This window comes from Rhodovulum strictum (genome assembly GCF_009649175.1).
In the GTDB taxonomy this organism is placed as follows: Bacteria; Pseudomonadota; Alphaproteobacteria; order Rhodobacterales; family Rhodobacteraceae; genus Rhodovulum; species Rhodovulum strictum.
Map to the genome: position 1 here is coordinate 1 of NZ_WJPO01000029.1, position 52201 is coordinate 52201.

A 52201-nucleotide genomic window follows, 5' to 3' on the forward strand; every position below is an offset into this window, starting at 1 on the left:
TCCCTGCTTTTTACCGACAACCGAACCACCAAGCCCCGCCGCCGCCCCAGCCGCGCCTCAGCGCCGCCGGTGAAGGGCTATCTAGAGACGCCCACCCCGAGTCGCAAGAGCTTTTTTACGGAAAGTACAAAAAACGTCATGGGCGCCCCGGACGGGTCTGGCCAGCCCCGGACAGAGGCGTTTTTGCGCAAGAGATGGATCGCCAGCTTGCGGCCGACGCTTTCGATGCAAGGCTCGCCCGTCTCGACGAGACCGCGACGCTGATGGCCAGGACCTACACGTGTGATCCGGGGTCGAATGTTCCGGGCAACCCTCGGCGCGTTCTGTCCTATACTGGGGCCAAGGCACCTGTCGCAGGAGAGGGGCCGAGATGGCCAAAGGCTTCGAGATGCACCAAGCCAAAGCCCCGGCAGCCGGGATCTGCCGGGGCGGACGAGACGTGAAAGGGAGGAAAGGATGAATACCAACGGATGGAAACCGACCTTCGATGCCGTGCTTGACCGCGTGACGCAGGACGAGATGGCGGCGCGCGTGCCGGGTGTGGTGGCAATGGTCACCGACCGGCAGGGCAATGTCTACGAAGGCGCGCGCGGGCTGCGCGATCTGGGGACAGGGACGGCGATGACGGCCGACACTGTCTTTGCCATCTTCTCGACCACCAAGGCGATCGGCGGGACCGCGGTGCTGCAATGCGTCGAGGAAGGGCTGCTCGATCTCGACGCCCCGGCGAAGGAATATGCCCCCGGGCTGGGCGAGTTGCAGGTGCTCGAAGGCTTCGGCGCCGACGGCGCCCCGCGGCTGCGGCCGCCGAAATCCGACATCACCACGCGCCAGTTGCTGCTGCACACGGCGGGATTCGGCTATGACTTCTTCAATCGGGATTACCTGAAGATGGCCGCCGAACACGGCCAGCCCTCGGTCGTGACGGCCTGCCGCGAGGCGTTGATGACGCCGCTGCTGTTCGATCCCGGCGCGCGCTGGGAATATGGCAGCAATATCGACTGGGCAGGCCAGGTGGTCGAGGGCATCCGCGGCAAGCGGCTGTCCGCAGTGCTGGCCGAGCACGTCTTTGCCCCGCTCGGCATCACCGACATGGCCTTTACCCGCAGCCCCGACATGAAGGCGCGCACCGCAACCGTTCATGCCCGCGACGCCGACGGGGTGCTGACCCCGATGGAGTTCGCCCTGCCCGACAATCCCGAGATCGACATGGCAGGGCACGGGCTTTACGGCTCGGTCGGGGAGTACATGAAGTTCATCCGAATGTGGCTGAATGACGGGATGGGCCAGAACGGCCGCGTGCTGAAGCCCGAGACCGTCGCGATGGCAGTGCAGAACGGGCTTGAGCCGCATCAGAAGGTGGTGATGCTGCCCGGTGTGATCCCGTCCCTGTCGAACGACGCCGAGTTCTTCCCGGGGCTGAGCAAAAGCTGGGCGCTGACCTTCATGGTCAATGACGACGAGGCCCCCACCGGCCGCCCGGCAGGCGCCCTCGGCTGGGCGGGGCTGGCGAACCTGTTCTACTGGATCGACCGGCAGAACGGTTTCGGCGGGTTCTGGGCAACGCAGATCCTGCCCTTCGGCGATGCCGCCTCGTTCGGCGGCTATCTCGACTTCGAAACCGCGTTCTACCGCAACCTCCACCAATCGCGCGCCGCCTGACCCGATATCGTCCTCCGCCGGAGCCACCTGCGGCGGATGCCGGAAAACCCGCGCGGCGCCCCTGCAATGGCCGGATTCGAAACGCGGTTGCCCGAAGGTCTGGCCCGGGTGTCACCCGGGCCGCCCGCGGCCTTGTCAGCCGAGGTGATGCACCGTCTGGAGCCCGTAGACCGAGACCGGCAGTTCCTCCATCCGGGCCTTCAGTTGCAGCGCCAGGAACTGCGAGTAGTGCCGCGACTGGTGCAGGTTGCCGCCATGGAACCACAGCCCTTCCTGCTGGGTCGGTTTCCACATGTTGCGCTGCTCGCCTTCCCACGGGCCCGGATCCTTGGGCGTGTCGGACCCCAGACCCCAGCACTTGCCGACCTTGTCGGCGACGTCCTGCCCGATCAGATCCGCCGCCCAACCGTTCATCGAGCCATAGCCCGTGGCATAGACGATCAGATCGGCCTCGAGCTTGGTGCCATCCTCCAGGATCAGCCCGTCCTCGACCACCTCGCGCACCTGGCCATGGGCCAGCTTGATCTGCCCGTCGATGATCAGTTGGCTCGCGCCGATGTCGATGTAATAGCCCGAGCCGCGGCGCAGGTATTTCATGAACAGGCCCGAACCGTCGGCGCCCCAGTCAAGCCAGAATCCCGCGCGCTCCAGCCCGTCGTAGAACTCCTTGTCGCGCTCCTTCATCTGCTCGTAGAGCGGGATCTGGAACTCGTGCAGGATCGCATAGGGGATCGAGGCAAAGATCAGGTCAGCCTTTTCCGTGGTCATGCCGTTCTGCACGGCTTCTTCGGAATAAAGCCCGCCCAGCCCGATCTCCATCAGCGTGTCCGAGCGCACGATATGGGTCGAGGACCGCTGAACCATGGTCACGTCGGCATCATGTTCCCACAGCGCCGCGGCGATGTCATGGGCCGAGTTGTTGGACCCCACGATCACGCATTTCTTGCCCCTGTAGGCATCGGGGCCGGGGTGTTTGCTGGAATGGTGCTGGTCGCCCCGGAATGTCTCCATGCCGGGAAAATGGGGCATGTTCGGCTTGCCCGACATGCCGGTGGCCAGAACCAGTTGCTTCGGCTTCAGCGTGACTTCCTGCCCGTCGCGGTCCACCACGACGGTCCATTCCTTCGTGGCCTCGTCATAACTGGCCGATTTGCAGGTGGTGCGCGTCCAGTAGTTCAACTCCATCACCCTGGTATACATCTCCAGCCAGTCGCCGATCTTGTCCTTGGGGCTGAAGACGGGCCAGTTCTCGGGGAACTTGATATAGGGCAGGTGGTCGTACCAGACCGGATCGTGCAGGCAGAGCGACTTGTAGCGGTTGCGCCAGCTGTCGCCGGGGCGGTCGTTCTTCTCGACGATGATGGTGGGCACGCCCAGCTGGCGCAGCCGCGCGCCAAGCGCGATGCCGCCCTGCCCGCCGCCCACGATCAGCACATAGGGCTGTTTCGTGTAGCCAAGTTCCCGTTCCTCGGCCTCGCGCTCTTCCTTCCAGGTGGTGCGGTGCTTGCCCGCGCCATGCTTGGCCCCCAGCGGCCGGGCAAAGCCCCTGGGTTCCTCATGGCCCTTGAGTTCGACCATGGTGGTCAGCAGCGTCCAGATCCTGCCGTCCTTCAGCCGCATCAGGCCATAGCCGCGCGCCAGATCGGTCTCGAAGGTGATCCAGGCGGTGGTGATGCCGTCCGCTTCGGTCGGGATCTCGTGCTCGGCCAGATCCCAGCCGCGCGGCTTCGTCGTCGCAAGCTGGTGGCGCAGCATGTCGGCGACCTGTTCCTTGCCCTCTACGGTCTTGATGTTCCATGTGAATGTCACAAGGTCGCGCCAGTAGCAGTCATCGGCGAACATCCCCACCGCGCGGTCGATATCGCCCTGTTCCAGCGCCTCGCCAAAGGCCGACAGGACCGCGCGCGTGGAATCGGTCGTGGTTGAATCAAGCATGTGTTTCCTCCCGTTTCGTCGTTCTCCCGACCGGCAGGCTGCCGCAGGACGGGATGCGCTGACCAGAGAAATCGCGACAGTCTGACGCAGTTGAGCGCAGTCGGCGGCCGCGCCGTTGCGCACGCAACAGGGCGCAACGCTCGGCCCGGCAGCGCCAGCCCCAGCTTGCGGACCCGCCGCATCACGGTGGACCGGTTCACCCCCAGCCGCCGCGCCGCGCGCGCCATGTTCCAGTCGCTGGCGGCAAGGTCATCGCGGGGGCCGCTCGCCCATGCGAAACCGGAAAGATGTTCCTTATCGTCAAGCCGCGTCCTGCGCGACGAGGGCCGCGCCCGACCCTGGAACGCCAGTTCGGGGGCGCGACCGTCGCGTAACGGCACCGCCCCCGGGGGCGGTGCCGCAGCGTCTGGCGCGGGATCAGAAGAAGCCCAGCTTGTCCGGGTTGTAGCTGACCAGCATGTTCTTGGTCTGCTGGTAGTGATCCAGCATCATCTTGTGCGTCTCGCGCCCGATGCCGGATTGCTTGTAGCCGCCAAAGGCCGCGTGAGCGGGATAGGCGTGATAGTTGTTGACCCAGACCCGGCCCGCCTCGATCGCGCGGCCGAAGCGGTAGGCGCGGGTGCCGTCGCGGGTCCAGACGCCGGCGCCAAGGCCGTACATCGTGTCATTGGCGATGGCCAGCGCCTCGGCCTCGTCCCTGAAGGTGGTGACGGACACCACGGGGCCGAAGATCTCCTCCTGGAAGACGCGCATCCCGTTATGGCCCTTCAGGATCGTGGGCTGGATGTAGAACCCGCCCGCCAGGTCGCCGTCCATCCGCGCCGCATCGCCGCCGACCAGAACCTCGGCGCCCTCCTCGCGGCCGATGGTGAAGTAGGACATGATCTTGTCATGCTGCTGGCGGCTGGCCTGCGCGCCGACCATCGTCGCGGGGTCGCGCGGATCGCCCTGCCTGATCGCCTTCACGCGGGCGATGCAGCGGGCGATGAACTCTTCGTAGATGTCTTCCTGGATCAGCGCGCGCGAGGGGCAGGTACAGACCTCGCCCTGGTTGAAGGCAAACAGGACGAAGCCCTCCACCGCCTTGTCGAGAAACGCGTCATCCTGCGCCATAACGTCCGAGAAGAAGATGTTGGGCGACTTGCCGCCCAGTTCCAGCGTGACCGGGATCAGGTTGACGGTCGCGGCCTCCATGATCCTGCGGCCCGTCGCGGTCGATCCGGTAAAGGCGATCTTGGCGATCCGGTTCGAGCGCGCCAGCGCGTCGCCCGCCTCGGCACCGAGGCCGTTGACGATGTTCAGCACGCCCGCCGGCAGCAGATCGGCGATCAACTCGGCCAGCACCAGAATCGCCGCCGGGGTCTGTTCGGCGGGTTTCAGCACCACGCAATTGCCCGCTGCCAGCGCCGGGGCCAGCTTCCACGCCGCCATCAGGATCGAGAAGTTCCAAGGGATGATCTGGCCGACCACACCCAGCGGTTCGTGGAAGTGATAGGCCACGGTGTCATGGTCGATTTCCGACATCGTGCCTTCCTGCGCGCGCAGGACACCGGCGAAATAGCGGAAATGGTCGATCGACAGCGGGATGTCGGCCGCGGTCGTCTCGCGGATAGGCTTGCCGTTGTCCCAGGTCTCGGCCGCAGCCAGAAGGTCAAGGTTCTGCTCCATCCGGTCGGCGATCTGCAACAGGATGTTCGAGCGATGCCCGGCCGAGGTCTTGCCCCAAGCTTCGCGGGCGGCATGGGCGGCGTCCAGCGCCAGTTCGATATCGGCCCGGTCCGAGCGCGCCACCTCGCAGACCTTCGCGCCGGTGATCGGCGTGATGTTGTCCATGTAGCGGCCCGCAACCGGGGGCACGAAGGCGCCGCCGATGAAGTTGTCGTAACGGTTCCTGAAGGGCGAGACGTGATGTCCCGCGATCTGGGTCTGCTGGTTCATGATGTCCTCCTCGCGCCCGGTCCTCCACCGGGCAGTGACAGGACGGTGCCCGCGCCGTGCCGCGCTGTCAGCCCCGCCCCGGCACGGGACCGGGGCAATCTGTCTCATCCCCGAGACAGGTTCGCCCCGCTTTCCCCGATTCCCAGCCGCTTCATGCGCCGATACAGCGTCGCCCGCCCCACACCGAGGTTCCGCGCCGCCTGCGAGACATTCCCGCCCGCCCGCGTCAGGGCACAAATCACCGCCGCCCGCTCCGCCTTTTCAAAGCCGCGCAGCCCGTCTTCGCGCCCGAAGATGTCCGATGCCGGAACCGGCGCGATCGGCCCCGTCGCCGCCATCCCGAACGCCTTGCGCGCGCCCCGCGTCGCCCCGACCACGATATCGTCGTGATCCACCGCCAGCAGCGTTGCGGCGTCGGTATCGTCGGCATCGGCATGCACGATCCGCATCCCCGGATAGGCCGCGCAGAAGCTGTCGGTCTCGATCTGGCGCGCGGTCTGGCCGACCATGGCCGCGATGAGCCGGTTGAACGCCTCGGTCTGGTCCGCCCGCGCCGACGAGACATCCAGCGCCCCGACGATCCGCGCATCCGGACCATAGATCGGCGCGTCGATGCAACTCATGCCGATATTGCGGGCCAGGAAGTGATCGTCGCGGTGGATGATGAGGCTGCGGCTTTCGGCAAGGCATGTGCCGATTCCATTGGTGCCTTCGGCGGATTCGGACCAGTCCATCCCCTCGAACAGCCCCCAGCGCCGGAACACCTCGCGATCGGCCTCGCTGCACCGCCGGTCCAGCACCACGCCCTCGGGATCGCACAGCAGCACCGCGCAGCCCGATTGCCCGACCAGCGCAAAAAGCTGGTCAAGCTTCGGCGCGGCGATCTGAAGGAACTGCTCCTGCGCCTCGCGCCGCTGCGACAGGGCGGCATCGTCGATCCGGTCCCGGGTGGCCTCTGCGGCCGGGTCCAGCCCGTGCAGCGTCATCGACCGCCGCCACGAGGCGACAACCTGCGACCGCGCCGGGGCCGAGCCCGATTGCGACGCGGAAATCACCCTGTTCACATGGTCATTGATCGGCTTCATCGCCGCCCTCCCCCCCGTCCCGTACACACCGCCCGCCCCATTGGCCGCCGTTTGGCGGGGCAGGCCGCCGCATGATTCCCTTGCGTCAGGATGTAGCAGAAAACCGATCCCCCCGGGCCGCGGAAATCCCGGGCAGCTTTCCCGGCGCCGCACCGGCGTACCCGTCACGGATCCGTCACATTTCCACGCCAGCGCGCTCCCCGGGGCGCGCGAGATTTCACAGGAACGTCACACACGCTTGGCCGGGCTGTCACGAACGCCTGCGAAACGGGCGCTGCGAATGGGGGGATGGCAGATGCTCGACGTTCAGAACGTGACCCGGGTCTTCGGAGACAAGCGCGCTGTCGACCGGGTCAGCTTTACCCTGCATCAGCCCGGATTCATCGGCATCATCGGCAGCTCCGGCGCGGGCAAGTCCACCTTCCTGCGGATGATGAACCGGCTGACCGACGCCACCGAGGGCCGCATCCTCTACGAGGGGCAGGACATCCTGCCCCTGCGCGGGGCGGCAGCGCGCAATTGGCAAAGCCGTTGCGCGATGATCTTCCAGCAGTTCAACCTGGTGCCGCGGCTGGACGTGGTGGCCAATGTCCTGCACGGCAAGCTGAACCGGCAGTCCACGCTGGCCACGATGTTCAACCTGTGGTCCCGCGCCGATATTCTGCGCGCCATCGACATCCTGGACCGGCTGGGCATCGCCGAACAGGCCACCAAGCGCGCCGAGGCGCTGTCGGGCGGCCAGCAGCAGCGCGTCGCCATCGCGCGCGCGCTGATGCAGGATCCGGCGATCATCCTGGCCGACGAACCGATCGCCAGCCTCGACCCGATGAACGCGCAGATCGTGATGGACACGCTCAAGCGCATCAATGTCGAGGACGGGCGGATGGTCATTGCCAACCTGCACACGCTGGATACCGCGCGGCGCTATTGCGACCGGGTGATCGGCATGCGCGACGGTCGCATCGTCTTCGACGGCACGCCCGAGCAACTGACCACCGGTGTCGCGCGCGACATCTACGGCGCCGACGAAACCTTCAACGAACACGCCACCTCGACCGCCATCCGGCCGGAGCGGGCCGTCCCGGCCGCGCGCGTCGCGGTCCACTGAATCCCGAATGCCCTGCGCCCGCAGGGTCTTTCATCGCAACGGAGAGAGAGCGAATGAAGAAGCTTGCTGCCACCCTTCTGCTGTCCACCGCGCTGGCCGCCCCGATCGCGGCCGAGGGCATCACCCAGTTCAATATCGGCCTTCTGGGCGGCGAGAACGCCCAGGACCGCCTCGCCTCGAACGAGTGCTTCCGCGCCTATGCCGAAGAGGCGCTGGGCGTGCCGGTGCGGCTGTTCACCCCGGCCGACTACAATGGCGTCATCCAGGGCCTGATCGGCGGATCGCTGGACATGGCCTGGCTCGGCGCCTCGGCCTATGCCGCGGTCTGGCTGAACGATCCCGAGGCGGTGCGGCCGGTGCTGGTCAAGACCAATCTCGATGGCAGCTACATGTACTACTCCATCGCGATCGCGCGCACCGACAGCGGCATCACCTCGCTCGACGACATGAAGGGCAAGAGCTTTGCCTTTGCCGACCCGAACTCGACCTCGGGCTATCTGGTGCCGCTGATCGAGATCCCCGAGGCGGGCTACTCGATGACCGAAGGCGAGTATTTCAGCCGCGTCGGCTTTTCCGGCGGGCATGAACAGACCGTCATCGCGGTGGTCAACGGCGATTACGACGCCGGTGTGGTCTGGGCCGATGGCCAGGGCGAGTGGGAAGACGGCTACAACTCGGGTGCGCTGCGCAAGGCGGCCGATTCGGGTCTTGTCGACATGAACGACATTGTCGAGATCTGGCGCTCCAAGCCCATCCCCGAAGGCCCCATCGTGCTGCGCAGCGCGCTGCCGCAGGATGTGCAGGACAAGATCTACGACCTCGTGGCCAACCTGCACGAGACAGACCCGGACTGCGCCTATGGCGTCGCCGCGGGCGAGACGGCAGGCTTTACCCCGATCGGGCATGACGCCTACGAGACGATCATCGCGGTGCGCCGCTCGCAGATGAACTGACCGCACCCGCAAGGGTTCCGGCCGGATGCCGCGTCCGCGCGGTGTCCGGTCCTTTTTTGATGGATCGTCCATGCCCACCGTCCTGCCCGCCTCGGCCCGAACGGTCGACATCCGCGAGGAATACTTGTCGCTGTCCCGCCGCAAGCGGATGTATGGCGGCATTCTTCTGGTCGTCTTTCTGGCGATGTTCGTCTCGGGCTTCCGCATTGCCGAGTTCCGCAATGCCGCCAGCCTGTCCGAGGGCTTCTCGCGCATCCTCGATTTCCCGCGCGACCTGATCACCGAGGCATGGGAGAAATCCGCCAACCTGCCCGCCCATGCCGCCCGCGCCTTTCCCGCGCTGGTCGAGACGGTGAACATCGCGCTGGTTTCGACCATCCTGGGCTGCATCCTGGGCACGCTCCTGGCGCTGGCCGGAACGCGGGGGCTGGCGCGCTGGCCGCGGCTGATCCCGCTGGCGCGGCGCAGCGCGGATGTGTGCCGCGCGGTGCCCGAGATCGTGATCGCGCTGGTGCTGATCTTCATCCTGGGCGGCGGCCCGGTTCCAGCGATGATCGCCATCGCCATCCATACCGCCGGGGCGCAGGGCAAGCTGTTCTCCGAGGTCAACGAGAACGTGGACCTCAAGCCGCTGGAGGGGCTGGCCTCGGTCGGCGCGAACTGGTGGCAGCGGACATGGCTGGGGGTCTTTCCGCAGGTCATGCCCAATTACCTGAGCTATTCGCTGCTACGGCTCGAAATCAACATCCGCGCCTCGGCGATCCTGGGGTTCGTCGGCGCGGGCGGCATCGGCTATGAATTGCGCAATGCCATGACCTTCGGCCAGGGCAAGTTCGATCAGGCGGCCGCGATCTTCCTGCTTCTGTTCGCCACCATCGTTCTGGTCGATCAGGTGTCCAGCTGGATGCGCAACAGCCTGACCCGGGGGAGGGGCGCGCAATGACTGCCATCGCCGACGATCCGCGCCAGCAGGCGCTGAGCGCGATGCGCCGCAAGCGCGCCCTTGCGCTGGCCGCGCCGATGCTGGTGCTGGCCTATCTGGCCTATGTCTTTGTCGCCTTCGACGTGGCGGGGCTGATGCAGCGCGCCAAGATGGACAATGCCGTGATCCTCTTGTCGGACGCGGTCAGCTACAAGGTCCATGTCACCCGCGACAACCGCAGCGACGCGCTGGCGGTCTCGGTCGAGGGCAGCCGCCGCGCCACCTATCCCGAGGACCGCATCCCCGACTGGATCCGGCAGGACGGGGACCGGACCCTGATCGAGCTTGCCGGCGGGCACAGCGTCACCTATGACGGCCCGCTTGTCAGCTATGACCACCCGGATTTCGGCCCGATCCGCATCACCATCGCCGATCCGATCCTGCTGGAGCTGCCCCAACCCGGCCCGGTGCCGGACTTCATCAACGCCTCGGACGCGCGCGTGGTGGTCACCACCGCCGCCGGGCGGCTGACCGTCACCCGCACGCGCGCCGACACCTTCCGCTATTTCTGGGGGTGGGAGCTGTTCTTCTTCGACCTGCAAAGCCGGTTTCACGGCATGTCCGCGGGCGCGCTGGCCTCGGCCGTGGCCGGGGGCGAGCGTCTCTATGCCGAGATGCCGAACTGGCAGGCGGTGGTCCGCGATTTTTGGACCAATTCGATCTGGCGCCATGGCGATGTCTTCTTCGCAATCGGCGAGACGGCGCTGATGGCGTTTCTGGGCACCTTTGGCGCGGCGGCCATCGCGCTGCCGCTGGCCTTCCTCGCCGCGCAGAACTTCACGCCCTCGCGCTGGCTGCGCTTCGTTGTGCGCCGGGTTTTCGACTTCGTGCGCGGGGTGGACGCGCTGATCTTCACCATCATCCTCAGCCGCGCCTTCGGCCCCGGGCCGATGACCGGGGCGCTGGCAATCCTGATCACCGACTCAGGCAGCTTCGGCAAGCTGTTCTCCGAGGCGCTGGAAAACACCGACCAGAAGCAGATCGAGGGCGTTCAATCGACCGGCGCCAATGCGGTGCAGCGCTACCGCTTCGGGGTGATCCCGCAGGTGATGCCGGTGCTGCTGAGCCAACTGCTCTATTTCCTCGAATCCAACACCCGTTCGGCCACGATCATCGGCGCCATTGTCGGCGGCGGCATCGGGCTGATGCTGACCCAGGCGATCCAGACCACCGCCGACTGGGAAAAGGTCACCTATTACATGGTCCTGATCGTGCTTCTGGTGATCGCGATGGACGCGCTGTCGAGCTGGCTGCGGCGCAGGCTGATCAAGGGCGAGTAGACCGTCAGATGCCACGCCTTTCCCCCAATACACCCCTGATCCACCCCGATTGCGAGATCGCGGACAGCCGCTTTGGCGCCTATTGCGAGATCGGGCGGGGCAGCCGTGTGCTGAACTCGGATTTCGGCGATTACGCCTATTGCGACCGCTATGCCGACATCGCCAATTGCAGCGTCGGCAAGTTCGCCAATATCGCCGCCTTCACCCGCATCGGGCCGACCGACCACCCCTTTCGCAATGCCGCGCAGCATCATTTCCATTATCGCTCGGCCAGCTACTGGGACGACGCGGCGGACGATGCCGACTTCTTCGCCCATCGCGCCAGCCGCCGCTGCACGCTGGGGCATGATTGCTGGATCGGCCATGGCGCCATCATCCGGCCCGAGGTGACGGTGGGCATCGGCGCCATCGTCGCGGCCGGGGCGGTCGTGACCGCCGATGTGCCGCCCTTCCTGATCGTCGCGGGTGTGCCCGCCCGCCCCCTGCGCGCGCGCTTTCCCGACGCGGTAGCCGAACGGCTGCTGGCGCTGGCCTGGTGGGACTGGCCGCATGAGCGGCTGCGCGCCGCGCTTGACGATTTCCGCCGCCTGCCCGCCGAGGCGTTTCTGGACCGTCACGGCGGCTAGTCGGGCGCCACGCTCAGGGTGACGCGGGCGCCCGCGAAATGGGTGATGCCGTATTCCAGCGGCTGGCCGCGCGGATCGTGGTTCAGCGCCACCGCCCGCATCACCGGCTCGCCCCGGCGCAATTGCAGATGCCCCGCCAGCAGCGGATCGGCGGGCACTGCCGTAAGCCGGGTCCAGGCGCGGGTGTAATCGGGAATGCCACAGGCCGCCAGCGCGCGTGTCACCCCCTCGCCCCGCGCCAGTTCCGCAGCCAGCCCCGGCAGCACCGGAAAGACCGAGCGGAAATGCCCGATCACCACCCCGTCACTCAGCGACAGCCCTTCGGCCCGGACCAGCGGCGTGCCCTCGGGGACGGCCAGCATCGCGCAATCCTCCGCCAGCCCCGGCTGCGTCTCGACGCTGAGAACCCGCCGCCCCGGCACCCGGCCCGTGGCCTCCAGCGCGGCGTGGAACCGGGTGCGGCGGCCGATCGGGTAATCGGTGGGCGGCGCGGTGACCTGCACCCCCGCGCCCCTCCGGGCATGGACCAGCCCCGCCTCTGCCAGCGCCGCCAGCGCCCGGCGGACGGTGTGGCGGTTCACGCCGAAGCGCGCGGCCAGACGCGCCTCGCTGGGCAGCCGGTCGCCGGGGCGGGCAGCGGCCAGTTCGGCGGTCAGCGTCTCGGCGATCTGGCGCCAGAGGGGGGGATCGGCTGTCATGGAAATTTCATTCGTAACGGCCCAAGGGTCATGCTAAAACTTGTCTAGTTGTATAGGATTTGAGCCGGATCGACAAGATGCCTGCCACCCCCCACACCCGCGCCGAGGCCATGGGCCTTCTGGCCCGCGCCCGGCCCGAAAGGCTGGCCGAACTGGCCCCGGACCTGCCCGGCCATGCAATGCTGCGCGCGCCCGAGACGGGGGCGGTGATGGTGCAGGGCCGGCAGGGCGGGACCGGCGCGCCCTTCAATCTGGGCGAGATGACGGTCACCCGCTGCGCCGTCCGGCTGGACTGCGGCGCCATTGGCCATGCCTGGGTGCAGGGGCGCGACAAGGGCCATGCCCGCCGCGCCGCGGTGCTGGATGCGCTGTTGCAGACCGACCGCGCGGCCGAGCTTGCCGCGACCATCCTGGCCCCGCTTGCCGCTGACGAAACCGCACGGCACGCGTCACAGGCGGCCCGGGCCGGGGCAACGCGGGTCGAGTTCTTCACCATGGTCCGCGGAGAGGATGAATGACGCCCCACGCCCTGACCGGCGGCTTTGCCGACACGCCCCTTCAGGCCGCGCACGGATTTCGTGCCATCCTGACCGCGCTGTCGCGCCCCGGCACCATCGTTGCGCTGACCGGCGCCACCCCGCCCGCGCCGCTGTCGCCCGCCGCCGGGCTGGCCGCGCTGGTGCTGCTGGATGCGACGACCCCGCTGCATCTGGCAGGCGCGCATGACTGCCCTGCCCTGCGCGACTGGATCGCCTTTCACACCGGCGCGCCGCTGGTGGGCGCCGAAGCGGCGATGTTTGCCATCGGCACATGGGATGCGCTGCACCCGCTGGACCGCTTTGCCATCGGCACGCCCGACTATCCCGACCGCGCCGCCACCCTGATCGTCGAGACCGACCGGCTGACGCCATCCGGCGCCCGGCTGACCGGCCCCGGCATCAAGGAGGCCACGCATCTGTCGCTGCCCGAACTGGCGCCGTTCCAGGCCAACCATGCCCGCTTTCCGCTGGGCTTCGACACGTTTCTGACCTGTGGCGACCGGCTGGCCGGGCTGCCGCGCAGCACCTGTGTGGAGGCCGCCTGATGTATGTCGCGGTCAAGGGCGGCGAACAGGCCATCGACAACGCCCATGCGTGGCTCGCCGAATCGCGGCGCGGCGATGTCGCAATCCCCGAACTGTCGGTGGCCCAGATCCGCGAGCAGATGGCGCTGGCGGTCGGAAGGGTGATGGCCGAAGGCTCTCTTTACGATGCGGATCTTGCGGCGCTGGCGATCAAGCAGGCGCGCGGCGACCTGATCGAGGCGATCTTCCTGATCCGCGCCTATCGCACCACCCTGCCCCGCTTTGGCGCCTCGCGGCCGGTCGATACCGGGGCGATGGCGGCGATTCGCCGGATCTCGGCCACCTACAAGGATCTGCCGGGCGGGCAGGTTCTGGGCCCGACCTTCGACTATACCCACCGGCTGCTGGATTTCGCACTGGCCGCCGAGGGCGAGGCCCCCGTTGCGCCACAGGCCGCGCCGGTCGGCCCGGTGCCCCGCGTCACCGGCTTTCTGGACCGCGAAGGGCTGATCGAGCCCGAACCCGCCTGTGACGACCCGCCCCCCGACCTGACCCGCGAACCGCTGGACCTGCCCGCCGGTCGCGCCTTGCGGCTGCAATCGCTGGCGCGCGGCGACGAGGGGTTCCTGCTGGGGCTGGCCTATTCCAGCCAGCGCGGTTTCGGGCGGACGCATCCATTTGTCGGCGAACTCAGGATCGGCGAGGTGATGGTCGAGGTCGAGATCCCCGAACTGGGCCTGTGCGTTGCCATCGGCGCGATCACGCTGACCGAATGCGAAACGGTGAACCAGTTCACCGGCTCGAAGACGCAGCCCGCGCAATTCACCCGCGGCTATGGCCTGGTCATGGGCCAGTCCGAGCGCAAGGCCATCGCCATGAGCCTGGTGGACCGGGCGCTGCGCTGGCAGGAACTGGGCGAGGAAGACAGCGGTGCCCCGGTTCAGGATCAGGAATTCGTCCTGATGCATGCCGACAACATCCAGGCAACCGGGTTTCTGGAACATATCAAGCTGCCCCATTACGTCGATTTCCAGTCCGAACTGGAACTGGTGCGGCGACTGCGCGCCAGCGCGGCGCAGGAGGCGGCGGAATGAGTGCGGGCGTCAAGGCCATCGTCTTCGATATCGGCAATGTGCTGGTGCGCTGGGATCCGCGTCTGGCCTTTTGCCCGCCGCTGACACCGGACGCGGCCGAGGCGTTCCTGTCGCGCACCGATTTCATGGCCCGCAACCTGCGCGCCGATGCCGGTGCGCGCTTTGCCGATCTGGCCGCCGAGATCGCCGATCCGCAGGACCGCGACCTGTTCACGGGCTATGTTGCGCGCTACGCGCTGACCGTGCCCGCCGCGATCGAGGGCACATGGCAGGTGCTGGACCGGCTGCGCGCCCGCGGTCTGGAAATCCACGCCATCACCAACTGGTCGGCCGAGACATGGCCCACCGGCGTCGCGGCGCATCCGCGGCTGGGCGCGGCCTTTGGCGTCACCGTGGTTTCGGGACAGGAGGGCGTGGTCAAGCCCGATCCGCGCATCTTCGCGCTGCTTTGCGACCGGGCGGGGCTGACGCCCGGGGAGTGCCTGTTCATCGACGACAGCCCCGCGAATGTCGCCGGGGCCAGGGCATTCGGCCTTGCGGCGGAACATTTCACCACGCCCGAGGCATTGGAAACGGCACTGAGCGCACGGGGGCTTTTGTGAGCGACTACAATTTCGCCTATCTCGACGAGGCCACCAAGCGCATGATCCGCCGCGCGATCCTCAAGGCGGTTGCGGTGCCGGGCTATCAGGTGCCCTTTGCCAGCCGTGAGATGCCCATGCCCTATGGTTGGGGCACCGGCGGGGTGCAGTTGACGGCGGCCTGCCTGACGCCCGAGGACCGGCTGAAGGTGATCGACCAGGGCGCCGACGACACCACCAACGCCGTCAGCATCCGCAAGTTCTTTCAGCGCACCGCGGGCGTTGCCGTGACCGAACGCACCCGGGAGGCCACGATCATCCAGACCCGCCACCGCATCCCCGAAGCGCCGCTGACCGAGGGGCAGATCCTTGTCTATCAGGTGCCGATCCCCGAACCCCTGCGCTTTCTCGAACCGCGCGAGACCGAGACGCGGCGGATGCACGCGCTGGCCGAATACGGGCTGATGCATGTCAAGCTTTACGAGGACATCGCCCGGAACGGCGAGATCGCGACCGCCTATGCCTATCCGGTCAAGGTGCAGGGGCGCTATGTGATGGACCCCTCGCCGATCCCGAAATTCGACAACCCGAAGCTTTCGGATTGCGCCGCGCTGCAACTGTTCGGCGCCGGGCGCGAACAGCGGATCTATGCGCTGCCGCCCCATACGCAGGTGGTCAGCCTCGATTTCGACGATCACCCCTTCGTCGCCGCCAAGGCGCCCCATGCCTGCGATCTGTGCGGGGACGCGGCCAGCTATCTGGACGAGGTCATCACCGACGATGCGGGCGGGCGGATGTTCGTCTGTTCCGACACCGACCATTGCGCAACCCACCGCGCCACCGGTCATGCCGGGCGGCTGGGCGGCACCGAAGGGGCGGCAGCATGACCGGCGCGCATCCGCTTCTGTCGGTTCGCGACCTGACCAAGAGCTATGGCACGCGGCGCGGCTGCGCCGATGTCGCCTTTGACCTCTGGCCGGGCGAGGTGATGGGCATCGTGGGCGAGTCCGGCTCGGGCAAATCCACGCTTCTGGGCTGTCTTGCCGGGCATATCCCGCCCGATACCGGCCGCGTCGTCTTTGACACCCGCGCCGAGGGGCCGCGCGACGTGCTGGCCATGGCCGAGCCCGAACGGCGGATGCTGGCCCGGACCGACTGGGCCTTTGTCCACCAGAACCCGCGCGACGGGCTCCGGATGGGGGTCAGCGCCGGGGGCAATGTCGGCGAGCGGCTGATGGCGGTCGGCGCGCGCCATTACGGCCAGATCCGGGCGCAGGCGGTGGACTGGCTCGGCCGGGTCGAGATCGCCGCCGACCGCATCGACGACAAGCCGCGGCAGTTCTCGGGCGGCATGCAGCAGCGCTTGCAGATCGCGCGCAATCTGGTGACCGGCCCGCGGCTGGTCTTCATGGACGAGCCGACCGGCGGGCTTGATGTCAGCGTGCAGGCCCGGCTGCTGGACCTGTTGCGCGGGCTGGTCCGGCAGATGGGGTTGAGCGCGGTGATCGTGACCCATGATCTGGCCGTGGTCCGGCTGCTGGCCGACCGGCTGATGGTGATGAAGGACGGGCTGGTGGTCGAACAGGGGCTGACCGATCAGGTTCTGGACGACCCGCAGCATCCCTATACCCAGCTGCTGGTCAGCTCGGTGCTTCAGGCATGACGGGGGCGGCGATGATCGTGGTTCGGGACGTGGCCAAGCGTTTCACCCTGCACAATCAGGGTGGCGCGGTGCTTGAGGTGATGGCGGCCGCGTCGCTGCGGGTGGGTCCGGGCGAATGTGTCGGGCTGGTCGGCGCCTCGGGCGCGGGCAAGTCGACGCTGATGCGGATGATCTGGGGCAATTACCGGATCGACGCGGGCTCGATCCGCGTGGCGGGGGTGGAACTGGCGGGGGCAGAGCCGCGTCAGGTGATCGCGCTGCGCCGGGCGACGCTGGGCCATGTCAGCCAGTTCCTGCGCGTGGTGCCCCGGGTTCCGGCGCTGGATGTGGTGGCCGAGCCGCTTCTGTCCCTTGGCATGGATCAGGACAGGGCGCGCGCGCAGGCCGCGGCGCTGCTGGCGCGGCTGAACATCCCCGAACGGCTCTGGCCGCTGTCGCCCACGACCTTTTCCGGGGGCGAACAGCAGCGCGTCAACATCGCGCGCGGCTTCGTCCATCCCTGGCCGGTTCTGCTGCTGGACGAGCCGACCGCGAGCCTAGACGCCGCCAATCGCGAGGTGGTGCTTTCCCTGATCGAGGAGGCGCGCACCCGCGGCGCGGCGATCCTGGGCATCTTCCATGACGAGGCGGCGCGGGCGCGCGTCTGCACAAGGCTGGTCGATGTCAGCGGCTTCGCGGTGGCGGCATGAAGGGCCGGGTCTTTGCCATTGTCGGCCCCTCGGGCGCGGGCAAGGATACGCTTCTGGGCGGGCTTGCCGCCGCCGGTCTGGCGCATCGGGTGCGCCGCGTCATCACCCGCCCCCCGCGCCACGGCGACGAGCCGTTCGACGGCGTCAGCGAGGGCGAATTCGCCCGCCATCTGGCTGCGGGCGCGTTCGTGCTGCACTGGCGCGCGCATGGGCTGGCCTATGGGCTGCCGCGCGCGGGGTTCCAGCCGGCGGGGCGCGGGCGCGATGTGGTCTTCAACGGCTCGCGCGCCGTGCTGGCCGAGGCCGCGCGGGTCTTTGCCGATCTGCGCGTGATCCTGGTCGAGGCCCCGCCCGAGCTGCGCGCCGCCCGCATCGCCACCCGCGGCCGCGAGGCGGGGGGCGATATCGCCGCCCGGCTGGCGCGCGAGACGGGCGACCTGCCCCCGGGTCTGCCGGTGATCCGCGTGCTGAATGACGGCACGCCCGAACAAGGCATCGCGCGGCTGATCGCGGCGCTTTGCCCCGGCGACAGGCGGGCGGGCCCATGACAGCCCCCGCCCGAACGCCCCCTGTCACCGGCCCGTCACGATCCGGCGGCACAGGAACGAAACCCTGCAAGACGATGGAATGCACAAGATGACCGAAACGGTTCTGGCCAATGCCCGACTGGTGCTGCCCGACGGGCTGCATCATGGCGCGCTGGTGATGCGGGACGGACGGATCGCCCGGATCGACAGCGGCACGGCCGTTCCCGCCGGGGCGACCGATTGCGAGGGCGATCTGGTGATGCCCGGCCTGATCGAGCTGCATACCGACAATCTGGAACGCCATATCCAGCCCCGCCCCGGCGTGGACTGGCCGCATGGCGATGCGATCCTGGCGCATGACGCCGAACTGGCCGCGCTTGGCATCACCACGGTCTTCGATGCGCTGCGGGTCGGCTCGCTGGTCTCCACCGGCAGGGGGTATGGCGAATATGCCCGCGGGCTGGCCGACGAGATCATGGCCGCCCGCGCCGCCGGGCTGTTGCGGATCAGCCATTACCTGCATCTGCGCGCCGAGGTCTGTTCCGAAACCCTGATCGCGGAACTGGCGAAATTCGGCCCCGGCGACCGGGTCGGCATCGTCAGCCTGATGGATCACACCCCCGGCCAGCGGCAATTCGCCAATCTCGACAGCCTGCGCGCCTATACCCGCGGCAAATACGGGATGACCGAGGACGAGTTCCAGGCCCATGTCGAGGCCCAGACCGCCATGGGCGAGCGCGTGCGCGCCGTGCACGAGGCCGCGACGGTGGCCGCCGCCCGGGCAATGGGCGCGGTGCTGGCCAGCCATGACGACACGACATCGGCCCATGTCGCCGCGTCGGCCGGGCATGGCGCGGGACTGGCCGAGTTTCCCACCACTTCCGCGGCCGCCCGGGCCTGCCATGCCCATGGCATCGCGGTGATGATGGGGGCGCCGAACCTGATCCGGGGCGGGTCGCATTCGGGCAATGTCGCGGCACGCGATCTGGCCGAGGCCGGGCTTCTGGACATCCTGTCCTCGGATTACGTCCCCGCCTCGCTGCTGAGTGGCGCGCTGATGCTGGGCGATCTGTGGGGCGACACCGCGCGCGGCATCGCCACCGTCACCGCCGCCCCGGCCCGCGCGGCGGGACTGGCCGACCGCGGATCGCTGGCCGAAGGGCTGCGCGCCGATGTGATCCGCGTGCGCCGCGCGGGCAACATGGCGGCGGTGCGCGGTTCATGGTCGGCGGGGCGCCGCGTGGCCTGAGCCGGCGCCCGCGCGCCTTCAGCCCAGGTTCATCGGCGCCACGTCGCCGAGAATGACCAGCGCCGCGGCGGTCGCAGCGCAGATCTGCTCGACGCTGACACCGGGCGCATGTTCGCGCAGCACAAGCCCCGCCTCGGTGGGCTCGATCACCGCCATTTCGGTCACGATCAGGCTGACCCGGCGCGCGGCGGTCAGCGGTAGGGTACATTCGGGCACGATCTTGGGCACCCCCCTGGCAGTGTGCAGCATCGCCACGACCACCCGCCTGGCCCCGGCGACAAGGTCCATCGCGCCCCCCATGCCCGGCACCATCTGCCCCGGCACCATCCAGTTCGCCAGATAGCCCCGTTCATCCACCTGCAACCCGCCCAGAACGGTCATGTCCAGATGCCCGCCGCGGATCAACCCGAAGCTCATCGCGCTGTCGATGGATGCAGCCCCCGGCACCGCAGTCACGAAACCGCCGCCCGCATCGGTCAGGTCGCGCTCTTCCATCCCCTCGGGCGGGCGGGCGCCTAGCCCGATCACCCCGTTCTCGGCCTGAAAGAAGACATGGCGATCCGCGGGAACGTAACCCGCCACCAGCGAGGGCAGCCCGATCCCCAGATTGACCAGCATCCCGTCCCGGACCTCCTGGGCCACGCGGCGCGCGATGATCTCCCTGTCATCCATCAATGCGCCCTTTCAAGGATGTAATCCACCAGAACGCCCGGCGTCTTGACCGCATCGGGCGGGATCACCCCCACCGGCATGATGTGATGCGGCTCGGCGATCACCGTATCGGCGGCCAGCGCCATGACCGGATTGAAGTTATGCGCCGTCAGGCTGTATTCCAGATTGCCGACATAATCCGACTGGCGCGCATCGAGCAGGGCGAAATCTCCCCGGATCGGCCGTTCCAGCAGGAACCGGCGCCCGTCGATGTCCAGCACCTGCTTGCCCTCCTCGACCAGCGTGCCCACGCCGGTCGGGGTCAGCACCCCGCCAAGACCCACGCCGCCTGCGCGGATACGCTCGACCAGCGTGCCCTGCGGCACCAGCTCGACCGCCATTTCGCCCGCAAGCATCTTTTTCTGCGCCACCGGGTTCAGCCCGATATGGCTGACGACGGCCCGCGCCACCAGCCCGGCATCGACCAGCTTGCCCACCCCCTGGCCCGGACGGCAGGTGTCGTTGCACACGATGGTCAGACCGCCCACCCCGCGCGCCACGATGGCGTCGATCATCCGGTGCGGCGAACCCACCCCCATGAAGCCCCCGATCAGCAGCACCGCCCCTTCGGGGATCATCTCGGCTGCCTCCTCGGGCTTGATCGCCCGCTTCATCCGCCCGCCCCCCGGCCGGTCATTCGGCAGCCGTTTCGGCCGACAGCGCCGCAGCCTCTTTCAGCGGGTCGTCCAGAACGTTTTCGGTGATCGGGCCCAGATCCAGCACCGCGCGGAAACGGTTCAGCATTTCAAGCGTATGGGGGTCCATCTCGTCGATCGGGCCGGGGACATATTGCACGACGCGGGCGGCAAGCTGCCGCTGCGCCATTTCCGGCAGCAGCCGGGGCAGCGCGGCAATCGCGGCCTCGGGCTCGAAGGTGGCGATCAGGGTCTGTTCGTGGATGATGCGGGCGCGCTGTTCCATCGGCAGGTCGCGGAACGGCGCATCCTGGTTCAGCACCCGGGCCGAGCGTTCCAGCCGGTCGCGCCGCACCGCGCCGCGGCTTTCGGCCAGCAGCACCAGCATCCGGATCACCGCCTCGACAAAGCCGCCCTGCTCCACATGCGCCAGCGCGGTCTGGACGATGGGCAGCGCGCGCAGTTCCCCGGCGCTCTTGCGGGTACGACGCAGCGCCAGCGGCTGGCCGAAGGCGCGCGCCCAGGGATTGTTCCAGAGCGCGTGAAAGCCCAGCTCATAGGCCGCGTCGCGCATGTCGCGCGACAGGTCGATCCATTGCTCGGTCAGATCGACCGCCAGCCGCTCGATCCGCAGGAACGGGTTGGCGGGATCGGCCGGCGCGCGGTTGTCGCGGATCCGGCTGGCGGCCGAGGCGACCGGCGCCAGCGCGGGGTTGAGCGAGGACAGCGCCAGCCGCTGGGCGCGCAGCGGATGCAGCCCGCGCGCTGCCCGCGCCGCCCCCGGGCTGACCGTCGCGCGCACGAACGGGCGCAGCAGCGTGTCATAGGCATCCGCCTGCATCTGGCTGGCGCGCGCCACCGCGGCAAAGGCGGCTTCTTCGTCGCGCGTGCCGCCCAGGGCCTCAAGCTCGGCAAAGCTGCGCTCGGCAAAGCTGACAAGGAATGTCCGCTCGGCGCCGCTGCCCTTTACCTTGTCGATCTTCATCTCGTAAAGGCCCGGCGCCAGCGCCTCGATGGTCTTCAGCGTCGAGGAAACCTCGGCATGTTCCTTCCTGGCGATCCGCGACGACACGAAGATGCCCAGATGCCCGACCTCGTCATGCACCATGTAGACGATGCGCTGGCCACGGATGCGGATCTCGTCCACCCCGGCATAGGCATCGAGGATCCAGTTCAGCGCCTGTTGCGGCGGCGTGATGTTGTCGCCATGGCTGGCAAAGACGATGATCGGCGCGCGGATCTGCTTGATGTCGATCAGCCGTCCGGGTTCCAGCATCGCGGTGTTCCCGGTCAGCCGGTTGCCGACGAAAAGCTGTTCGACGATCCAGCGGATCTCGGCCTCGTTCAGCATGAAGAAGCCGCCCCACCAGCGTTCGAATTCCAGAAAGCGCGCCTGCGCCTCGGGGTCGTCGATCTCGGCCATCAGGTCGGCATATTTGCGAAACCAGGTGCGTCCCGGATTCAGCATCTCGAAATTCATCACCAGATTCGCGCCGTCGAACACGCCGCCGCCCAGATCGGCCCACAGCATAGGCTGCCATGTGCCGCCCAGAAGACCCGCATTGTAGCGCATCGGGTGGCGGCCGACCTCGCCCGACCAGGTGGCGACCGGCGCGCCGTTCAGCACGATGGGGCCGGTCAGGTCGGGATTGGTCGCCGCCAGCAGCAGCGTCGCCCAACCGCCCTGGCAATTGCCGGTGATGACTGGCTTGGCGGCGTCAGGGTGGCGGCGGGTCACCTCGTGCACGAATTCGGCCTCGGCACGGGTGACATCGGCCAGCGTCTGGCCCGGCACCGGATCGCGTCCGAAGGCGACGAAATAGACCGGATGCCCGTCGCGCAGCGCCACGCCCACCTGGCTGTCCGGCTTGAACCCGCCGATGCCGCCGCCATGGCCCGCGCGCGGGTCGATGATGATGTAGGGCCGCTTGAAATCATGCACCACCACGCCCTCGGGCGGGACGATGCGCAACAGCTGGTAATTGCAGGGATGGTCCAGATCGGCGCCGTCCAGGATCACCTCGTAATCATAGGCCAGCACCGGCGGGCAGCCCGCGGCCTCGTGCGCGCGAAAGATGTCGCCGCGCTGGCGCAGCACGTCCAGCGTCAGCACCCAGCGTTCGGTCGCATCGCGCAGCCAGGCGGTCCAGGCCGCGGCGGGGTTCGCGCGGGCCAGCGTCAGTTCCGCCAGCGCCTCGGTCAGCGCCTGAAGCGCCAGATGCGCGCGCTCGGTATGCCCGTCGAGGATGGCGTTGCCGTGGCGGCTGGCGACAGCGCCCATCAGGTGCACGCCATCCAGCGCCTCGTTCGCCTGCGCGGACAGCGCCGCCAGCCGGTCCCGGGGCATCTGGCCAAGCCCGCCCAGCGTGGCGGCGATCATGTCGGCCGCGTCAAGGGTCGAGGGCCGCGGGGTCGCTGTCTGCATGGTCTCGCTCCGTCAGCCGAGGATGGAATAGCCGCCGTCGATGGGATGCACCCCACCGGTGACATTCGCCGCCTCGCGGCTGGCCAGAAAGGCGCAATAGGCGCCCACCTCGTCGATACTGGTCAGATGATGGGTGGGCGCGCGGCGTGCGGCGGCGTCCAGAAATTCGTCGAATTCCGCGATCCCCGAGGCCGCCCGCGTGGCCAGCGGCCCCGGCGACAGCGCATGCACCGAGATGCCCTTGGGCCCCAGTTCCGCCGCGGCATAGCGCACCGCCGATTCCAGCGCCGCCTTGACCGGACCCATGATGTTGTAATGCTCGACCACCCGGCTTGCCCCCTGGAACGACACCGTGATGCAGGTGCCGCCATCGGGCATCAGCGGCTCGGCACGACGGATCATCCGCAGGAAGGAATGGACCGAGATATCCATCGCCAGCGCGAAACCCTCGGCCGAACAATCGATCACGCGGCCATGCAGATCGTCGCGCGGGCAGAACGCGATCGAATGCAGGACCGTATCCAGCCTGCCCCAGCGCGCGGCGATCTCGGCGAACAGCGCGTCCATCTGCGCCGCCTCGCGCACATCGAGCGGGGCCATGATCTCGGCGCCCAGCTCCTCGGCCAGCGGGCGGACATGCGGCTCCGCCCGATCGTTGAGCCAGGTCATCGCCAGCCGCGCGCCTTGCGCGCGCAGCGCCCGGGCACAGCCCCAGGCGATGGAATTCTCGTTCGCCACGCCGACGACCAGCGCGGTCTGACCTTCCAGTGAAAACATGCTGCCCCCGCTTGTTTCGCACCCGCAGCATAGGAACCGCATATGTCAGGCATGTTACAGCGCGCGCGGCGCGGCGGCGGGGGCAGGAAAGCAGGATTTCATGCCCGGCGGTTTCGATGCGCAAGGCGGAGAACCTGGGTATCGGCCGGGCGGGCATGACGGAATTGCTGGGCGCCCCGATGGCCGAAGCCGGCTACTCGCCTATTTCGTTGAAAAACGCGCGCTTGATCGAGGGGCGGTGCGCTGATTGAATTCTGCCAATGGGTGGAAGGAACGGTGGTGACCGACGTTGTTGCAGAACTCTCGCCTTGAAGGATTCACATCGCGAATCCATGCAGTTAGGCAGGTGGCATGAGCAAGCCCAAGGCCGCCGTTACCGCATGACGAACTGGTCCGCCTACAACGCTGCGCTCTGCAAGCGCGGGTCGTTGCTGATCTGGCTGGACAAGGAGATGGCCGGCACGCGCCACATGAAGGCCGGTCTGGACGCCCGCCGGTGTTCTCGAATGCGGCAATCCGGTTTGCCTGTCGATCAAGGTGCTGTTCAGGCTGCCGTTGCGGCAGACAGCCGGGATGGTCGCCAGTCTGCTGCGGCTCGCTGGGCTGGACTGGCCCGTTCCGGACTACTCGACCCTTTGCCGCAGGCAGAAGACCCTGAAGGTGCAGATCCCCTATCGCCGTGCTGGCGGGCCGCTGAACCTGCTGGTGGACAGCACAGGGATCAAGTTCCTCGGCGATGGCGAATGGCAGGCCCGTAAGCATGGCGTTCAGGAGCGACGCCAATGGCGCAAGGTCCGTCTGGCCATGGACACCGTCACCTCAGACATCCGCGCGGTGGAGTTCACCCCCAGCCGGGAAGGCGACAGCCCCGTCCTGCCAGACCTGCTGGACCAGTTCCAGGACGACGAGGACATCGGCGCCGTGACCGCGGACGGCGCCTGCGACACCCGCCGCCACGGCGCCATCATCGCACGCGGCGGCACGGCGTTCGGGCATCTGATCTCTCTTTCGGGTAGCCCGACGGGACTGCGGGACCGGACCGCATGACCGGGCGCGTATGGATCGAGTTCATCCGCATCATCAGCTGCGGCAGCGACCCGAAGGTTACGCCCGCGCGGATGCGTGCGCTGCGCGAGGCGCTCGACGTGGGACGGGGCGACGGCTGAGGCGCGCTCGGAGGGCGGGTCAGTCTTTTCCAAGGGGCGGGGGCAGACGAAGCAGGATCGCGCGGGTGGTCCTGCCTCGCCCCTGTAAGCCGCACCAGAGCCCTTGATATACCGAGCAACGGGCTGGAGCGCAGGACGGTAGGCGGTGGCGGGCTGGTGCGCTTCGGTCGGTTACCGTGCGCGCAGCCGTGGCACGAGCCGTCAGCTATCCGAATCGAACAGCTCGACTGGATGCCGGTCGGGCTTGACCCTCGTCATGCCCTGTCGTCGAACTCTCGGAGGTCAGGATTTCTGATCCGGACAACTGTGCCGGAGCCGCCTCAAGCGGATTTCCAAGCTGTCGATTTCAATGATTTTCTTGATCTGGTCGGAGTGAGAGGATTCGAACCTCCGGCCCCTGCCTCCCGAAGACAGTGCTCTACCAGGCTGAGCTACACTCCGACCGTGGGACGCCGATTACCGTGCGGCGGGGGGTTTGGCAAGGGTCAATCCGGGCGCTGTGGCGTGGAATGCGCGGCGTGCTCGGGGGCGAGGCCGGGGCGGTCGGCGGAATGGAGCGCGGGCCGCAGTGTCGAGACCCGGCCGCGCCCCTCACGCAGGAAGACGAAGAGCCCGCTGGCCACGATCACCGCCGAGCCCAGCATCGTCGCCGCGTCGGGCGTCTCGTCGAACAGCAGCATGCCCAGACCCAGCGCCCAGAGCATCTGCGAATACTGCATCGGCGCGACCGCCCCGGCCTCGCCCGCGCGATAGGCCGAGATCATCAACAGCATCCCCCCCAGCGCGCCCAGCGCGACAAGCCCCATCCCGCCCAGATGCGCGATCGGCATCGGCTGGTAGACGAAGGGCAGCAGGCAGCCCATCACCGCGGCATTGGCCAGCATCGGATAAAGCAGCAGCACCGCGCTACGCTCCTCGTTGCCGATCTTGCGCATGATGACTGCGACCAGCGCGGCCAGATGGCCCGGCCCCAGCCCCGCATCCGCCCCGGGCCGCAGCACGATCAGCACGCCGATCAGCCCCAGCACCACCGCCGCCCAGCGCCGCGGCCCGACCCGTTCGCCCAGGATGGGCACCGACAGCGCGGTGACGATCAGGGGCGTGGCGAAGATGATCGCATAGGCCTGCGCAAAGGGAATCGTCGAAAAGGCGTAAAAGGCACCCAGCATGGTCGCCATGACGGCCACGGTTCGCAGCGCGGTCCAGAACGGGCGCCGCGGGCGCAGGCTGCCGTCACGCTGGCGGATCAGCAGCAGCAGCACCAGCGGAAAGCCGATCAGCACGCTGAAGAACACGATCTGGATCGCGTGGTAATGGACGCCCAGCGCCTTGACCACCGCATCATGCAGCGAGAAGACGGCAAAACCGGCAAGGGCAAGGCCCGCGCCGCGGATATTGGCAGGGATCATCGAAGCGACTCGCGGTCAGGCACCTGTCGAGCCTTCCCCGATCGCGGCGCGCTGGCAAGCCCCGGCGCGCCGCGGAAATGCCTAGAGGCTTGCGTCAAGCGCGGCGAGGATCGCGTCGCCCATGCCACGGGTGCTGACCGGGGTGGCGCCCTCGGCCTGCATCAGGTCGGCGGTGCGCACACCGTCTGCCAGCACCTTCTCGACCGCCTGTTCCAGCCGGGTCGCCTCGTCGCCCTGATCGAAGGAGTAGCGCAGCGCCATGGCGAAGCTGAGGATGCAGGCGCAGGGGTTGGCCTTGCCCTGCCCCGCGATGTCGGGCGCGCTGCCATGCACCGGCTCGTAAAGCGCCTTAGGACGTCCATTCGCCCTCGGCGCGCCCAGACTGGCCGAGGGCAGCATCCCCAGCGAGCCGGTCAGCATCGCCGCCACGTCGGACAGCAGGTCGCCGAACAGGTTGTCGGTCACGATCACGTCGAATTGCTTGGGCCAGCGGCAAAGCTGCATGCCGCCCGCGTCGGCATACATGTGCGACAGTTCCACATCGGGGTAATCGGCATCATGCACCGCCTGCACGACCTCGCGCCACAGGATGCCCGATTCCATGACATTGGCCTTCTCCATCGAGCAGACCTTGTTGCCCCGCTTGCGCGCCAGTTCAAAGGCCGCGCGCGCCACCCGGTCGATTTCCGACTCGGTGTAGCGTTGGGTGTTGATACCCACCCGCTGGCCGTTTTCCTCGAAGATGCCGCGCGGCTCGCCGAAATAGACGCCCGAGGTCAGCTCGCGCACGATCATGATGTCGAGGCCCGAGACCACATCGCGTTTCAGCGACGAGAAATCCGCCAGCGCGTCAAAGCATTGCGCGGGGCGCAGGTTGGCGAACAGGTCCATCTCCTTGCGCAGGCGCAACAGGCCCCGTTCGGGTTTCACGCTGAAATCGAGGCTGTCATATTTCGGCCCGCCCACGGCCCCCAGCAGCACCGCATCGACCTGTTGCGCCCTGGCCATCGTGGCATCCGCCAGCGGTACGCCATGCACGTCATAGGCCGCGCCGCCCACCAGATCCTCGGAAACGCCGAATTTCAGCCCGCGCCGCGCGCCGAACCAGTCGATGATGCGCGTGACCTCGGCCATCACCTCGGGGCCGATGCCGTCGCCGGGCAGGATCAGAAGGGTGTTCGTCATGTGGGCCTGTCCTTGTCCTGAAGGGTCGGGATGCGGCGTAGCCGCTGGCCCTTGCCGGGTCAAGGCAGCCGGAGGTCGACCCAGACCAGCCGGTGACGCGAGGCTGCCGCGACGGTGTCTGCCATCGGCCCTTCGGCGGGCCAGAAAACCCCGGCCCCGGTCACGGTCAGATCGGCCGAGGGCAGCACATAATCCACCCGCAGATTGCCGGGGCCATCGGGCGGGGTATCATCCCAATCGGCGGTATCCAGCGCGGGATCGCCCCGATGGGTCGCGTTGACGCCGCCCTGAACCGCCGCGGCAAGGGCGCTGCCCTCGGACCGGGGCATCGGATCGGTCAGTCGCGGATCGGCAAGGAACGCGCGCATCGCCTCGGACCGGCCATCGCCGTCATGGGGGTCGAGATTGGCATCGCCCAGCACGACGAAGGCCGCATCGGGCGGCGGGGCGCCCGGCAGCGCGCCGTCAAGGTACAGCGTCCACAGCCGCAACTCGTCGCGATTGCGCAGCCCGTTGCGATCCTCGGGGCCGTCAAAGACCGTCGGCGTGGCGTGAAAGGCGAACAGATGCAGCACCGTCCCGCCGACCCGCACCGGCACATCCCAATGGCCAGTGGTCGAAAGCCGCTGCACCGCCTGCGCCTCGGCCGAGGGGAAGGGCTGGCCATCGACCACGGGCAGCGTCGCGCCGGGCAGGTCGCGCCACAACAGGTCCGAGAAATCGCGCACGCGCCCGGTCTCGACCGGATGGCGCGAGAACAGCGCCATGCCGCCCTGGCCGGGGAAATAGCCGAACCCCTGCGCATCGCGCGGCCCGCCCCGCCGCCCGTCGCCATCCAGATCAAGCCCGCTGCGCAGCCCGGTATTGGGCTTCAGCGCGAACAGATGCGGGTAATCGAGATCGCGGGCGCGCAGACGGTCGGCCAGCGCCCGCATCGCCAGAAGGTCCATGTCATAGTCGAAATCGAGCAGAAGCAGGATATCGGGGCGCGTGGCGGCGATCACCTCGACCACCGCGGCAACCTGCGGATCCTTGTCGCCCGCGATATCGGCCAGCAACAGCCCCGGCCCCTTGCGCGCAAGCCCGGCATGATAGGCCGCAACCCGCAGTTCGGCCACCGCCGCGACCCCGGAAGCGAGCCACAGCGCCACGGCCAGCCCGGCCGCCACCCGAAACAGGGCGGCCGGAGCCATGTTCAGATCCAGGGCCGTTCCTGCGCCATCCGCGCCTCGAACCCGGCGATGGCGGGGGCCTTTTCCAGCGTCAGGCCGATATCGTCCAGCCCTTCAAGCAGGCAATGCTTGCGGAACGGATCAACCTCGAACCCGATCTCGACCCCGTCCGACGTGGTGATCGTCTGGTTTTCCAGATCAACCGTCATCCGCGCATTCGCCCCCTTCTCGGCATCCTTCATCAGGATATCGACCTGCTCTTGCGGCAGCACGATCGGCAGGATGCCGTTCTTGAAGCAGTTGTTGAAGAAGATGTCGGCGAAACCGGGCGCCACGATGCAGCGGATGCCGAAATCCCTGATCGCCCAGGGCGCATGTTCGCGCGACGAACCGCAGCCGAAATTGTCGCCCGCAATCAGGATTTCCGCAGTCCGGTAGGCGGGCTGGTTCAACACGAAATCCGCGATCTCGTTGCCCTGTTCGTCATAGCGCATCTCGTCGAAAAGGTTCACGCCGAGGCCGGTGCGCTTGATCGTCTTGAGGAACTGCTTGGGAATGATCATGTCGGTATCGACATTGACCAGCGGCAATGGCGCCGCGACGCCCGTGATGGTCGAGAATTTTTCCATGAGAAACCCCAGGTTCGGCAGGTTCGGATCGGCCCCTTACTGGCCCATCTGCATGGAAAACACCAGAGCGGAACGCAAGGGGGCGGCCCCGAAGGGCCGCCCCGCGCCTGGAACCGTGGATCAGGTCGCCTTGCGGCGGCGCCCCACGGCGGCAAGCCCGCCGATACCGGCCAGCAGCAACCAGCCGGCCGCCGGCAGCGGGATGGGAGCAAGGTTCTTGGTCGAAGTCCATCGCGCCTGCAGCTGCGCACTGTTCGTCTTGTTCTCGGCCGTCCAGAACTCGGAGAGCAGATCATCCCCGACCTTGAAGCCCAGCACGTCGAAGACGAAATCCTCGTCACCGATGGTAAATGCCATGCTGCTTGCGGGGTTTGTCGTGGCCTTCACCTGGTCTGCACAACCATTGATGTTCACGCCGACATTATTCGGCCCGCCATCGGCGCAGGGATTTTCGTTGTTCGTCGTCTCCCAGTGCAGGAAGTCGAAATCCGAGGTGATGTTGGTGAAGGTCGCAATCACGTTGTTCGACTCATCGAGCACATCGAAATCGAAACTCACCCGAAGCGTGGCGCTCTCGAGCGAGGGCGCGAAGACCGGAAAGTTGAAATGCGTGAAGGTGCCGAGCGTGAATGCCGTGTCCTTCGCTGCCGCAAAAGGCACGCCCTGGGCCGCGAACTTGTAGCCGCTTTGCTGGGTGTTGGGCGGAGCCGGGTCGCCCCATTTGATCTCGTCGGTGCCTTGCCCGGTCACGGCGGGAGCGCCGGGATCGGTGACAATCCAGGACCCCGAGATGCCGGTGATGCTGATGGTGGATGCGCTTGCGTCCTGTGCTGCGAAAGCGGCAACGCCTATAACCGCAGCAGCGGCTGCTGCCTTGAATGAATAGCTCATGGTCTCTCCCCCTACACACGCGAGGCCGCCTCTCCAATGACGCGACCCTCGGGCGAGAGGGTAGCAGATTTTCGCCGGTTCCGAACCATTATCGGAAGATCCTGCGCGCAAAGCGCCAAGTCAGGTGAAGCGGCGCAACCCAAGGTTTACGCACCATCGGAGCCAACAATACCGGGATGTAGTCTCGGGGCCGTCAGAACCGCTCATGATGCCGTCCGGTGTCGAATCAGCGCCTGAGCCGCGATCAGCCGAAACGCTATCTGCGCGCTGTCTCAGTGGCCCCTTCGTGGCGCGCGAGGTGCAGACAGACAAGGTCGGGAGGCGACAGGACGCGGGTCTTGACGCGGCGGCATGCGCTGGGGACAGCACGACAGGCGGCACGCCCTGCGCCCGGACAGCCGACCTCCGCCTGGCAACGTCCCGTTCTCGAAGGCCCGAAGATCGAAGCAGACGGCTTCGCGACCGATCGGGAAGATGCCGCTGATGCTCCGGGTCGTCCGGAAGATCACCTGATCGGCGCAGCCACTCCCCTCACCCCAGGACGTCCTGCCCCGCCATCGGCCCGGTTCCCCATCTGGCTCGGAGAGCCCACTTGATCGAAATGGAGACCCGACAGGAGGTTGCGAGGGACGATCAGCGAAGAACGGGCAGCAATCTGCCGACGATCCGCACCGCGAACCTGCCAACCAAACCGGCAGACAGCGGCAGGAACGGTTTTTCGCATGCGCAAAGGCGCCCAGCGTGAAGGCCTGATGCCGCCCGCGTTTGCCCGGCGGCGCTTTGCCCTCGATGCTGTCGCCGCACTGCTCCCCGACCTTGCGGATGGCCCTGCCCCAATGGATCGCGTCGGTATCGAACGCGAAGCCGCGAACGGCCCTGGATCGTATCGACCCAAGGCCCCCGACCTTCTTGGAAGCAGGCACCGTTGCCCGGACGCTCAGGCCTGGGCCATTTCGCACATCAATTCGCGCACATCCGTCAGATGGCCGGTCACCGCCGCCGCAGCGGCCATGACGGGGCTCATCAGGTGGGTGCGGCCGCCGCGGCCCATGCGGCCCTCGAAATTGCGGTTCGAGGTGGCGGCGCAGCGTTCGCCGGGGGCAAGCTGGTCGGGGTTCATGCCCAGGCACATCGAACAGCCCGCAAGCCGCCATTCGAAGCCCGCAGCCTTGAACACCTCGTCCAGCCCTTCTTCCTCGGCCTGCGCACGCACCAGACCCGAACCCGGCACCACCATCCCGCGCACGCCCGGCGCAAGCGTCTTGCCGCGCAGGATGTCGGCCGCGGCGCGCAGATCCTCGATCCGGCCATTGGTGCAGGAGCCGATGAAGACCGCATCCACCTTGATATCGGTCAGCTTCATCCCCGGCGTCAGGCCCATGTAGTCAAGCGACCGGCGCGCGGCCTCGATCTTGCCGCCCTGGAACTCCGAGGGGTCCGGCACCTGGCCGGTGATCGGCAGCACGTCCTCGGGCGAGGTGCCCCAGGTCACGACTGGAGCGATATCCTCGGCGCGGATCGTCACCACCTTGTCCCAATGCGCGTCATCGTCGGAGTAAAGCGTCTTCCACCACGACAGCGCCGCTTCCCATTGCGCGCCCTTGGGCGCATGCGGGCGGCCCATCACATAGGCAAAGGTCTTTTCGTCGGGCGCGATCAGCCCCGCCCGCGCGCCGCCCTCGATCGCCATGTTGCAGACCGTCATCCGGCCTTCCATCGACAGATCGCGGATCGCCTGCCCGCAATACTCGATCACATAGCCCGTGCCGCCCGCCGTGCCGGTCAGGCCGATCACCGCCAGCGTGATGTCCTTGGCCGTGACGCCCGGCAGCAATTTCCCGGTGATCTCGACCTTCATGTTCTTCGATTTCTTCTGGATCAGCGTCTGGGTGGCCAGCACATGCTCGACCTCGCTGGTCCCGATGCCATGCGCCAGCGCGCCAAAGGCGCCATGGGTGGCGGTGTGGCTGTCGCCACAGACCACGGTCATGCCCGGCAGCGTCCAGCCCTGTTCCGGGCCGACGATATGGACGATGCCCTGCCGGATGTCGGTCACGGGGTAGTAGTGGATGCCGAACTCGCGCGCGTTGCGGTCCAGCGCCTCGACCTGGATGCGGCTTTCCTCGGTCATGTTGGCGGTGTTCTCGCGGCCCTCGGTGGTGGGCACGTTATGGTCGGGCACCGCGATGGTCTTGTCGGGCGCATGCACCTTGCGGCCGGTCATGCGCAGCCCCTCGAAGGCCTGCGGGCTGGTCACCTCATGCACGAGATGGCGGTCGATATACAGAAGGCAGGTGCCGTCCTCGGCCTGATCGACCAGGTGGGCATCCCAGATCTTGTCGTAAAGCGTCTTGCCGGTCATGGAACTCTCCGCGGCTATACGTTCGGAATTTGGCGAAACGGAAGATCGGCCCGGCTCAGGGGCGGGCAAGCACCGAATGGGCCGCACCAAAGAACCGCCAGGGCAGGCGCGCGCGGTCGTCCATGTCGAAGATGGGTGTCATGCCCGATCAGATACGCCGATCCGCGCAGCCGATCAAGGCCATGCCCGCCTTGCGCGCGCGTCCCGGCCCGCCCATCTTGACCGAAACCGACGGAGCCCCGCCGATGCGCGCCCTTCTTCTTGCCCTTGCCCTTGCCGCCGCCCCGGCCGCGGCGCTTGCCGATACCTGGCGCGGCTATGCCGAGGTGCCCCACAGCGTCGAGCACCGCGCCGGCGCGGTCGAGATTCGCAGCTACCCGCCCCGCATCGTCGCCGAGGTGACGCTTCGGGGCGAGCGCGATACCGCCGCGCGGCGCGGCTTTGTCGCGCTGTTCGACTACATCACCGGCAGGAACGCCGAAAAGGGCAAGATCGCCATGACCGTTCCCGTCGACCAGAGCCAGACGGACCGCGGCTGGACGCTGCGCTTCTTCATGCCCGAAGGCGCCCCCCTCGACAGCCTGCCCGCCCCCGAAAATACCCATGTGGCGCTGCGCCGCCTGCCCGCCGAACGCATGCTGGTCGGCCGATTCTCCGGCCGCCCCACGCCCGCCCGTCTGGCCGAGGCCGAGGCGGCACTGCGGGCCTATGCGGCGGCGCATGATCTGCCCCTCGCAGGGGCGCCGCGGCTGATGTTCTATGACGGCCCGTTCACGCTGCCCGGCAACCGGCGCAACGAGATCGGCTTCGTGCTGGCCCGCTAGGGGCTGCGACGCGGCGCAATCATTGAGATTCGTCCCGGCCGATGCTACATTCGGCTTCACACCCAGCGCCGGGGCCATGACGGCGCGCAACGCAGGAGGACGATGACCTGTCCCACCATATCGAGGCGGCCCGCGAGGCGGCCGCACCCAGTCCAGCCATGACCGGCCGGATTGCAGATGTGTCCAGCGAAGAACTGCTGGACCATATCCTAGCCTCCGTTTCCGACGACAAGGCCGAAGACGTGATCACCATCGACCTGCGCGGCAAGTCGAGCATCGCCGATTACATGGTGATCTGCTCGGGCCGTTCCACCCGCCAGGTCGCCGCGATCTCGGAAAAGCTCAAGGACCGGCTGAAGCAGGAGCTGGGCCGCGGCGCCAAGGTCGAGGGCAAGGACCAGGGCGACTGGGTTCTGATCGACACCGGCGACGTGATCGTTCATGTCTTCCGCCCCGAAGTGCGCGAGTTCTACCAGCTCGAAAAGATGTGGCTGCCCGCCGGCACACCCGCCACACGGGCCTGAATGCGCATCCATCTCTGCGCGGTGGGTCGGCTGCGCTCCGGCCCCGAACGTATGCTGGTCGATGATTACGCGGCGCGGTTCGACCGGACCGGCCGCGCGCTGGGCCTCGGCCCGCTGAGCATCACCGAAATCGAGGATCGCAAGGGCGGCGGCCCCGCCGCCGAGGCGGCGCTGCTGGCGCGCGCGCTGCCCGAGGGCGCGGCACTCTGCGCGCTCGACGAACGCGGCCAGTTGCTGTCCTCCCCCGACCTTGCCGCGCTGCTGGCGCGCTGGCGCGATGCGGGCCGCCCGGCCGCCGCCTTCGTGATCGGCGGTGCCGACGGGCTCGACCCCGCCCTGCGCGCCCGGGCCGACACCACGCTGTCCTTCGGGCCGATGGTCTGGCCACACATGCTGGCCCGCGCGATGCTGACCGAACAGCTTTACCGCGCCGCCCAGATCCTGGCCGGCACCCCCTATCACCGCGTCTGAGCTTCTTCTGGCCACAAATATCCCCCGCGGAGCGGCGCCCGGCACGGGCGCTCCCGAAGGGACATGCCCGGCTGCGGTTGTCCTTGCCGTTCGCCGCGCCTAGAAGGGGCGCGAACCGTGAAAGGCCCCTGTCCATGACCGTGCCGAAACCCGTGATCCTGTGCATCCTCGATGGCTGGGGCATCGGCCCCACCCCTCGGGACAACGCCCCCGAACTGGCCGCCACGCCCGCCTTCGACCGGCTGATGGCGACCTGCCCGCATGCCCGGCTGACCACGCATGGCCCCGATGCCGGGCTGCCCTCGGGGCAGATGGGCAATTCCGAGGTGGGGCACACCAATATCGGCGCAGGGCGCGTGGTGGCGATGGATCTGGGCCAGATCGACCTTGCCATCGAGGATGGTAGCTTCTTCCGGAACCCCGCGCTGCGCGACTTCATCGACCGTGTCGGCGCGGCGGGCGGCACCGCGCATCTGGTGGGGCTGGTGTCCGATGGCGGCGTGCATGGCCATATCCGCCACATCCTTGCCGCCGCCCAAGCGATCACCGCGGCGGGCGTGCCGGTTGCGATCCATGCGCTGACCGACGGGCGCGACGTCGCCCCGAAATCCGCCGACCGCTTCATCGCCGAACTGGTCGCGGGCCTGCCCGAGGGCGCCCGGGTCGCCAGCGTGATCGGGCGCTACTACGCGATGGACCGCGACAATCGCTGGGAACGGGTGCAACTTGCCTATAATGCCATGGTCAACGGGGTGGGCGAGGCTGCGGACACCCCCGAGGCCGCGGTGGCCGCCGCCTATCAGCGCGGCGAGACCGACGAGTTCATCGAGCCCACGGTGATCGGCGATCCGCCGCAGATGAAGGATGGCGACGGGCTTTTCTGCCTGAATTTCCGCGCCGACCGCGCCCGCGAGATCCTGCGCGCCTTCGCCGATCCGGGCTTTGACGCCTTCGAGACCGGACGCCGCCCGCAGTTTTCAGCGATCCTCGGGATGGTCGAATATTCCGACGCGCATAACGCCTGGATGAGCACGGTCTTCCCCGCCCGTGAAATCGTCAACACGCTGGGCGCCTGGGTCGCGCGGCACGGTCTGCGCCAGTTCCGGCTGGCCGAGACCGAGAAATACCCCCATGTCACCTTCTTCCTGAATGGCGGCAAGGAAGAGCCCGAGCCCGGCGAGGATCGCGTCATGCCGCCCTCGCCCAAGGTCGCCACCTATGACCTGGCCCCCGAGATGAGCGCCGAGGCCGTCACCGATGCGCTGGTCGCGGCAATCGGCAAGGGCTACGATCTGATCGTGGTGAACTACGCGAATCCCGACATGGTGGGCCATACCGGCATTCTCGACGCTGCGATCCGGGCCTGCGAGGCGGTCGACCGCGGCCTTGGCCGGGCGATCGAGGCGCTGGACCGGGCAGGCGGGGCGATGATCGTGACCGCCGATCACGGCAATTGCGAGATGATGCGCGATCCCGAAACCGGCGGGCCGCATACCGCGCATACGCTGAACCCGGTGCCGGTGATCCTTGTGGGCGGGCCTGCGGGCGCGCGGCTGCGCGACGGGCGGCTGGCCGATCTGGCGCCCACGGTGCTGGACCTGATGGGCCTGCCCAAACCGCCCGAGATGACCGGCTCCAGCCTGATCGAGACGTGAGACGCGCGCGCCCCCTTCTTCTGATCCTTGCGCTGGCGGGCGCCGCGCCTGCCGCCGCCCAGAGCGACCCCGCCGAAACCGCGCGCGCCGCCGCCGAGGCGCTGCGCGCGGCCGGCCGGTCGCTTCAGGAGGCCGAGGGTGCGCGCGACCGGGTGGCGGCGCTCAGCGAGACGATCCGCGCCTATGAGGACGGGCTGGCCGCGCTGCGCGAGGGGATGCGCCGCGCGGCGATCCGTGAACAGGCGATCGCGCTGGTGCTCGATGCCCGCCGGGCCGAGATCGCGCAGCTTCTGGGCACGCTCTCGGCGATGCCGCACAGCCCCGAGACGCTCTTGCTGCATCCTGCCGGGCCGCTTGGCACCGCGCGCGCAGGCATGATGCTGGGCGAGGTGACGCCGGTGCTGAAGGCCGAGGCGGACGCCCTGCGCACGAGGCTTGAGGAAATCGCGCTGATGCGCGCGCTACAGGAAGGGGCCGCGCAATCGCTGGCCGAGGGTCTGGCCGGAGCGCAGCGGGCGCGCACGGAACTCAGCCAGGCGATGTCCGAACGCCGCGACCTGCCGCGCCGCTTCGCCGCCGATCCCGACCGGCTGCGCGATCTGGTCGAGGCCAGCGACACGCTGGACGGCTTTGCCGCGGGGCTGGCCGAGGCGGAAGGACCGACCGCACCCCAACCCCAAGACAGCCTGCCCGAGGATTTCGCGGCCCTGCGCGGGCGGCTGGCGCTGCCGGTCGAGGCGACGATCCTGCGCCGCTTCGACGAGGCCGACGCGGCCGGCGTCTCGCGTCCCGGCCTTGTGCTGGCGACCCGCCCGCTCGCCCTTGTCACCACGCCGGTTCCGGCCACGATCCGCTATCGCGGCCCTCTGCTCGACTACGGAAACGTGATCGTGCTGGAACCCGCCGAGGGCTATCTGATGGTTCTGGCGGGGCTGGCCGAGATCTACGGGGCCGAGGGCGAGGTGCTGCCTGCGGGCCGCCCGGTGGGGTTGATGGGCGGCGCCGACCCGCGGGTGGCGGCGTTTCTGGATGGCGCCTCAAATCGTGATGGCGATTTGCGCACGGAAACGCTTTATATGGAAGTCAGACAGGGCGGTCGCCCGGTGGACCCGGAACCGTGGTTCACGCAGGACAAGGATTGAGGACGTCATGAAGAAATTCGCCTTGGCCGCGCTGGGCGGCACCATCGCCGGTGCGGTTCTGGCTACCCAGGTGGCCGGTCCGCTGCTTGCGCAGGAGGCCGCGCGCAAGACCTCGGTCTACGAACAGCTCGACCTGTTCGGCGATGTGTTCGAGCGTATCCGCGCGCAATATGTCGAGCAGGTGGACGAGCGCAAGCTGATCGAGGCCGCGATCAACGGCATGCTGACCTCGCTCGACCCGCATTCGGGCTACCTGCCGCCCAAGGATTTCGACGACATGCAGGTGCAGACCCGGGGCGAGTTCGGGGGGCTGGGCATCGAGGTCACGCAGGAGGACGGTTTCGTCAAGGTCGTCTCGCCGATCGACGGCACGCCCGCCGACGAGGCCGGGATCGAGGCGGGCGATTTCATCACCCATGTCAACAACGAAAGCGTGCTGGGCCTGACGCTGGATCAGGCGGTCGAGATGATGCGCGGCCCCGTCGGCAGCGAGATCGTCATCACCGTTGTCCGCCCGGGAAGCGAGCCCTTCGACGTCACCATCATCCGCGACACGATCAAGCTGACGGCCGTGCGCTCGCGCATCCAGGGCGATACGGTGGTGCTGCGCGTGACCACCTTCAACGACCAGACCTATACCAATCTCGAAGCCGAGTGGAAGAAATCGGTCGAGGAGTTGGGCGGCATCGAGAATGTCAACGGCGTCGTGCTGGACCTTCGCAACAATCCCGGCGGGCTGCTGCCGCAGGCGATCATGGTCTCGGACGCCTTCCTCGACGCGGGCGAGATCGTCTCGACCCGTGGCCGCAACCCGCAGGACAGCGACCGGTTCAACGCCACCAAGGGCGACATCACCGACGGCAAGCCGATCGTGGTGCTGATCAATGGCGGCTCGGCCTCGGCCTCGGAAATCGTGGCGGGCGCGCTCAAGGACCATCGCCGCGCCATCGTTGTCGGCACCAAGAGCTTCGGCAAGGGGTCTGTCCAGACGGTGATGCCGCTCAAGGGCAACGGCGCGATGCGGCTGACGACATCGCGTTACTACACACCTTCGGGCCGGTCGATCCAGACGCTCGGCGTGGCGCCCGACATCGTCGTGGCCCAACCCCCGCGCCGCCCCGCCGCCACCGAGGAGGAGCAATCGGCCGCGGCCCGCAGCCGGTCCGAGGCCGATCTGCGCGGGGCACTCGGCAATGACAGCATGACCGAGGACGAGCGCCGCCAGGCCGACGAGGAACTGAAAAAGGCCGAGGAAGCCGCCAAGCTGCGCGAGGAGGATTACCAGCTCGCCTACGCGATCGACATCCTCAAGGGCCTTTCGGCGCTGGGCCCGAACGACTAGCCCCCAACGATCAGGACGGACCGGGTCGGCCATCGCGCCGGCCCTTTCAACAACAAGAGACCGCCCATGCTGAGCCCCGAACAGATCGAGAGCCTGCCCTATCGCCCCTGCGTCGGCGTCATGCTGGTGAATTCCGAGGGCCGCGTCTTTGTCGGCCAGCGCAAGGACTGGCCCGAACCCGCATGGCAGATGCCCCAGGGCGGCATCGACGCGGGCGAGGATCCGCAGGCGGCCGCGCTGCGCGAATTGTTCGAGGAAACCGGCGTGACCCCCGATCTGGTCGAGGTGATCGGCCACACCGCCGACTGGGTGCAGTACGACCTGCCGCCCGAGTTGATGGGCAGGATCTGGAAGGGGCGCTATCGCGGCCAGACGCAGTTGTGGTTCCTGATGCGCTTTCTCGGCACGGATGACCAGATCGACATCGCGACCGAGCACCCCGAGTTCTCGGAATGGGCCTGGCTCGACCCCGCCCAACTGGCGGCCAGCATCGTACCCTTCAAGCGCGCGGTCTACGAACGCGTCGTGACCGAACTGGCCGCCCGGATCGCCTGAACCCGGGGCTTGTCCCATCGGCCGAGATCGCGCAACGATCAGGTGGGGGAGGAACCATGGCCGACAAGATCGACACCCGCGCGGTCGGGCTTGACGTGGGCGTGGCCTTCATCCGCTGGCTGACCGGGGCCGAGAACCTGCATTACGGGCTCTGGACCGGGCTTGACGTAACGGCGGCCAATCTGGGCCAGGCGCAGGCGGCCTATACCGAGCGGCTGTTCGCGCATCTGCCCGCGGGGCGGCTGCGGATCCTCGATATAGGCGGCGGGGCGGGTGAAACGGCCGCGAAACTGATCGCGCTGGGCCATGAGGTCGAGATCGTGGTGCCCAGCACCTTTCTCGCCAGCCGCTGTCGCGCCAACGCGCCTACGGCGCAGGTACACGAGATGCGGTTTCAGGATTTCGTCTCTGCCCCGCACTTCGATCTGTGCCTGTTCTCGGAAAGCTTCCAGTACATCCCCTGCGCGCTGGCGCTGGACAAGGCGGCCGGGCTGCTGGTGCCGGGGGGCGAGATCCTGATCGCGGATTGCTTCCGTTCGGACGGTTTCCGGGGCGGCGGCCGGATCCGCGCCGCGGGCGGCGGGCACCGGCTGGCCCTGATGCGCACGGAACTGGCGGCGCGCGGCCTTGCACCGCTGGCCGAGGAGGACATCACCGAAGCCGTCGCCCCCTCGATCGAGCTGGAACAGGCGCTGTTCAACGTGTTCGGCCATACGCTTGCGCGGATCGACGCCGAACTGGCCGCCAGACGCCCGCGCGGGCGTTGGCTTCTGCACCGCGCGCTGTCTCTGGTCCTGAGCGCGCGCCGCCGCGAACGGCTGGCCGCCCGTCTGATGGGGCACGACCGCACGGCCCAAGCGTTCTGCCGCGACAACCGCTACATGATCTTCCGGCTGCGTCCGGGCGGCTGAGGGTCAGTCGTCCTCGTCATCATCGTCGAAGAACGGCTCCATCTGTGCCACGATCACCGCATTCTCGGCCAGCGCCCGGTCCATCAGAGCCGTTTCCTCGGCCCCGATCTCGTGGCCCTGCGCGCGGCGTTCCTCGGCCGTGCCATAGCCAGTGACATCCAGCGGCGCGAGCCCGGCCTGTTTCAGCACCGCCACCGTCTCGCGCACCGCCTCGGCCTCGTCCACGCCCGAGGCATAGCACATCAACCCCGCCCCGGTCGCACCCTTGGGCAACCCGTCGTCAGGCTTGCGCCCCACCTCGACAAGCAGGGTAAAGACCTGCTGGGGGCGTTTCGGCGTTTCGGTCATCCGCGAACCTCTTGACCAATCGCCCCTTGGGGCGCGTTGCGCATGCGTCCTGCCATCCTGTCCGGCAACAGGCGCCCTTGCGGTTCCTCTACCGGATTGGCCGCCCCGGCGCATCGGCAAAGTCGCGCGAAATGCGGCCGGTCCGCGCCTTGCTAGGCGTCGCCTCGGCCCCGGCGCCCCGACTGGTCCATCGCCCTTGCCGCGCGCAGAACCGCCTCGTGCTGCACAAGTGCTGCCGGTCCCGGCCCGATCCGGCGGCGCCAGTTGGGGTGGCTGTCCACCGTGCCGGGCAGGTTCGCCTGCTCTGTCGCACCAAGCATGTCCTCGATCTGAAGCGCGACCAGACGGGCGGGCGTGGCGCCAAGATAGCGGTTCAGCGCGTCGACATCCGCCCCACCGGCGCGGCGGGCAAGATCGGCGGCCGCGTCCTGCCGGTGACGGTGCATGTCCGCAACCCGCTCGGCCGCGACATGGCCAAGGCGGGCGTGCCAGCCGATATCGGCGCCCTGCCGCCAACCCTCGAACGGGGGCAGGTCATGGGTGCCGAAGCTCGCCAGCACCGCCTCGGGCCAGTTCTCGGGATGCGGGTCGAACATCGCAAGGCGGCAGCCCAGGATGCCCGACGCGGCCAGATCGGCCTGCAACCCCTCGGGTATCACGCCCAGATCCTCGCCCACGATCACCGCGCCCGCCCGCGCCGCCTCGATGCGCGCGACGGCCAGCAGGGCGGGTTTGGGCATGGCGACATAGGCACCGGGGCCGTCGGCGGGCACCCAGAAGGCGCGCTCGAAGCCCAGGATATGGTCGATCCGCAAGAGCCCGGCATGGCGCAACTGCGCGCGCAGGATTTCGGCAAGCGGGCGGAAACCGCGGGCGGCCAGCGCCTGCGGGATCATCGGCGCCAGCGACCAGTTCTGGCCCTGCGGCGCAAAGGGATCGGGCGGTGCGCCCAGCGTGGCGCCGCGGGCGAACAGCCCCGGATCGGCCCATGTCTCGGCCCCCGCCGGATGCGTGCCGACCGCGAGGTCTAGGTAGAGCCCGTGCGCCATGCCCGCATCCCGGCCCGCTGCGCGGATATCGGCAAGCTGGCCTTCGGCGCGGAATTGCAGCCAGGCGTGAAAGGCAATGGCGTCCGGATTGTCGGCGGCAAAGGTGCGGACCTCCGGCGTATCGGGCGCGCGATATGCTTCGGGCCAGTCGGACCAGTAGGGGCCGAAGCGGTCCGACAGCGCCTGATGCAGGGCGAACCTATCGAGATCCGCCCCCTCGGCCGCGCGAAACCCGGCCAGTGTCGCCCTTTCGCCGGGGCCGATCGCGGCAAAGGCGGCGCGCAGGCAGGTCAGCCTTGCGGCAATGGCGGGCGCGTAATCGACCAGCTTGCCCGACGGGGTCGCAGCCTCGCCCGGACAGGCCAGATGCGCGGCGCTGAACCGCCGTCGGCTGGAGGGCGAATAGGGGCTGATCGCCTGCAGATCGCCCGGAAAGCCCGCATGGATCGGGTTGATGCCCACGAAACCCGCGCCCAGCGCCCCGATCCCGGCAACGACCGCGCAAAGATCGGCGTAATCCCCCAGCCCGCCGGTCTCCGCATCCCGCAGGCCATAAAGCGGCACCGTCACCCCCCAGCCACGCGGCGGCAGCGGCAGGCGGGGCGGCGCGGATAACAGCGTCATGCGCTGGCCCGCGATGGTCAGATCATGCAGGCCTAGCGGCAGGGGCGGAAGCGTGAGGGTATCTTCGGCCCGGCCCGCGTGGCAGGTGCCGTCCTCAAGCGTCAGGTGCCACTCTCCGGCATGGCGCGGGTGCAGGACCGGCGCGATCCCGGCCTCGACCACGATCCAGTCGGGCAGCGGCCGGGCAGCCTCGGCGGCTTGCAGCGCGGCAAGCGTTTGGGCGGCCTCGGCCTCGGTGATGGCGGGCAGCCCCATCGCCGCCAGCAGCGCCTGCGCGGTCGCGGAACCGGTTTCGTGGGTCGCGCCGGTCAGATCGACATAGCGCGGCAGGATGCCCGCCCGCGCCGCAAGCGCCGCCAAGGCGGGGCTCAAGACGCGGGCTCCAGCACCAGCACTGCGACGGCCTCGGCGGGCATTGCCAGCGCCCCCGTGACCGGCGCAGGCACCAGATCGGGGCGGGATGTGTCCAGATGCAGGCTCCAGCGCTGGCCGCGCGGCGCCTCGGGCACCGTCACCGCGACCGCGCCGCCTGCGTTCAGCACGGCAAAGATCGCGTGTTCCTGCGCGGCATATTCCGGCGTTCCGGCGGCGGTGCGCAGTTCGACCGCGATCAGCCGCAGGTCCGGATCCTCCCAATCCGCGCGGGTCATCGGCGCGCCATCGGCGCGGCGCCAGAACAGATCCTCGATCCCGTCGATGGCGCGTTCGCGGGAATGCAGGAACAGCTTCTGGCGCAGGATCGGATGCGTCTTGCGAAAGGCGATCATCCGCGCGGTAAAGCGCAGGAAGGCGTCATCGGCGCCATGCCAGTCGAGCCATGAAATCGCATTGTCCTGGCAATAGGCATTGTTGTTGCCCTGCTGGGTGTGGCCCAGCTCGTCGCCCGCCAGGATCATCGGCGTGCCCTGCGCCAGCAGAAGCGTCGCCATCATGTTGCGCCGCCGCTGCGCCCGGGCGGCAAGGATCGACGGATCGTCGCTCGGCCCCTCGATGCCGAAATTGTCCGAGTAGTTCGCCGAATGCCCGTCGCGCCCCTCCTCGCCATTGGCAAGGTTGTGGCGGGTGGCGTAGCTGACCACATCGGCCAGCGTGAACCCGTCATGCGCCGCGATGAAATTGACCGAGGATGTCGCGGGCCGCCCGGAATGGTCGAATTGCGCGGCCGAGCCGGTCAGCCGCCCGGCCAGATCCGGCGCCCGCCCCGGATCGCGCCGCCAGAAGCTGCGCACCGCATCGCGAAACCCGTCATTCCATTCCAGAAACGGCGCCGGAAAGCCGCCCAGCCGGTAGCCGCCCGGGCCGATATCCCAGGGCTCGGCGATCAGCTTGACGCGGGCCAGAACCGGATCCTGCCGGATCGCCTGAAAGATCGCCGCGCGCGCCTCGAACCCGCCCGGCCCCCGGCCCAGCGCCGCCGCCAGATCGAAGCGGAAGCCGTCGACATGCATCACCTCGACCCAGTAGCGCAGGCTGTCCATCACCATCCGCAGAACCATAGGATGGTCGATGTTCAGCGTGTTGCCGCAGCCCGTGTCGTCGATGTAACGACGCCGATCCTCGGCCAGACGGTAATAGCTGGCATTGTCGATACCGCGAAAGGCAAGGGTCGGGCCAAGCTCGTTGCCCTCGCAGGTATGGTTGTAGACCACATCCAGGATCACCTCGATCCCGGCGGCATGCAGACGGGCGACCATGCGCTGGAACTCGGCGATGTCGCCGTTTTCCATATAGCGCGGCTCGGGCGCGAAATAGCCCAACGTCTGGTAGCCCCAATAGTTCCGCAGTCCCTTTTCGACCAGAAAACGGTCGTTCAGAAAGGCATGCACCGGCAAAAGCTCGATCGCCGTGATCCCGAGCCGCGCGTAATGGTCCAGCATCTGGTCCGAGGCCAGCGCGCGGAACTTGCCCGGCGCATGCACGCGGGGGTGGCGCATGGTCAGGCCGCGGACATGCGCCTCGTAGATCACGGTTTCGGTCAGCGGCGTGCGGGGCGGGGCATCCGCGCCCCAATCGAAGCTGCCGGCCACAACGATGGAACGCGGCGCAAAGGGGGCGCTGTCGCGCTTGTCAAAGCTCAGATCGGCCCGCGGGGCGCCAAGCTCGTAGCCCATCAGCGCGTCGTTCCAGATCGGATGGCCCGAAAGCCGCCGCGCATAGGGGTCGATCAGCAGCTTGTAGGGGTTGAAGCGATGCCCCTGATCGGGGCGATAGGGGCCGTGGACGCGATAGCCGTAATGCTGGCCCGGCATCAGCCCGGCGATATGGCCGTGCCAGACGTGATGGGTACATTCGGGCAGGTCGATATTGGCGATCTCGTGGCGGCCGGTCGCGTCGAACAGGCATAGCGTGACGCGGCTGGCATGTTCCGAGAACAGCGCGAAATTGACGCCCTCGCCATCGAAATGGGCGCCAAGCGGGTCCGGGCGGCCGGCGGTGATCGTCGTGGGCAGGTTCATCGGGGGCGCGCGATCTCCCGGTAAAGCGCGGCATAGGCGGCGGCCGACACCCCCCAGCCGACCGGCGCCCGCATGCCGTTGCGCTGGATCTTCTGAAAGGTCGGCGCGTCGGCGTACAGGTCGCACAGCCGGTCCAGCGCAGTGGCCAGCGCCTCGGCGGTGACGGGGGCGAACTGCACGCCCGTCGCCACGCCCGCCGCCAGCGCCGCGGGATTTGCGTCGATCACCGTATCGGCCAGCCCCCCGGTGCGCGCCACCACCGGCACGGTGCCATAGCGCAGGCCGTAAAGCTGCGTCAGCCCGCAGGGTTCAAAGCGCGAGGGCACAAGGATCGCGTCGCCCCCCGCGATCATCCGGTGCGACAGCGCCTCGTCATAGCCGATGCGTACGGCGACACCCGGATAATCCTCGGCTGCTCTGCGCCAGGCGGCTTCGAGCCCCGGATCGCCCGAGCCCAGCATCGCCAGCCGCCCGCCCCGCGCCACTAGACGCGGCAGCACGTCAAGCAGCAGGTCCAGCCCCTTTTGCGCGCTCAGGCGCGAGACCACGACGCAAAGCGGGCCATCGCCCTCGGGCAGGCCCATCTCCTCGGCCAGCGCGGCGGATACCTTCGCCTTGCCCCGCGGGGCCTTGTAGGGCGCGATATGGGGGTCGGTGGCGGGGTTCCACATGGCCTCGTCGATGCCGTTCAGGATGCCCGAGACATCCGCCCCACGCGCCCGGATCACGCCGTCAAGCCCGGCCCCGAACTCGGGACTGGCCAGTTCGCGCGCATAGGTGGGGCTGACGGTCGTGACCTTCCAGCCATAGACCAGCCCCGCCTTCAGCGCCGAGATCTGGCCGTAGAATTCCATCCCCTCGGGCTGAAACGCCCAGCCGGGCAGGGCAAGCGCGGCCAGCCGGTCAGGCGCGGTCAGCCCGCGAAAGGCCATGTTGTGCACGGTCATCACGCTGGGCAGATCGACGCCGCGCGCCTTGAGATAAAGCGGCGCCAGCCCCGCCTGCCAGTCGTGGCAATGCACCAGATCGGGCCGCCAGTCGCCCGCCCCCTCGGCCCCGATCTGCGCCGCCATCCAGGACAGCGCGGCAAAGCGCGCGTCATTGTCGGGCCAGTCCTGCCCGGCCTCGTCCAGATAGGGGCCGCCGGGGCGGTCATAAAGATGCGGGGCATCCAGCACCAGAAGCGACACCCCCCCCGCCGTCCCGCGCAACAGCCGCGCCGACCCGCCGAAAAACCCGTCGTCCTGCCAGAGCGTTTCGGCTGCGGGCAGCGCGGCCAGCACGGGCCGGTAGCCGGGCAGCAGCACCCGCATATCGACCCCCTCGGCCGCCAGCGCCGCGGGCAGCGCGCCCACCACATCGGCCAGCCCCCCGGTCTTGACCAGCGGCACGCATTCCGAGGCGACGGACAGAACCCGCATCATGCCGCCGCCGCCCGCCGGTTCAACATCGACTGGGTGATCAGCGTGATGCCGCTTTCGCTGACGCGGAACCATTTCGCATCCTCCTCGGGGTCTTCGCCGACGATCAGCCCGTTCGGGATCACCACGCCGCGGTCGATCACCACATTCTTCAGCCGGGCATGGCGGCCGACGGTGACATAGGGCAGCACCACCGCATGATCGAGCACCGAAAACGAGTTCGTATGAACCATGGTGAACAGAAGCGAATTGCGCACCTCGGTCCCCGAGATGATGCAGCCCCCCGAGACCATGGATGATACCGCCGTACCGCGCCGGTCTTCCTCGTCATGGACGAATTTCGCGGGCGGCACGCTTTCGGAATAGGTCCAGATCGGCCAGTTGCGGTCCCACAGGTTCAGTTCCGGGGTGAAATCGGTCAGGTCGATATTGGCCTTCCAGAACGCATCCACCGTGCCCACGTCGCGCCAATAGGCATTGGATTCGGGCTGGTCGCGCACGCAAGATTCCGCGAAGCGATGCGCCATCGCCTTGCCGTTGCGGACGATCTGCGGGATCAGATCCTTGCCGAAATCATGGCTCGAATTCGGATCCGCAGCGTCGCGCATCAGCAGGTCGCGCAGGAATTTCCAGTCGAAGACATAGATCCCCATCGAGGCAAGGCAGGTCGTCGGATCGCCCGGCAGCGTGGGCGGGTTGGCAGCCTTTTCGACAAAGGCGGTGATCCGGTCGGTTGCATCCACCTGCATCACGCCAAAGGCGCTGGCCTCGGTTTTCGGCACGGTCAGGCAGCCCACGGTCACATCCGCCCCGCTGGCGACATGCTGGCGCAGCATGATCTCGTAATCCATCTTGTAGATGTGATCGCCCGCAAGGATCAGAACGTAATCAACGCCATAGCTGTCCACGATGTCGATGTTCTGGGTCACGGCATCGGCGGTGCCCAGATACCAGGTATGTTCGTCGACCCGCTGGCTGGCGGGCAGGATGTCGAGATATTCGTTCCGCTCGGCCCGGAAAAAGTTCCAGCCGCGCTGGCAATGGCGGATCAGGGAATGGGCCTTGTATTGCGTGGCCACGGCCATCTTGCGGATGCCGGAATTCAGCGCGTTGGACAGCGCAAAGTCGATGATGCGCGTCTTGCCTCCGAAATAGACGGCCGGTTTCGCGCGGTTGTCGGTCAGTTCCATCAACCGGCTGCCGCGCCCGCCCGCCAGAACAAAGGCCATGGTCCGGCTGGACAATCGGCTGTAGCGCATCTCCATCGTCAAATCCCCCCTCGTCAATCACACCCCGTCCAGCATCAGGTAGAGCACGGAAAGCGGGGGCAGCGTCAATTCCGCCGAGGCGGGCAGCCCGTGATGCGGCCGGTCAAGCGCCAGAACACCGCCCAGATTGCCGCGATTGCCTCCGCCATAGGCAGATGCATCGGTATTCAGCACCTCACGCCACTGCCCCGCCTGCGGCAGCCCCAGCCGCACCCCCGTCCGCTCGACCGGCGTAAGGTTGCAGATAACCGCCACGGGCGGATCGCCGGGGGCGCCAAGGCGCAGCCAGGCATAGACCGAGATCTCGGCCGCATTCGCCTCGATCCAGCGGAACCCCTCGGCCTCGCAATCCCTGACGTGCAGCGCAGGCGTGGCGCGGTAAAGCGCGTTCAGGTCGCGCACCAGCCGTTGCACGCCCGCATGCCATTCTGCTCCCAGAACGCCCCAATCCAGTTGCCCGGCATGGTTCCATTCGGCCCGCTGGGCGAATTCCTGGCCCATGAACAGCAGCTTCTTGCCCGGATGCCCCCACATGAAACCGTAATAAGCGCGCAGGTTGGCGAATTTCTCCCAATCGGTGCCGGGCATCTTCGACAGCATGCTGCCCTTGCCATGCACCACCTCGTCATGGCTGATCGGCAGCACGAAATTTTCGGAGAACGCGTAAAGCAGGCCGAATGTCAGCTGGTGATGGTGGTATTTCCGATGCACCGGCGCGCGCCCGAAATAATCGAGCGTGTCGTTCATCCAGCCCATGTTCCACTTGTAGCCGAAGCCCAGCCCCCCCGCATCCACCGGCTGCGACACCCCGGGAAAGGAGGTGCTTTCCTCGGCCACGGTCAGGATGCCCGGCACCTCGCCATAGGCGAGGCTGTTCATCCGTTGCAGCATGGCGATGGCTTCCAGGTTCTCGCGCCCGCCATGGATGTTCGGGATCCATTCGCCGTCCTTGCGGGAATAATCGCGATACAGCATCGAGGCCACGGCATCCACGCGCAGCCCGTCGACATGGAATTCCTCGAGCCAGTAAAGCGCGTTCGAGAACAGGAAATTGGCGACCTCGCTGCGGCCGAAATTGTAGATCAGCGTCTGCCAGTCGTGGTGGAATCCCTCGCGCGGGTCGGCATGTTCGTAAAGCGCGGTGCCGTCGAACCGGCCCAGCCCATGCGCATCGGTCGGGAAATGCGCTGGCACCCAGTCAAGGATGACGCCCAGCCCCTTGCGATGCGCCGCGTCGATCAGGTCGCGGAACTCATGCGGGGGGCCGTGGCGGATGGTGGGGGCGAACAGCCCGACCGGCTGATAGCCCCAGGAGCCATCAAACGGATGTTCGGACAGCGGCAGGAATTCCAGATGGGTAAAGCCCATGTCATGGGCGTAATCCACCAGTTCCGCGGCCGCCTCGCGATAGGAAAGCGGGCGGTTGCCCTCGTCGATCCGGCGCCGCCACGAGCCCAGATGCACCTCGTAGATCGAGATGGGGGCGTTGCGGGCATTATGCCCGGCGCGGGTCTCGATCCAGGCATCGTCCTTCCAGCCATAGCCCGAGATGTCGCGCACGGTGCTGGCGGTGCTGGGCGGATGTTCTGCCCCAAAGCCCAGCGGATCGGCCTTGAGCGGCAGAACCTGCCCTTCGGCGCCCAGGATCTCGTATTTGTAGACCTCGCCCTCGCCGATGCCGGGCAGAAAGATTTCCCATACCCCGGTCGCACCGCGCCGCCGCATCGGATGGCACCGCCCGTCCCAGCCGTTGAACGGCCCCACCACCGACACACGGCGCGCGTTCGGCGCCCAGACCGCGAAATGCGTGCCCTCTGCGCCCTCATGCGTGCGGACATGGGCGCCCAGGACCTGCCAGAGCCGTTGATGCGTGCCCTCTCCCAGCAGATATTCGTCGATCTCGCCGATCACAGGGCCAAAGCGATAGGGATCGTCATACTCCCAGGATTGCCCCGCCCCGTCGCTTGCCCGCAGCCGATAGGGCGCATCGCCCGGCAGGTGCCCGGTGAACAGGTCGGGCGCGTCGGGGTGGCGCGTCAGGGGGTGGCTGGCTGCACCTGAAACGGCCTCCAGCGTCGCAATGCCGGGATGGAACGCCGCCACGCGACGCCCATGCCGTCCCAGCACGGAAAACGGATCGTCATGCGTACCGGCCTGCACCCGCCGCGCATCCTCGGGCGGCGGAAATGGCGTGGGGGCGGGCGTCGGGGCTGGGCTCATGCGCGCAGCCTAAGCCGCGCGTGGCGACATGCAAGCCATGTCCTCACGCCGGGTCAAGCGACGACGCCCCCCAGATATCCGCCATGTAGCCCCGGATCGTCCGGTCGGACGAGAACCATCCTGTGCGCGCGGTGTTGCGCGCGGCCATGGGCCACCAGACCGCAGGCTCGGCAAAGGCAGCATCGACGCGGCGCTGGGCGTCCCAATAGGCGGTGAAATCCGAGCAGACGAGGAAGTAGTCATGCCCGGTCAGGTTGCCCACGAAGCCGCGATAGCAGTGCCGGTCGCGCGGCGAGAACACGCCCTGCGACACCGCCTTGAGCGCGCCGCCCAGCCGCTTGTCGGCCGCGATCGCCTGCCGGGCATGATCGGGCACGGCGCGGCGGGCAACGACCTCGTCGGTGGTCATGCCGAACAGGAAGAAATTCTTCTCGCCCACCCGGTCGCGGATTTCCACGTTCGCACCGTCCAGCGTGCCGATGGTCGGCGCCCCGTTCAGCGCGAATTTCATGTTGCCGGTGCCCGACGCCTCCTTGCCCGCGGTCGAGATCTGTTCGGACAGGTCCGAGGCCGGGATCAGCCGCTCGGCAAGGCTGACATTGTAGTTCGGCAGGAACACGACCTTGAGGAAGCGGTTCGTCTCGAGGTCGGCATTGACCACTGCGGCAACATCGTTGATCAGCCGGATGATCTCCTTGGCAAAGACATAGCCGGGCGCGGCCTTGCCGGCAAAGATCTTGACCCGCGGCACCCAGGGCGCGTTCGGGTTTGCCTTGATCTCCTGCCAGAGCGCGATGGTTTCCAGGATGTTCAGATGCTGGCGCTTGTATTCGTGGATGCGCTTGATCTGCACATCGAACAGCGCCTCGGGGTCGATCTGCACACCGTGCTCGGCCGCAAGCCAGCCCGCCAGATCGGCCTTGTTCGCCCGCTTGGCCCCGGCATAGGCGTCAAGGAAGGCCGCATCGTCAAGCTGCGGCTCAAGCTCGCAAAGCCGTTCCAGATCGCAGACCCAGCCCTCGCCGATGGTGCCGGAGATCAACCGGCTGAGCCGCGGATTGGCCGAGAACAGCCAGCGGCGCGGGGTGACGCCATTGGTCTCGTTCACGATCCGGTCGGGATGCAGGCGGTGCAGTTCCTCGAAAACCGTCTGCTTCATCAGGCCGGTATGCAGCGCCGAGACGCCATTGACCTTGTGCGCCATGACGAAGGCCAGCTCGCCCATCCGCACCTCGCCCTCCTGCACCAGCGCAACCTTGCGGTCCGGCTTTTCGGCGGCATGGGCCGCGTCGATCCGCTCGATCAATTGCATGTGGCGCGGCAACAGGCGGGTCATCAGATCCTCGGACCAGCGTTCCAGCGCCTCGGGCAACAGCGTGTGGTTGGTATAGGACAGACAGCCCCGCGCGGTCTCGATCGCCTGATCCAGCGCCATCCCGCGCTCGTCATGCAAAAGCCGCACCAGTTCCGGCCCGGCAATCGCGGGATGCGTGTCGTTCAACTGGATCGCGGCCTTTTTCGGCAGATCGGCCAGCGCACCGCCCTCGGCCTCGAACCGGCGCAGGATGTCCTGAAGGCTGGCGGCGGTAAAGAAATACTCCTGCTTCAGCCGCAACTCCTTGCCCCGCTCGGTCGTGTCGTCGGGATAAAGGACGCGGCTGATCGTGCGCGCCAGCGCCTCGGGCTCGGCCGCGGCGGCATAATCGCCGCGGTTGAACCGGTCGAGATCGAAGCCATGCAGCGGTTCTGCCGACCACAGCCGCAGCGCATTGGCCCATTTCCCCTGCCAGCCGATCATCGGCGTGTCATAGGCCTGCGCCATCACCGCCTCGGCGCCATGCCAGACCGGCTTGCCGCCCTCATCGACCACCTCGCCGCCAAAGCACAGCCGCAGCCGCACATCGCGGCGCCGGAATTCCCAGGCATGGACCTGCGTCAGCCAGTCCTCGGGCTCCTCGACCTGCCGCCCCTCGACAAAGCTTTGACGGAACAGCCCATGCTCGTAGCGGATGCCATAGCCGAAGGCCGGAACGCCCAGCGTGGCCAGCGATTCCATGAAACACGCCGCCAGCCGCCCCAGACCGCCATTGCCCAGCGCGGCATCGGGCTCGTCCGCGATCACCTCGTCGGCGGACAGGCCCAGCGCGGCCAGCGCCGCGCGCACCTCCTCCTCGAGCCGCAGATTGATGATCGCGTCTTCCAGCAGGCGGCCGATCAGGAATTCCATCGACAGGTAATAGACCCGCTTCGCCCCCGCCTGTCGCGCCGCCCGAGCCGAGGCCAGCCACGCATCCACCAGCCGATCCCGCACCGCCAGCGACAACGCGATGCGCCAGTCGCCAAGCGTGGCATTCTGCGGGTCGGTGCCCAGCGCATAGATCAGATGGCGGGGGATGCTGTCGCGAAAGCCTGTATCGGTCATGAAATGGGTCCGGGCGGTTGAGGGGGGCACATGCCGTCGCCCCGATATGGGCGGGGAATCGCGCGACCCGCAAGAGCGCATGGGGCCAGCCCGCCCGCACACCCCCGCATCGCCTCTCAAACAGGCACCGACGCCTCTTGCGCAGGGTGGATGTCAACCCACCGGCGGGCGGCGTGAGTGCGGGCAGGTGGTGGGTTTCACCCACCCTACGCTTGCTGCGATTGCAACAAAGGCCTATTGCGCCGGAGGCCCGAGAAGATAGAGAAGCCAAGCAAGCGCAAACGATACTGCTATCGTAGGCAAGTTTGACTCGATGTTCTTTAGAAAGCGCCCAAACAATGAGCGGCTGTCGAGCCAATCATGTCCCGCACTTGTCAAAGAAATGTAGGTTTCGGCCCTAGGCTCCAGACTCATTGATCGTCAAAGCCAGAACAGGACGGTTGCGGCGAGGGCGATGGCGGAAAGGAAGGTCTT

General features: G+C 67.8%; 46 protein-coding genes, 1 tRNA gene and 2 pseudogenes. 26 read left to right on the forward strand and 23 right to left on the reverse strand.

Going from position 1 to position 52201, the window contains the following annotated elements; all coding sequences use genetic code 11:
- Window positions 1-456 precede the first annotated feature (456 nt).
- Window positions 457-1662: a serine hydrolase domain-containing protein gene (locus GH815_RS15290; RefSeq protein ID WP_153749632.1), complete on the forward strand. Its 1206-nt coding sequence runs from the start codon at window positions 457-459 to the stop codon at window positions 1660-1662.
- 135 nt (window positions 1663-1797) lie between these two features.
- On the opposite strand, the gene GH815_RS15295 is transcribed toward GH815_RS15290, so the two are convergent.
- The 4 genes and pseudogenes from GH815_RS15295 to GH815_RS15310 all read right to left on the reverse strand — a co-directional run bounded on the left by GH815_RS15295 (window position 1798) and on the right by GH815_RS15310 (window position 6620).
- Window positions 1798-3597 carry an NAD(P)/FAD-dependent oxidoreductase gene (locus tag GH815_RS15295; RefSeq protein WP_153749633.1) on the reverse strand — a complete coding sequence of 600 codons (1800 nt, stop codon included), beginning with the start codon at window positions 3595-3597 and terminating at the stop codon, window positions 1798-1800.
- 146 nt (window positions 3598-3743) lie between these two features.
- Window positions 3744-3845 (reverse strand): annotated as a pseudogene (locus tag GH815_RS19420) (helix-turn-helix domain-containing protein); the annotation flags it as partial.
- A gap of 169 nt (window positions 3846-4014) precedes the next feature.
- Window positions 4015-5535, reverse strand: coding sequence for an acetaldehyde dehydrogenase ExaC (gene exaC / locus GH815_RS15305; RefSeq protein WP_153749634.1), 1521 nt, complete (start codon window positions 5533-5535; stop codon window positions 4015-4017).
- Between the two features lie 104 nt (window positions 5536-5639).
- Window positions 5640-6620 (reverse strand): GAF domain-containing protein, encoded by a 981-nt coding sequence (locus GH815_RS15310; protein ID WP_211365099.1) that lies wholly within the window; start codon window positions 6618-6620, stop codon window positions 5640-5642.
- Window positions 6621-6915: 295 nt separating this feature from the next.
- Here GH815_RS15310 and phnC point away from each other — a divergent pair, with 295 nt between their 5' ends.
- From phnC to GH815_RS15335, 5 genes are all read left to right on the forward strand, one after another.
- The gene (gene phnC / locus GH815_RS15315; protein WP_153749635.1) at window positions 6916-7728 is read left to right on the forward strand and encodes a phosphonate ABC transporter ATP-binding protein; all 813 of its coding nucleotides are present in this window, start codon (window positions 6916-6918) and stop codon (window positions 7726-7728) included.
- Window positions 7729-7781: 53 nt separating this feature from the next.
- Window positions 7782-8681 (forward strand): phosphonate ABC transporter substrate-binding protein, encoded by a 900-nt coding sequence (gene phnD, locus GH815_RS15320; protein WP_153749636.1) that lies wholly within the window; start codon window positions 7782-7784, stop codon window positions 8679-8681.
- Between the two features lie 70 nt (window positions 8682-8751).
- The gene (gene phnE / locus GH815_RS15325) at window positions 8752-9624 is read left to right on the forward strand and encodes a phosphonate ABC transporter, permease protein PhnE (RefSeq protein ID WP_153749637.1); all 873 of its coding nucleotides are present in this window, start codon (window positions 8752-8754) and stop codon (window positions 9622-9624) included.
- The gene (phnE, locus tag GH815_RS15330) at window positions 9621-10943 is read left to right on the forward strand and encodes a phosphonate ABC transporter, permease protein PhnE (protein WP_153749638.1); all 1323 of its coding nucleotides are present in this window, start codon (window positions 9621-9623) and stop codon (window positions 10941-10943) included. Before phnE (GH815_RS15325) ends, phnE (GH815_RS15330) begins: the two co-directional genes overlap by 4 nt.
- An 8-nt stretch (window positions 10944-10951) precedes the next feature.
- The gene (locus tag GH815_RS15335) at window positions 10952-11569 is read left to right on the forward strand and encodes an LbetaH domain-containing protein (protein ID WP_153749639.1); all 618 of its coding nucleotides are present in this window, start codon (window positions 10952-10954) and stop codon (window positions 11567-11569) included.
- Here GH815_RS15335 and phnF read toward each other — a convergent pair.
- On the reverse strand, window positions 11566-12267 hold the full coding sequence (gene phnF, locus GH815_RS15340; RefSeq protein WP_153749640.1) for a phosphonate metabolism transcriptional regulator PhnF: 702 nt from the start codon (window positions 12265-12267) through the stop codon (window positions 11566-11568). The two genes, GH815_RS15335 and phnF, sit on opposite strands and share 4 nt — an antisense overlap.
- Before the next feature lie 77 nt (window positions 12268-12344).
- On the opposite strand from phnF, the gene phnG reads away from it, so the two are divergent.
- The 9 genes from phnG (at window position 12345) to GH815_RS15385 (ending at window position 19133) form a co-directional block, all read left to right on the forward strand.
- The gene (gene phnG, locus GH815_RS15345; RefSeq protein WP_153749641.1) at window positions 12345-12785 is read left to right on the forward strand and encodes a phosphonate C-P lyase system protein PhnG; all 441 of its coding nucleotides are present in this window, start codon (window positions 12345-12347) and stop codon (window positions 12783-12785) included.
- Window positions 12782-13351, forward strand: a complete 570-nt coding sequence (gene phnH / locus GH815_RS15350; protein WP_153749642.1) for a phosphonate C-P lyase system protein PhnH — start codon at window positions 12782-12784, stop codon at window positions 13349-13351. The genes phnG and phnH overlap by 4 nt, the downstream gene beginning before the upstream one ends.
- Window positions 13351-14424: a carbon-phosphorus lyase complex subunit PhnI gene (locus GH815_RS15355; RefSeq protein WP_153749643.1), complete on the forward strand. Its 1074-nt coding sequence runs from the start codon at window positions 13351-13353 to the stop codon at window positions 14422-14424. The genes phnH and GH815_RS15355 overlap by 1 nt, the downstream gene beginning before the upstream one ends.
- Window positions 14421-15026 carry an HAD family hydrolase gene (locus GH815_RS15360; protein ID WP_153749644.1) on the forward strand — a complete coding sequence of 202 codons (606 nt, stop codon included), beginning with the start codon at window positions 14421-14423 and terminating at the stop codon, window positions 15024-15026. Before GH815_RS15355 ends, GH815_RS15360 begins: the two co-directional genes overlap by 4 nt.
- Entirely contained in the window at window positions 15023-15892 is an 870-nt protein-coding gene (locus GH815_RS15365; RefSeq protein WP_343030910.1) for an alpha-D-ribose 1-methylphosphonate 5-phosphate C-P-lyase PhnJ, read from the forward strand. The genes GH815_RS15360 and GH815_RS15365 overlap by 4 nt, the downstream gene beginning before the upstream one ends.
- Window positions 15889-16668 carry a phosphonate C-P lyase system protein PhnK gene (gene phnK / locus GH815_RS15370; protein WP_153749645.1) on the forward strand — a complete coding sequence of 260 codons (780 nt, stop codon included), beginning with the start codon at window positions 15889-15891 and terminating at the stop codon, window positions 16666-16668. The genes GH815_RS15365 and phnK overlap by 4 nt, the downstream gene beginning before the upstream one ends.
- Before the next feature lie 11 nt (window positions 16669-16679).
- A complete protein-coding gene (gene phnL, locus GH815_RS15375) occupies window positions 16680-17357 on the forward strand; it encodes a phosphonate C-P lyase system protein PhnL (protein WP_153749646.1) in 678 nt (225 codons plus the stop codon).
- Entirely contained in the window at window positions 17354-17905 is a 552-nt protein-coding gene (locus GH815_RS15380; protein WP_153749647.1) for a phosphonate metabolism protein/1,5-bisphosphokinase (PRPP-forming) PhnN, read from the forward strand. Before phnL ends, GH815_RS15380 begins: the two co-directional genes overlap by 4 nt.
- A gap of 88 nt (window positions 17906-17993) precedes the next feature.
- Complete coding sequence (locus GH815_RS15385; RefSeq protein WP_153749648.1) at window positions 17994-19133, forward strand: alpha-D-ribose 1-methylphosphonate 5-triphosphate diphosphatase; 1140 nt, start codon at window positions 17994-17996, stop codon at window positions 19131-19133.
- Between the two features lie 18 nt (window positions 19134-19151).
- Here GH815_RS15385 and GH815_RS15390 read toward each other — a convergent pair whose 3' ends face one another.
- Genes GH815_RS15390 through fabI form a run of 4 tightly spaced genes read right to left on the reverse strand, consistent with a single transcriptional unit; the run spans window position 19152 to window position 23681 of the window.
- Window positions 19152-19805 carry a 3-oxoacid CoA-transferase subunit B gene (locus GH815_RS15390; protein ID WP_153749649.1) on the reverse strand — a complete coding sequence of 218 codons (654 nt, stop codon included), beginning with the start codon at window positions 19803-19805 and terminating at the stop codon, window positions 19152-19154.
- Window positions 19805-20458: a 3-oxoacid CoA-transferase subunit A gene (locus GH815_RS15395; protein ID WP_153749650.1), complete on the reverse strand. Its 654-nt coding sequence runs from the start codon at window positions 20456-20458 to the stop codon at window positions 19805-19807. The genes GH815_RS15390 and GH815_RS15395 overlap by 1 nt, the downstream gene beginning before the upstream one ends.
- 19 nt (window positions 20459-20477) lie before the next feature.
- Entirely contained in the window at window positions 20478-22904 is a 2427-nt protein-coding gene (locus GH815_RS15400; protein WP_211365100.1) for a DUF3141 domain-containing protein, read from the reverse strand.
- 12 nt (window positions 22905-22916) lie between these two features.
- Window positions 22917-23681: an enoyl-ACP reductase FabI gene (gene fabI, locus GH815_RS15405; protein WP_153749651.1), complete on the reverse strand. Its 765-nt coding sequence runs from the start codon at window positions 23679-23681 to the stop codon at window positions 22917-22919.
- A 116-nt stretch (window positions 23682-23797) separates the two neighbouring features.
- On the opposite strand from fabI, the gene GH815_RS19425 reads away from it, so the two are divergent.
- The 3 genes and pseudogenes from GH815_RS19425 to GH815_RS19430 all read left to right on the forward strand — a co-directional run bounded on the left by GH815_RS19425 (window position 23798) and on the right by GH815_RS19430 (window position 24847).
- Window positions 23798-23932, forward strand: coding sequence for a hypothetical protein (locus tag GH815_RS19425; protein WP_281354800.1), 135 nt, complete (start codon window positions 23798-23800; stop codon window positions 23930-23932).
- Between the two features lie 100 nt (window positions 23933-24032).
- Window positions 24033-24668: pseudogene (locus GH815_RS15410) on the forward strand (IS5 family transposase); the annotation flags it as partial.
- Between the two features lie 56 nt (window positions 24669-24724).
- A complete protein-coding gene (locus GH815_RS19430; protein ID WP_281354801.1) occupies window positions 24725-24847 on the forward strand; it encodes a hypothetical protein in 123 nt (40 codons plus the stop codon).
- Window positions 24848-25211: 364 nt separating this feature from the next.
- Here the strand turns inward: GH815_RS19430 and GH815_RS15415 are convergent.
- The 7 genes from GH815_RS15415 to leuC all read right to left on the reverse strand — a co-directional run bounded on the left by GH815_RS15415 (window position 25212) and on the right by leuC (window position 32495).
- Window positions 25212-25288: transfer RNA gene (locus GH815_RS15415), tRNA-Pro, on the reverse strand.
- Between the two features lie 44 nt (window positions 25289-25332).
- Entirely contained in the window at window positions 25333-26256 is a 924-nt protein-coding gene (locus tag GH815_RS15420; protein ID WP_153749652.1) for a DMT family transporter, read from the reverse strand.
- Window positions 26257-26337: 81 nt separating this feature from the next.
- Window positions 26338-27441 carry a 3-isopropylmalate dehydrogenase gene (gene leuB, locus GH815_RS15425; RefSeq protein WP_153749653.1) on the reverse strand — a complete coding sequence of 368 codons (1104 nt, stop codon included), beginning with the start codon at window positions 27439-27441 and terminating at the stop codon, window positions 26338-26340.
- Window positions 27442-27500: 59 nt separating this feature from the next.
- Complete coding sequence (locus GH815_RS15430) at window positions 27501-28634, reverse strand: endonuclease/exonuclease/phosphatase family protein (protein ID WP_153749654.1); 1134 nt, start codon at window positions 28632-28634, stop codon at window positions 27501-27503.
- Between the two features lie 2 nt (window positions 28635-28636).
- Entirely contained in the window at window positions 28637-29242 is a 606-nt protein-coding gene (gene leuD / locus GH815_RS15435; protein WP_153749655.1) for a 3-isopropylmalate dehydratase small subunit, read from the reverse strand.
- 120 nt (window positions 29243-29362) lie between these two features.
- Complete coding sequence (locus GH815_RS19055; protein WP_211365102.1) at window positions 29363-30133, reverse strand: THxN family PEP-CTERM protein; 771 nt, start codon at window positions 30131-30133, stop codon at window positions 29363-29365.
- 937 nt (window positions 30134-31070) lie between these two features.
- A complete protein-coding gene (leuC, locus tag GH815_RS15445) occupies window positions 31071-32495 on the reverse strand; it encodes a 3-isopropylmalate dehydratase large subunit (protein WP_153749656.1) in 1425 nt (474 codons plus the stop codon).
- 245 nt (window positions 32496-32740) lie between these two features.
- On the opposite strand from leuC, the gene GH815_RS15455 reads away from it, so the two are divergent.
- The 8 genes from GH815_RS15455 to GH815_RS15490 all read left to right on the forward strand — a co-directional run bounded on the left by GH815_RS15455 (window position 32741) and on the right by GH815_RS15490 (window position 39919).
- Window positions 32741-33319 carry an SOUL family heme-binding protein gene (locus tag GH815_RS15455; protein WP_170290367.1) on the forward strand — a complete coding sequence of 193 codons (579 nt, stop codon included), beginning with the start codon at window positions 32741-32743 and terminating at the stop codon, window positions 33317-33319.
- A gap of 158 nt (window positions 33320-33477) precedes the next feature.
- Window positions 33478-33843 carry a ribosome silencing factor gene (gene rsfS, locus GH815_RS15460; RefSeq protein ID WP_153749658.1) on the forward strand — a complete coding sequence of 122 codons (366 nt, stop codon included), beginning with the start codon at window positions 33478-33480 and terminating at the stop codon, window positions 33841-33843.
- Window positions 33844-34314 carry a 23S rRNA (pseudouridine(1915)-N(3))-methyltransferase RlmH gene (gene rlmH / locus GH815_RS15465; protein WP_153749659.1) on the forward strand — a complete coding sequence of 157 codons (471 nt, stop codon included), beginning with the start codon at window positions 33844-33846 and terminating at the stop codon, window positions 34312-34314.
- Between the two features lie 134 nt (window positions 34315-34448).
- Window positions 34449-35969, forward strand: a complete 1521-nt coding sequence (gpmI, locus tag GH815_RS15470) for a 2,3-bisphosphoglycerate-independent phosphoglycerate mutase (RefSeq protein WP_153749660.1) — start codon at window positions 34449-34451, stop codon at window positions 35967-35969.
- Complete coding sequence (locus tag GH815_RS15475; RefSeq protein WP_343030913.1) at window positions 35966-37111, forward strand: murein hydrolase activator EnvC family protein; 1146 nt, start codon at window positions 35966-35968, stop codon at window positions 37109-37111. Before gpmI ends, GH815_RS15475 begins: the two co-directional genes overlap by 4 nt.
- A gap of 7 nt (window positions 37112-37118) precedes the next feature.
- Window positions 37119-38453, forward strand: coding sequence for a S41 family peptidase (locus GH815_RS15480; RefSeq protein ID WP_153749661.1), 1335 nt, complete (start codon window positions 37119-37121; stop codon window positions 38451-38453).
- A 69-nt stretch (window positions 38454-38522) separates the two neighbouring features.
- On the forward strand, window positions 38523-39008 hold the full coding sequence (locus tag GH815_RS15485) for an RNA pyrophosphohydrolase (protein WP_153749674.1): 486 nt from the start codon (window positions 38523-38525) through the stop codon (window positions 39006-39008).
- A gap of 56 nt (window positions 39009-39064) precedes the next feature.
- Window positions 39065-39919 (forward strand): class I SAM-dependent methyltransferase, encoded by an 855-nt coding sequence (locus GH815_RS15490; protein WP_153749662.1) that lies wholly within the window; start codon window positions 39065-39067, stop codon window positions 39917-39919.
- 3 nt (window positions 39920-39922) lie between these two features.
- Here GH815_RS15490 and GH815_RS15495 read toward each other — a convergent pair whose 3' ends face one another.
- The 7 genes from GH815_RS15495 to GH815_RS15525 form a co-directional block, all read right to left on the reverse strand.
- Window positions 39923-40267: a hypothetical protein gene (locus GH815_RS15495; RefSeq protein WP_153749663.1), complete on the reverse strand. Its 345-nt coding sequence runs from the start codon at window positions 40265-40267 to the stop codon at window positions 39923-39925.
- 152 nt (window positions 40268-40419) lie between these two features.
- Window positions 40420-42312 (reverse strand): 4-alpha-glucanotransferase, encoded by a 1893-nt coding sequence (locus GH815_RS15500; RefSeq protein ID WP_153749664.1) that lies wholly within the window; start codon window positions 42310-42312, stop codon window positions 40420-40422.
- Window positions 42309-44396: a glycogen debranching protein GlgX gene (gene glgX / locus GH815_RS15505; RefSeq protein WP_153749665.1), complete on the reverse strand. Its 2088-nt coding sequence runs from the start codon at window positions 44394-44396 to the stop codon at window positions 42309-42311. Before glgX ends, GH815_RS15500 begins: the two co-directional genes overlap by 4 nt.
- Window positions 44393-45820: a glycogen synthase GlgA gene (glgA, locus tag GH815_RS15510; protein WP_153749666.1), complete on the reverse strand. Its 1428-nt coding sequence runs from the start codon at window positions 45818-45820 to the stop codon at window positions 44393-44395. Before glgA ends, glgX begins: the two co-directional genes overlap by 4 nt.
- Entirely contained in the window at window positions 45817-47082 is a 1266-nt protein-coding gene (gene glgC, locus GH815_RS15515) for a glucose-1-phosphate adenylyltransferase (RefSeq protein WP_407072190.1), read from the reverse strand. The genes glgA and glgC overlap by 4 nt, the downstream gene beginning before the upstream one ends.
- Window positions 47083-47103: 21 nt before the next feature.
- Window positions 47104-49305, reverse strand: coding sequence for a 1,4-alpha-glucan branching protein GlgB (gene glgB, locus GH815_RS15520; RefSeq protein ID WP_153749667.1), 2202 nt, complete (start codon window positions 49303-49305; stop codon window positions 47104-47106).
- Window positions 49306-49348: 43 nt separating this feature from the next.
- Window positions 49349-51727, reverse strand: a complete 2379-nt coding sequence (locus tag GH815_RS15525) for a glycogen/starch/alpha-glucan phosphorylase (RefSeq protein WP_153749668.1) — start codon at window positions 51725-51727, stop codon at window positions 49349-49351.
- Window positions 51728-52201: the final 474 nt, after the last annotated feature.

What these genes read in the sequence shown, in the direction of transcription:
- GH815_RS15310 (WP_211365099.1), bottom strand. Translation starts at nt 6,620, where the DNA reads ATGAAGCCGATCAATGACCATGTGAACAGGGTGATTTCCGCGTCGCAA.
- GH815_RS15355 (WP_153749643.1), top strand. Translation starts at nt 13,351, where the DNA reads ATGTATGTCGCGGTCAAGGGCGGCGAACAGGCCATCGACAACGCCCAT.
- phnF (WP_153749640.1), bottom strand. Translation starts at nt 12,267, where the DNA reads ATGACAGCCGATCCCCCCCTCTGGCGCCAGATCGCCGAGACGCTGACC.
- phnK (WP_153749645.1), top strand. Translation starts at nt 15,889, where the DNA reads ATGACCGGCGCGCATCCGCTTCTGTCGGTTCGCGACCTGACCAAGAGC.
- rlmH (WP_153749659.1), top strand. Translation starts at nt 33,844, where the DNA reads ATGCGCATCCATCTCTGCGCGGTGGGTCGGCTGCGCTCCGGCCCCGAA.
- phnC (WP_153749635.1), top strand. Translation starts at nt 6,916, where the DNA reads ATGCTCGACGTTCAGAACGTGACCCGGGTCTTCGGAGACAAGCGCGCT.
- GH815_RS15480 (WP_153749661.1), top strand. Translation starts at nt 37,119, where the DNA reads ATGAAGAAATTCGCCTTGGCCGCGCTGGGCGGCACCATCGCCGGTGCG.
- GH815_RS15380 (WP_153749647.1), top strand. Translation starts at nt 17,354, where the DNA reads ATGAAGGGCCGGGTCTTTGCCATTGTCGGCCCCTCGGGCGCGGGCAAG.
- glgB (WP_153749667.1), bottom strand. Translation starts at nt 49,305, where the DNA reads ATGAGCCCAGCCCCGACGCCCGCCCCCACGCCATTTCCGCCGCCCGAG.
- phnG (WP_153749641.1), top strand. Translation starts at nt 12,345, where the DNA reads ATGCCTGCCACCCCCCACACCCGCGCCGAGGCCATGGGCCTTCTGGCC.
- GH815_RS15495 (WP_153749663.1), bottom strand. Translation starts at nt 40,267, where the DNA reads ATGACCGAAACGCCGAAACGCCCCCAGCAGGTCTTTACCCTGCTTGTC.
- GH815_RS15455 (WP_170290367.1), top strand. Translation starts at nt 32,741, where the DNA reads ATGCGCGCCCTTCTTCTTGCCCTTGCCCTTGCCGCCGCCCCGGCCGCG.
- GH815_RS15390 (WP_153749649.1), bottom strand. Translation starts at nt 19,805, where the DNA reads ATGGATGACAGGGAGATCATCGCGCGCCGCGTGGCCCAGGAGGTCCGG.
- GH815_RS19055 (WP_211365102.1), bottom strand. Translation starts at nt 30,133, where the DNA reads ATGAGCTATTCATTCAAGGCAGCAGCCGCTGCTGCGGTTATAGGCGTT.
- gpmI (WP_153749660.1), top strand. Translation starts at nt 34,449, where the DNA reads ATGACCGTGCCGAAACCCGTGATCCTGTGCATCCTCGATGGCTGGGGC.
- fabI (WP_153749651.1), bottom strand. Translation starts at nt 23,681, where the DNA reads ATGTTTTCACTGGAAGGTCAGACCGCGCTGGTCGTCGGCGTGGCGAAC.
- GH815_RS15420 (WP_153749652.1), bottom strand. Translation starts at nt 26,256, where the DNA reads ATGATCCCTGCCAATATCCGCGGCGCGGGCCTTGCCCTTGCCGGTTTT.
- GH815_RS15335 (WP_153749639.1), top strand. Translation starts at nt 10,952, where the DNA reads ATGCCACGCCTTTCCCCCAATACACCCCTGATCCACCCCGATTGCGAG.
- phnD (WP_153749636.1), top strand. Translation starts at nt 7,782, where the DNA reads ATGAAGAAGCTTGCTGCCACCCTTCTGCTGTCCACCGCGCTGGCCGCC.
- phnE (WP_153749637.1), top strand. Translation starts at nt 8,752, where the DNA reads ATGCCCACCGTCCTGCCCGCCTCGGCCCGAACGGTCGACATCCGCGAG.
- glgA (WP_153749666.1), bottom strand. Translation starts at nt 45,820, where the DNA reads ATGATGCGGGTTCTGTCCGTCGCCTCGGAATGCGTGCCGCTGGTCAAG.
- glgC (WP_407072190.1), bottom strand. Translation starts at nt 47,082, where the DNA reads ATGGAGATGCGCTACAGCCGATTGTCCAGCCGGACCATGGCCTTTGTT.
- GH815_RS15525 (WP_153749668.1), bottom strand. Translation starts at nt 51,727, where the DNA reads ATGACCGATACAGGCTTTCGCGACAGCATCCCCCGCCATCTGATCTAT.
- glgX (WP_153749665.1), bottom strand. Translation starts at nt 44,396, where the DNA reads ATGAACCTGCCCACGACGATCACCGCCGGCCGCCCGGACCCGCTTGGC.
- GH815_RS15400 (WP_211365100.1), bottom strand. Translation starts at nt 22,904, where the DNA reads ATGCAGACAGCGACCCCGCGGCCCTCGACCCTTGACGCGGCCGACATG.
- phnL (WP_153749646.1), top strand. Translation starts at nt 16,680, where the DNA reads ATGATCGTGGTTCGGGACGTGGCCAAGCGTTTCACCCTGCACAATCAG.
- rsfS (WP_153749658.1), top strand. Translation starts at nt 33,478, where the DNA reads ATGACCGGCCGGATTGCAGATGTGTCCAGCGAAGAACTGCTGGACCAT.
- phnH (WP_153749642.1), top strand. Translation starts at nt 12,782, where the DNA reads ATGACGCCCCACGCCCTGACCGGCGGCTTTGCCGACACGCCCCTTCAG.
- GH815_RS19425 (WP_281354800.1), top strand. Translation starts at nt 23,798, where the DNA reads ATGCGCAAGGCGGAGAACCTGGGTATCGGCCGGGCGGGCATGACGGAA.
- GH815_RS15395 (WP_153749650.1), bottom strand. Translation starts at nt 20,458, where the DNA reads ATGAAGCGGGCGATCAAGCCCGAGGAGGCAGCCGAGATGATCCCCGAA.
- GH815_RS15290 (WP_153749632.1), top strand. Translation starts at nt 457, where the DNA reads ATGAATACCAACGGATGGAAACCGACCTTCGATGCCGTGCTTGACCGC.
- GH815_RS15385 (WP_153749648.1), top strand. Translation starts at nt 17,994, where the DNA reads ATGACCGAAACGGTTCTGGCCAATGCCCGACTGGTGCTGCCCGACGGG.
- leuB (WP_153749653.1), bottom strand. Translation starts at nt 27,441, where the DNA reads ATGACGAACACCCTTCTGATCCTGCCCGGCGACGGCATCGGCCCCGAG.
- GH815_RS15490 (WP_153749662.1), top strand. Translation starts at nt 39,065, where the DNA reads ATGGCCGACAAGATCGACACCCGCGCGGTCGGGCTTGACGTGGGCGTG.
- GH815_RS15430 (WP_153749654.1), bottom strand. Translation starts at nt 28,634, where the DNA reads ATGGCTCCGGCCGCCCTGTTTCGGGTGGCGGCCGGGCTGGCCGTGGCG.
- exaC (WP_153749634.1), bottom strand. Translation starts at nt 5,535, where the DNA reads ATGAACCAGCAGACCCAGATCGCGGGACATCACGTCTCGCCCTTCAGG.
- GH815_RS15295 (WP_153749633.1), bottom strand. Translation starts at nt 3,597, where the DNA reads ATGCTTGATTCAACCACGACCGATTCCACGCGCGCGGTCCTGTCGGCC.
- phnE (WP_153749638.1), top strand. Translation starts at nt 9,621, where the DNA reads ATGACTGCCATCGCCGACGATCCGCGCCAGCAGGCGCTGAGCGCGATG.
- leuC (WP_153749656.1), bottom strand. Translation starts at nt 32,495, where the DNA reads ATGACCGGCAAGACGCTTTACGACAAGATCTGGGATGCCCACCTGGTC.
- GH815_RS19430 (WP_281354801.1), top strand. Translation starts at nt 24,725, where the DNA reads ATGACCGGGCGCGTATGGATCGAGTTCATCCGCATCATCAGCTGCGGC.
- GH815_RS15360 (WP_153749644.1), top strand. Translation starts at nt 14,421, where the DNA reads ATGAGTGCGGGCGTCAAGGCCATCGTCTTCGATATCGGCAATGTGCTG.
- leuD (WP_153749655.1), bottom strand. Translation starts at nt 29,242, where the DNA reads ATGGAAAAATTCTCGACCATCACGGGCGTCGCGGCGCCATTGCCGCTG.